The 57,671-nt window shown below is 72.7% G+C and carries 48 protein-coding genes, 1 tRNA gene and 1 pseudogene (2 of these 50 cut by a window edge); 28 read left to right on the top strand and 22 right to left on the bottom strand.

Features of this window, described 5'->3' with window-relative positions; genetic code table 11:
* From Srubr_RS07835 to lgt, 10 genes are all read left to right on the top strand, one after another.
* Positions 1-5 carry the end of an anthranilate synthase component I gene (locus tag Srubr_RS07835; protein WP_189996625.1) on the top strand. It extends 1,474 nt beyond the left edge of the window, so 5 of the gene's 1,479 nt are visible here — the last part of the coding sequence; its start codon lies beyond the left edge, outside the window; the stop codon is at positions 3-5.
* A 52-nt stretch (positions 6-57) separates the two neighbouring features.
* Positions 58-696 carry a TIGR02234 family membrane protein gene (locus Srubr_RS07830; protein ID WP_189996626.1) on the top strand — a complete coding sequence of 213 codons (639 nt, stop codon included), beginning with the start codon at positions 58-60 and terminating at the stop codon, positions 694-696.
* A 152-nt stretch (positions 697-848) separates the two neighbouring features.
* Positions 849-1,106, top strand: coding sequence for an HGxxPAAW family protein (locus tag Srubr_RS07825; RefSeq protein ID WP_189996627.1), 258 nt, complete (start codon positions 849-851; stop codon positions 1,104-1,106).
* A gap of 197 nt (positions 1,107-1,303) precedes the next feature.
* The gene (locus tag Srubr_RS07820; RefSeq protein WP_189996728.1) at positions 1,304-1,738 is read left to right on the top strand and encodes a DUF2752 domain-containing protein; all 435 of its coding nucleotides are present in this window, start codon (positions 1,304-1,306) and stop codon (positions 1,736-1,738) included.
* A gap of 141 nt (positions 1,739-1,879) precedes the next feature.
* Positions 1,880-2,689, top strand: a complete 810-nt coding sequence (trpC, locus tag Srubr_RS07815; protein ID WP_189996628.1) for an indole-3-glycerol phosphate synthase TrpC — start codon at positions 1,880-1,882, stop codon at positions 2,687-2,689.
* A 20-nt stretch (positions 2,690-2,709) separates the two neighbouring features.
* Positions 2,710-2,877 carry a tryptophan biosynthesis modulator TrpM gene (gene trpM / locus Srubr_RS07810; protein WP_189996629.1) on the top strand — a complete coding sequence of 56 codons (168 nt, stop codon included), beginning with the start codon at positions 2,710-2,712 and terminating at the stop codon, positions 2,875-2,877.
* A 133-nt stretch (positions 2,878-3,010) separates the two neighbouring features.
* Positions 3,011-4,294, top strand: a complete 1,284-nt coding sequence (gene trpB, locus Srubr_RS07805; protein ID WP_189996630.1) for a tryptophan synthase subunit beta — start codon at positions 3,011-3,013, stop codon at positions 4,292-4,294.
* Entirely contained in the window at positions 4,291-5,109 is an 819-nt protein-coding gene (gene trpA, locus Srubr_RS07800) for a tryptophan synthase subunit alpha (RefSeq protein WP_189996631.1), read from the top strand. The genes trpB and trpA overlap by 4 nt, the downstream gene beginning before the upstream one ends.
* Positions 5,110-5,218: 109 nt before the next feature.
* Positions 5,219-5,992 (top strand): DsbA family protein, encoded by a 774-nt coding sequence (locus Srubr_RS07795; protein ID WP_189996632.1) that lies wholly within the window; start codon positions 5,219-5,221, stop codon positions 5,990-5,992.
* Positions 5,993-6,070: 78 nt separating this feature from the next.
* The gene (gene lgt, locus Srubr_RS07790) at positions 6,071-7,054 is read left to right on the top strand and encodes a prolipoprotein diacylglyceryl transferase (protein ID WP_189996633.1); all 984 of its coding nucleotides are present in this window, start codon (positions 6,071-6,073) and stop codon (positions 7,052-7,054) included.
* Between the two features lie 213 nt (positions 7,055-7,267).
* Here the strand turns inward: lgt and rbsK are convergent, their stop codons facing one another.
* The 3 genes from rbsK to Srubr_RS07775 are packed head-to-tail and all read right to left on the bottom strand — an operon-like array spanning position 7,268 to position 9,734.
* A complete protein-coding gene (rbsK, locus tag Srubr_RS07785; RefSeq protein ID WP_189996634.1) occupies positions 7,268-8,161 on the bottom strand; it encodes a ribokinase in 894 nt (297 codons plus the stop codon).
* On the bottom strand, positions 8,158-9,519 hold the full coding sequence (locus Srubr_RS07780; RefSeq protein ID WP_189996635.1) for an ADP-ribosylglycohydrolase family protein: 1,362 nt from the start codon (positions 9,517-9,519) through the stop codon (positions 8,158-8,160). Before Srubr_RS07780 ends, rbsK begins: the two co-directional genes overlap by 4 nt.
* Positions 9,507-9,734 carry a hypothetical protein gene (locus Srubr_RS07775; protein WP_203854917.1) on the bottom strand — a complete coding sequence of 76 codons (228 nt, stop codon included), beginning with the start codon at positions 9,732-9,734 and terminating at the stop codon, positions 9,507-9,509. Before Srubr_RS07775 ends, Srubr_RS07780 begins: the two co-directional genes overlap by 13 nt.
* A gap of 246 nt (positions 9,735-9,980) precedes the next feature.
* Here Srubr_RS07775 and Srubr_RS07770 point away from each other — a divergent pair, with 246 nt between their 5' ends.
* From Srubr_RS07770 to Srubr_RS07760, 3 genes are all read left to right on the top strand, one after another.
* Positions 9,981-10,712, top strand: a complete 732-nt coding sequence (locus tag Srubr_RS07770; RefSeq protein WP_189996636.1) for a VIT1/CCC1 transporter family protein — start codon at positions 9,981-9,983, stop codon at positions 10,710-10,712.
* 538 nt (positions 10,713-11,250) lie between these two features.
* Positions 11,251-15,762: a glutamate synthase large subunit gene (gltB, locus tag Srubr_RS07765; RefSeq protein ID WP_189996729.1), complete on the top strand. Its 4,512-nt coding sequence runs from the start codon at positions 11,251-11,253 to the stop codon at positions 15,760-15,762.
* Complete coding sequence (locus Srubr_RS07760; RefSeq protein WP_189996637.1) at positions 15,755-17,218, top strand: glutamate synthase subunit beta; 1,464 nt, start codon at positions 15,755-15,757, stop codon at positions 17,216-17,218. Before gltB ends, Srubr_RS07760 begins: the two co-directional genes overlap by 8 nt.
* Positions 17,219-17,359: 141 nt before the next feature.
* Here the strand turns inward: Srubr_RS07760 and Srubr_RS07755 are convergent, their stop codons facing one another.
* Positions 17,360-18,232, bottom strand: coding sequence for an aldo/keto reductase (locus Srubr_RS07755; protein WP_189996638.1), 873 nt, complete (start codon positions 18,230-18,232; stop codon positions 17,360-17,362).
* Between the two features lie 60 nt (positions 18,233-18,292).
* Here Srubr_RS07755 and Srubr_RS07750 point away from each other — a divergent pair, with 60 nt between their 5' ends.
* Entirely contained in the window at positions 18,293-18,634 is a 342-nt protein-coding gene (locus Srubr_RS07750) for a MerR family transcriptional regulator (protein WP_189996639.1), read from the top strand.
* On the opposite strand, the gene Srubr_RS07745 is transcribed toward Srubr_RS07750, so the two are convergent.
* Positions 18,631-19,584 (bottom strand): acyl-CoA dehydrogenase family protein, encoded by a 954-nt coding sequence (locus Srubr_RS07745; protein WP_189996640.1) that lies wholly within the window; start codon positions 19,582-19,584, stop codon positions 18,631-18,633. The genes Srubr_RS07750 and Srubr_RS07745 overlap by 4 nt on opposite strands.
* Positions 19,584-20,723, bottom strand: coding sequence for an acyl-CoA dehydrogenase family protein (locus Srubr_RS07740; protein ID WP_189996730.1), 1,140 nt, complete (start codon positions 20,721-20,723; stop codon positions 19,584-19,586). Before Srubr_RS07740 ends, Srubr_RS07745 begins: the two co-directional genes overlap by 1 nt.
* A gap of 50 nt (positions 20,724-20,773) precedes the next feature.
* Here Srubr_RS07740 and Srubr_RS07735 point away from each other — a divergent pair, with 50 nt between their 5' ends.
* From Srubr_RS07735 to Srubr_RS07725, 3 genes are read left to right on the top strand one after another with little or no spacing between them, the layout of a single operon-like run.
* Positions 20,774-21,559 (top strand): SDR family oxidoreductase, encoded by a 786-nt coding sequence (locus Srubr_RS07735; protein WP_189996641.1) that lies wholly within the window; start codon positions 20,774-20,776, stop codon positions 21,557-21,559.
* Positions 21,560-21,585: 26 nt separating this feature from the next.
* The gene (locus Srubr_RS07730; protein ID WP_189996642.1) at positions 21,586-22,197 is read left to right on the top strand and encodes a TetR/AcrR family transcriptional regulator; all 612 of its coding nucleotides are present in this window, start codon (positions 21,586-21,588) and stop codon (positions 22,195-22,197) included.
* Between the two features lie 23 nt (positions 22,198-22,220).
* A complete protein-coding gene (locus tag Srubr_RS07725) occupies positions 22,221-23,378 on the top strand; it encodes an acetyl-CoA C-acetyltransferase (protein ID WP_189996643.1) in 1,158 nt (385 codons plus the stop codon).
* 31 nt (positions 23,379-23,409) lie between these two features.
* Here Srubr_RS07725 and Srubr_RS07720 read toward each other — a convergent pair whose 3' ends face one another.
* From Srubr_RS07720 to Srubr_RS07705, 4 genes are all read right to left on the bottom strand, one after another.
* On the bottom strand, positions 23,410-24,468 hold the full coding sequence (locus Srubr_RS07720) for an NAD(P)H-dependent flavin oxidoreductase (protein WP_189996644.1): 1,059 nt from the start codon (positions 24,466-24,468) through the stop codon (positions 23,410-23,412).
* A 163-nt stretch (positions 24,469-24,631) separates the two neighbouring features.
* The gene (locus Srubr_RS07715; RefSeq protein ID WP_189996645.1) at positions 24,632-25,405 is read right to left on the bottom strand and encodes a CoA-transferase subunit beta; all 774 of its coding nucleotides are present in this window, start codon (positions 25,403-25,405) and stop codon (positions 24,632-24,634) included.
* Positions 25,402-26,253, bottom strand: a complete 852-nt coding sequence (locus Srubr_RS07710; RefSeq protein ID WP_189996646.1) for a CoA transferase subunit A — start codon at positions 26,251-26,253, stop codon at positions 25,402-25,404. The genes Srubr_RS07715 and Srubr_RS07710 overlap by 4 nt, the downstream gene beginning before the upstream one ends.
* The gene (locus Srubr_RS07705; protein WP_189996647.1) at positions 26,254-27,006 is read right to left on the bottom strand and encodes an enoyl-CoA hydratase family protein; all 753 of its coding nucleotides are present in this window, start codon (positions 27,004-27,006) and stop codon (positions 26,254-26,256) included.
* Positions 27,007-27,248: 242 nt separating this feature from the next.
* Here Srubr_RS07705 and Srubr_RS07700 point away from each other — a divergent pair, with 242 nt between their 5' ends.
* Positions 27,249-28,004, top strand: a complete 756-nt coding sequence (locus Srubr_RS07700) for an SDR family oxidoreductase (protein ID WP_189996731.1) — start codon at positions 27,249-27,251, stop codon at positions 28,002-28,004.
* Between the two features lies 1 nt (position 28,005).
* Positions 28,006-28,911, top strand: a complete 906-nt coding sequence (locus tag Srubr_RS07695) for an SDR family oxidoreductase (protein ID WP_189996648.1) — start codon at positions 28,006-28,008, stop codon at positions 28,909-28,911.
* A gap of 37 nt (positions 28,912-28,948) precedes the next feature.
* Here Srubr_RS07695 and Srubr_RS07690 read toward each other — a convergent pair whose 3' ends face one another.
* Both Srubr_RS07690 and Srubr_RS07685 read right to left on the bottom strand, forming a co-directional pair.
* The gene (locus tag Srubr_RS07690) at positions 28,949-29,830 is read right to left on the bottom strand and encodes a hypothetical protein (RefSeq protein ID WP_189996649.1); all 882 of its coding nucleotides are present in this window, start codon (positions 29,828-29,830) and stop codon (positions 28,949-28,951) included.
* Positions 29,831-29,974: 144 nt separating this feature from the next.
* Positions 29,975-31,729 (bottom strand): glycoside hydrolase family 35 protein, encoded by a 1,755-nt coding sequence (locus Srubr_RS07685; protein WP_189996650.1) that lies wholly within the window; start codon positions 31,727-31,729, stop codon positions 29,975-29,977.
* A 127-nt stretch (positions 31,730-31,856) separates the two neighbouring features.
* Between Srubr_RS07685 and Srubr_RS07680 the strand changes: the two are divergent.
* The 6 genes and pseudogenes from Srubr_RS07680 to Srubr_RS07655 form a co-directional block, all read left to right on the top strand.
* Positions 31,857-32,729, top strand: a pseudogene (locus Srubr_RS07680) (helix-turn-helix domain-containing protein); the annotation flags it as partial.
* A gap of 51 nt (positions 32,730-32,780) precedes the next feature.
* Complete coding sequence (locus Srubr_RS07675) at positions 32,781-33,143, top strand: chorismate mutase (RefSeq protein WP_189996732.1); 363 nt, start codon at positions 32,781-32,783, stop codon at positions 33,141-33,143.
* 117 nt (positions 33,144-33,260) lie between these two features.
* The gene (pepN, locus tag Srubr_RS07670; protein WP_189996651.1) at positions 33,261-35,771 is read left to right on the top strand and encodes an aminopeptidase N; all 2,511 of its coding nucleotides are present in this window, start codon (positions 33,261-33,263) and stop codon (positions 35,769-35,771) included.
* Between the two features lie 92 nt (positions 35,772-35,863).
* Complete coding sequence (locus Srubr_RS07665; RefSeq protein WP_189996652.1) at positions 35,864-36,691, top strand: NAD(P)H-binding protein; 828 nt, start codon at positions 35,864-35,866, stop codon at positions 36,689-36,691.
* A 172-nt stretch (positions 36,692-36,863) separates the two neighbouring features.
* Positions 36,864-38,222, top strand: a complete 1,359-nt coding sequence (locus Srubr_RS07660; protein ID WP_189996733.1) for a pyridoxal phosphate-dependent decarboxylase family protein — start codon at positions 36,864-36,866, stop codon at positions 38,220-38,222.
* On the top strand, positions 38,219-39,631 hold the full coding sequence (locus Srubr_RS07655) for a lysine N(6)-hydroxylase/L-ornithine N(5)-oxygenase family protein (protein WP_189996653.1): 1,413 nt from the start codon (positions 38,219-38,221) through the stop codon (positions 39,629-39,631). The genes Srubr_RS07660 and Srubr_RS07655 overlap by 4 nt, the downstream gene beginning before the upstream one ends.
* Before the next feature lie 242 nt (positions 39,632-39,873).
* Here the strand turns inward: Srubr_RS07655 and Srubr_RS07650 are convergent, their stop codons facing one another.
* Positions 39,874-41,691: a bifunctional metallophosphatase/5'-nucleotidase gene (locus Srubr_RS07650; RefSeq protein ID WP_189996654.1), complete on the bottom strand. Its 1,818-nt coding sequence runs from the start codon at positions 41,689-41,691 to the stop codon at positions 39,874-39,876.
* 261 nt (positions 41,692-41,952) lie between these two features.
* On the opposite strand from Srubr_RS07650, the gene pyk reads away from it, so the two are divergent.
* On the top strand, positions 41,953-43,389 hold the full coding sequence (pyk, locus tag Srubr_RS07645) for a pyruvate kinase (protein WP_189996655.1): 1,437 nt from the start codon (positions 41,953-41,955) through the stop codon (positions 43,387-43,389).
* Positions 43,390-43,404: 15 nt separating this feature from the next.
* On the opposite strand, the gene Srubr_RS07640 is transcribed toward pyk, so the two are convergent.
* On the bottom strand, positions 43,405-44,193 hold the full coding sequence (locus Srubr_RS07640; protein WP_189996656.1) for a helix-turn-helix domain-containing protein: 789 nt from the start codon (positions 44,191-44,193) through the stop codon (positions 43,405-43,407).
* Between the two features lie 82 nt (positions 44,194-44,275).
* Positions 44,276-44,359 (bottom strand) — tRNA-Leu (locus tag Srubr_RS07635).
* A 94-nt stretch (positions 44,360-44,453) separates the two neighbouring features.
* On the opposite strand from Srubr_RS07635, the gene Srubr_RS07630 reads away from it, so the two are divergent.
* Positions 44,454-45,113, top strand: a complete 660-nt coding sequence (locus Srubr_RS07630) for an ANTAR domain-containing response regulator (protein ID WP_030783645.1) — start codon at positions 44,454-44,456, stop codon at positions 45,111-45,113.
* A 67-nt stretch (positions 45,114-45,180) separates the two neighbouring features.
* Here the strand turns inward: Srubr_RS07630 and Srubr_RS07625 are convergent, their stop codons facing one another.
* From Srubr_RS07625 to Srubr_RS07595, 7 genes are all read right to left on the bottom strand, one after another.
* Positions 45,181-45,897: an ABC transporter ATP-binding protein gene (locus Srubr_RS07625; protein WP_189996657.1), complete on the bottom strand. Its 717-nt coding sequence runs from the start codon at positions 45,895-45,897 to the stop codon at positions 45,181-45,183.
* Positions 45,897-46,733, bottom strand: a complete 837-nt coding sequence (locus Srubr_RS07620; protein ID WP_229926741.1) for an ABC transporter ATP-binding protein — start codon at positions 46,731-46,733, stop codon at positions 45,897-45,899. Before Srubr_RS07620 ends, Srubr_RS07625 begins: the two co-directional genes overlap by 1 nt.
* A gap of 5 nt (positions 46,734-46,738) precedes the next feature.
* Positions 46,739-48,562, bottom strand: coding sequence for a branched-chain amino acid ABC transporter permease (locus Srubr_RS07615; RefSeq protein WP_189996658.1), 1,824 nt, complete (start codon positions 48,560-48,562; stop codon positions 46,739-46,741).
* A gap of 6 nt (positions 48,563-48,568) precedes the next feature.
* Complete coding sequence (locus Srubr_RS07610) at positions 48,569-49,498, bottom strand: branched-chain amino acid ABC transporter permease (protein ID WP_189996659.1); 930 nt, start codon at positions 49,496-49,498, stop codon at positions 48,569-48,571.
* 114 nt (positions 49,499-49,612) lie between these two features.
* Positions 49,613-50,842: a branched-chain amino acid ABC transporter substrate-binding protein gene (locus tag Srubr_RS07605; RefSeq protein WP_189996660.1), complete on the bottom strand. Its 1,230-nt coding sequence runs from the start codon at positions 50,840-50,842 to the stop codon at positions 49,613-49,615.
* Positions 50,843-51,825: 983 nt separating this feature from the next.
* On the bottom strand, positions 51,826-52,317 hold the full coding sequence (locus tag Srubr_RS07600) for a PaaI family thioesterase (RefSeq protein WP_189996661.1): 492 nt from the start codon (positions 52,315-52,317) through the stop codon (positions 51,826-51,828).
* A 49-nt stretch (positions 52,318-52,366) separates the two neighbouring features.
* Positions 52,367-54,679, bottom strand: coding sequence for an FdhF/YdeP family oxidoreductase (locus tag Srubr_RS07595; RefSeq protein WP_189996662.1), 2,313 nt, complete (start codon positions 54,677-54,679; stop codon positions 52,367-52,369).
* 316 nt (positions 54,680-54,995) lie between these two features.
* On the opposite strand from Srubr_RS07595, the gene polA reads away from it, so the two are divergent.
* On the top strand, positions 54,996-57,671 hold the 5' portion of the coding sequence (gene polA / locus Srubr_RS07590) for a DNA polymerase I (protein ID WP_189996663.1). 51 nt of this gene lie beyond the right edge of the window; only the first 2,676 of its 2,727 coding nucleotides appear in the window; it begins with the start codon at positions 54,996-54,998; the stop codon falls past the right edge of the window.

Genomic DNA, 57,671 nt, shown 5'->3' with positions numbered 1-57,671 from the left:
GATAGGGCGCTTCTCATAGCAACCCCGGGTGCCGGTGCGCGGGGGGTTCAGGCGATAGTGGAGTACGTGACTGCCGTACCTCACCTTCGTTCCGAAGCCCCCGCATCCGCCCGGTCCGGCCGGCGGAGCCTCGCCGTGGCCCTGCTGTTCGGCGCGCTCGGCGCGGCCGTGGCGCTGCTCGCGACCCGGCAGCGCTGGGCGGAGGGCACCGCGGCGGTGGCCGGCGGAGCGTTCCCGCTGACGGCCAAGGGCAGCGACGTCACGGGCGTCCCCGCGGCGCTCGCCATAGTGGGCCTCGCCGCGCTCGTCGCGGTCTTCGCCGTCCGCCGGGCCGGCCGCCTCGTCGTCGCCGGGCTGCTCGCGCTGTCCGGTGCCGGTATCGCCGTCGCCGCCCTGGCGGCCGTCTCCGACGGCTCCGCGCTGGACGAGCGGGCCGCCGAGGTGAGCGGCGACAGCTCCGCCACCGTCCACGCGCTCACCAACACCGGCTGGCCGTACGTCGCGGCCGCCGGCGGGCTGCTGATCCTGCTCGCCGGGCTGCTCGCCCTGCGCTACGGCCGGCTGTGGCCCGCGATGTCCGGCCGCTACGAACGTGGCGCCGCCCGCCCCCGGCGCACCGCCCGCCCGGCCGACCCGGAGCGGCCCGAGGAGATCTGGAAGGCCCTGGACCGGGGCGAGGACCCGACGGGCGCCTGAACCGGCACGGCCCGAAGCGGCACGGCCCGAAGCGGTGTGGCGAACCAGACGCCACCCCCGCGTCCGGCGCGCGCACGCCTACGGGACAATGGACGCGGCGAGCGTACGACGCCTCATCCGACACGTAGATCAGCAACAACGAGGAGCAAGTCATGGCGGGCAGCAGCCACGGCCACGGTCACACCCCGGCCGCCTGGACCGGTGTCATCATCGCCTTCATCGGTTTCTGCGTCGCGGGCGCCTTCATGGTGATGGCCCAGCCCGTCGGCTTCTGGGCCGGTATGGCGCTCACGCTCCTCGGCGGCGTGGTCGGCGGCATCATGCGGGCCATGGGCCTCGGCCAGCCGAAGCAGAGCGCCGTCGTGACGCGCGCGTCCGCGACCCCGGAGCCGGCCGCCGCGGGCCGCTGAGCCCAGGCTTTCCCCGAGAGGCGGCCCGGCGTCCGGCAGGGGTGCGGACCGCCTCTCGTTCTCCGGCCCGCTGGACCGCGACCGCTCCTGGGCCCGCCCGGCGGGCGGAGCCATACCGTCCGGGGCAGAATGCCCGCGTGAACGCCGACAGCCGTACGGCCCCGCCAGAGGTTCCCGGCGGTGCCCCGCACCACCCCGTGCCCCCCGGCGCACAGCGGCCGGCGCCGCCCGCCGTGCCCGTCCGGCGCCGGCTCGCCGTCCCCCTGGGGCTGTTCGCGGCCGTGGCCGGGGCCTTCGCCTACGTCGGCGCGGTCGACCCCAACGAGAGCGGCCACTACCCCGCCTGCCCCCTGTACCTGCTCACCGGCCTGTACTGCCCGGGCTGCGGCGGACTGCGCAGCGCGCACGCGTTCGTCCACGGCGACCTGCTCGCCGCGCTGCACGCCAACGCGCCGGCCGTGGCCGCCTACCTGGGCTTCGCCGTACTGTGGACCGTCTGGACGGCCCGCGCGGCCCGCGGTCGGCCGCTGCGGCTCGGCCTCGGCCCCGTACAGCTGTGGACCGTCGTCGCCCTGCTGCTGGCGTTCACCGTCCTGCGGAACCTGCCGTTCGGCGGCTGGCTGCGCCCCTGACCGCGCCGGAGCACGGACGTCCACGAAGTGGGACCGCCGTCAACCGGATGCGAAGCCACCGCACCGCTGCGGATACCATCGCATTGACCACAGGCTGCGAAGAGCCTGAAGGAACCCACCGTCTGGAAGGGGGCCGCTCGCGTGAGTGTGCTCGACGAGATCATCGACGGAGTCCGTGCCGACCTCGCCGAGCGGCAGGCCCGTGTCAGCCTCGACGAGCTCAAGGAGCGCGCGGCCAAGGCCCCCGCCGCCAAGGACGGGGTGGCCGCGCTCAAGGGCGACGGCGTCAAGGTGATCTGCGAGGTCAAGCGGTCCAGCCCGTCCAAGGGCGCGCTGGCCGCCATCGCCGACCCGGCCGGCCTCGCCGCGGACTACGAGGCGGGCGGCGCGTCCGTCATCTCCGTCCTCACCGAACAGCGCCGCTTCGGCGGCTCGCTCGCCGACCTGGAGGCCGTCCGCGCCCGCGTCGACATCCCGGTGCTGCGCAAGGACTTCATCGTCACGTCGTACCAGCTGTGGGAGGCCCGCGCGTACGGCGCCGACCTCGCGCTGCTGATCGTGGCCGCCCTGGACCAGCCGGCCCTGGAGTCGCTGATCGAGCGCGCGGTGTCCATCGGCCTGACCCCGCTGGTCGAGGTGCACGACGAGGAAGAGGTCGAGCGGGCGGTGGACGCGGGCGCCAAGGTCATCGGCGTCAACGCGCGCAACCTCAAGACGCTGGAGGTCGACCGTGGCACCTTCGAGCGGGTCGCCCCGGAGATCCCCGACCACCTCGTGAAGGTCGCCGAGTCCGGGGTGCGCGGCCCGCACGACCTGATCGCCTACGCCAACGCCGGCGCCGACGCGGTCCTGGTCGGCGAGTCCCTGGTCACCGGCCGCGACCCGAAGGCGGCCGTCGCCGACCTGGTTGCCGCGGGCGAGCACCCCGCACTGCGGCACGGCCGGGGCTGACTCCCGCTAGGCTGGTGCCGATGACTCCCACCCTGACGACCGTGGAGCGGCACGCGCGCCTGGCGCGCGGCTGCCGTCCGCGCGGCTGTCGCGCACCCGCGCGGCGCGTGCACGGCCGTCGCGTCCGGTACGTCATCGGTGACGAACCCGGGCAGGTCAACGGGCGTCGATGGCAGCGCGCCCGTTAGGGGCGCGGGACTCCATCTGATACGCGGCTACCGCCGCGCGGGCGCGACAAGCCACATACGGCCCGCAGCCGACAGACGACCCGAGCCCCACGGCGATCGGTTTTCTCCCAGAAACTCACCGTGAGGTTTCCGCATGCCCAGCGCATTCTTCATCCCCGACCCGGAGGGTCAGGTCCCCGACGCCGAGGGCTACTTCGGCGCGTTCGGCGGCAAGTTCATCCCGGAGGCCCTCGTCGCCGCCGTGGACGAGGTCGCCGTCGAGTACGACAAGGCCAAGAACGACCCCGAGTTCGCCCGCGAACTCGACGACCTGCTGGTGAACTACACCGGCCGCCCGTCGGCGCTCACCGAGGTCCCCCGCTTCGCCGAACACGCCGGCGGCGCCCGCGTCTTCCTCAAGCGCGAGGACCTCAACCACACCGGCTCCCACAAGATCAACAACGTGCTCGGCCAGGCCCTGCTCACCAAGCGCATGGGCAAGACCCGGGTCATCGCCGAGACCGGGGCCGGCCAGCACGGCGTCGCCACGGCCACCGCCTGCGCGCTGTTCGGCCTGGACTGCACCATCTACATGGGTGAGGTCGACACCGAGCGCCAGGCCCTCAACGTCGCCCGGATGCGCATGCTCGGCGCCGAGGTCGTCGCCGTGAAGTCCGGCAGCCGCACCCTGAAGGACGCCATCAACGAGGCGTTCCGGGACTGGGTCGCCAACGTCGACCACACCCACTACCTGTTCGGCACGGTCGCCGGCCCGCACCCCTTCCCGGCCATGGTCCGCGACTTCCACAGGGTCATCGGCGTCGAGGCCCGCCGCCAGCTCCTGGAGCGCGCCGGCCGGCTGCCGGACGCGGCCGTCGCCTGCGTCGGCGGCGGCTCCAACGCCATCGGCCTCTTCCACGCCTTCATCCCCGACGCGGGCGTCCGCCTGATCGGCTGCGAGCCGGCCGGCCACGGCGTCGAGACCGGCGAGCACGCGGCCACCCTCACCGCCGGCGAGCCCGGCGTCCTGCACGGCTCCCGCTCCTACGTCCTCCAGGACGACGAGGGCCAGATCACCGAGCCGTACTCCATCTCGGCCGGTCTGGACTACCCGGGCATCGGCCCCGAGCACTCCTACCTGAAGGACTCCGGCCGCGGCGAGTACCGCGCGGTCACCGACGACGCGGCCATGCGGGCACTGCGCCTGCTGTCGCGCACCGAGGGCATCATCCCGGCCATCGAGAGCGCCCACGCCCTGGCCGGCGCCCTGGAGGTCGGCCGCGAGCTGGGCCCGGAGGGTCTGATCGTCGTCAACCTCTCCGGCCGCGGCGACAAGGACATGGACACCGCCGCGCGCTACTTCGGCCTGTACGACACCGACGCCGAGGTCGCGGCCGACGCCGCCGACACCGCCGAGATCGAGGGGGACGCCAAGTGAGCGGGAACATCCAGCTGCTGTCGGACACCCTCGCGGGCGCCAGGGCCGAGGGCCGGTCCGCGCTCATCGCCTACCTCCCGGCCGGGTTCCCGACCGTGGACGGCGGCATCGAGGCGATCAAGGCCGTCCTGGAGAGCGGCGCGGACGTGGTCGAGGTCGGCCTGCCGCACAGCGACCCGGTCCTGGACGGCCCGGTCATCCAGACCGCCGACGACATCGCCCTGCGCGGTGGCGTGCGGATCGCCGACGTCATGCGCACGGTCCGGGAGGCATACCGGGCCACCGGGAAGCCGATCCTCGTCATGACGTACTGGAACCCCATCGACCGCTACGGCGTCGAGCGCTTCACCGCCGAGCTGGCCGAGGCGGGCGGCGCCGGCTGCATCCTGCCCGACCTGCCGGTGCAGGAGTCGGCGCTGTGGCGCGAGCACGCCGCGAAGCACGGCCTCGCGACGGTCTTCGTGGTGGCGCCGAGCAGCAAGGACGAGCGGCTCGCCGAGATCACCGCGGCGGGCAGCGGCTTCGTCTACGCCGCCTCGCTGATGGGCGTCACCGGCACCCGTGAGTCCGTCGGCGCGCAGGCCCAGGACCTGGTCCGGCGCACCCGCGCCACCGGCACCGGCCTGCCCGTCTGCGTCGGCCTCGGCGTCTCCAACCAGGCCCAGGCCGCCGAGGTCGCCGGCTTCGCGGACGGCGTGATCGTCGGCTCGGCGTTCGTGAAGCGGATGCTGGACGCGCCGGACGAGGCCGCCGGCCTCGCCGCGGTCCGTGAGCTGGCCGGGGATCTGGCGAAGGGCGTCCGCGGCCAGGCGTGAACACGGAGCGGTGACGGGCCGATGTCCCGTACCGGATGATTCGGTCACTCGAACGGGTGGACCTCGGACCGGGGAGGCGCGCTGCGCCTCCCCGGTTCGTTCTGGGGGTGTGAGCGAGAAGAACCGTGACGGAAAGCGCACCGCCCGGGAGCGGCTGGCGGTCGAGCGCGAGAAGCAGAAGGCCGCGGACAAGCGACGGCGGGCGCTGATCGTGGGCGCGAGCGTCGTCTGCGTCCTGGGCCTGGCGGCGGTGATCGGCGTCGTCGCCGCGAACGCCGGCAAGGACGAGAGCACCAAGGCGGGCCCCGCGGTGGCCCCCTCGGGCGCGCAGGGCAAGGACAGCCTCGCGATCCCGGTCGGCAAGGACGGCGCCAGGTCGACGCTCACCGTCTGGGAGGACTTCCGCTGCCCGGCCTGCCAGGCCTTCGAGGCGGCGTACCGGCCGACGCTCCACGAACTGACCGACGCCGGCAAGCTCCGGATCGAGTACCACCTGGTCCGGCTGATCGACGGCAACCTCGGCGGCACCGGTTCGCTGCGCGCCGCCAACGCCGCGGCCTGCGCCCAGGACGCCGGAAAGTTCCGTGACTACCACGACGTGCTGTTCGCCAACCAGCCCAAGGAGACCGACGACGCCTTCGCGGACAACGGCAAGCTGATCGAGCTGGCCGGCAAGGTGAAGGGCCTGGACACCCCCGCCTTCGGCGAGTGCGTCCGCAACGGCACCCACGACGGCTGGGTCGACAAGTCCCACCAGGCGTTCAAGTCCGGCGACTTCGGCGGCACCCCGACCGTGCTGCTCGACGGCAAGAACATCTACGAGGACCACACGATGACCCCGGCCAAGCTGAAGCAGCTGGTGGAGGCGGCCGACCGGGGGTGAGCGTCCACGCCCCGTTATGGACCCGTAGCCGGGCTGCTTGCCCTCCCCATGGCCCGGCACGGTAGCGTCGGACCTGCCATGAACCTTGCCTACATCCCCAGCCCGTCGCACGGGGTGCTGTACCTCGGCCCCATCCCGCTGCGCGGCTACGCCATCTGCATCATCATCGGCGTCTTCGTTGCCGTCTGGTTCGGCAACAAGCGCTGGATCGCCCGCGGCGGGCAGTCCGGCACGGTCGCCGACATCGCCGTCTGGGCCGTGCCGTTCGGCCTGGTCGGCGGCCGGCTCTACCACGTGATCACGGACTACGAGCTGTACTTCAGCGAGGGCCGTGACTGGGTGGACGCCTTCAAGGTGTGGGAGGGCGGCCTGGGCATCTGGGGCGCGATCGCGCTCGGCGCGCTCGGCGCCTGGATCGGCGCGCGGCGCCGGGGCATCCCGATGCCCGCGTACGCCGACGCCGTCGCGCCCGGCATCGCGTTCGCGCAGGCCATCGGCCGCTGGGGCAACTGGTTCAACCAGGAGCTGTACGGCCGGGAGACCCACGTCCCCTGGGCGCTGCACATCACCTCCGCCGAGGGCGGCCGGGTGCCGGGGTACTACCACCCGACGTTCCTCTACGAATCCCTGTGGTGCGTCGGCGTGGGTCTGCTGGTGATCTGGGCGGACCGCCGCTTCAAGCTGGGGCATGGCCGGGCGTTCGCCCTGTACGTCGCCGCGTACTGCGCGGGCCGCGGCTGGATCGAGTACCTGCGGGTGGACGACGCCCACCACATCCTGGGCCTGCGCCTCAACGTCTGGACCGCGCTGCTCGTCTTCCTGCTGGCGGTGGCGTACATCGTGGTGGTGGGCAAGCAGCGGCCGGGCCGGGAGGCCGTGGTCGAACCCGCGCTCGCCTCCGGCGGTCCGGCCGGGGGTACGGAGGCTGCCGCCGGCGGCGAGGCGAAGGATTCCGGGGGCACCGAGGCTGTCGACGGCGCCGGGGAGACGAAGACCGGGGACGCCGAGGAGCCGGCCGGGGAAACGCCGGAGGACGAGGCGAAGCCGGCGAAGAAGGTCTGACCGCCGGTTCCACGACGACGGACCGGCCGTCGGTTCTGCGACGACGAGCTCACCGCCGGTTCTACGACGCCGAGGGCGCCCGGAACAATCCGGGCGCCCTCGGCGTGTGCGGGCGGTGGCGCGCGGTGGGCGCGGCGCCGCCGGACACCGCCGTCGTGGTCGATCGCCGTCACGGCGGACAGAAGAGCCGCGTCCGCGCACGGAGGCGGGCGCTCACGTGCCGTACTGCGCCTCGATCTCCGGACGGTACGGCATCGACGCCGAGGCCCCTTCCCGCTGGACGGAGACCGCCGCCGCGGCGGCCGCCCAGGCCAGGGCCTCGCGTACCGGTTTCTCCTCGGCGCGGGCCACCGCGAGCGCGCCGACGAAGGTGTCGCCCGCGCCGGTGGAGTCGACGGCGGTCACCCGGGGCGCGGGGACCACGAGCGGCCCGGCGCCCCGGGTCAGATACAGGCAGCCGGTCGCGCCCAGGGTGACGACCACCTCCGGCACCAGTTCCAGCAGGGCCGCAGCCGCCTCGCGCGGGTCGGTGCGGCCGGTGAGGGTGACCGCCTCGTACTCGTTCGGCACCAACAGGTCGACGGCGTCCAGCAACTCGGACGGCAGCGGCTGGACCGGGGACGGGGTGAGGACCGTACGGACCCCGTGCCGGCGGGCTGCCTGGGCGCCCGCGACGACCGCCGCGAGCGGGATCTCCAGTTGCAGCAGCAGGGCGTCGGCGGTGGCGATCACCCCCTCGTCGCCGGGGGAGAGGTGGTCCACGGTGCCGTTGGCGCCGGGGATGACGACGATCGCGTTGCCGCCCTCGGCGTCCACCACGATGTGCGCGGTGCCGGACGGGCCCTGAACCGTGCGCAGGAAGTCGGTGTCCACGCCGGAGTGTTCGAGGGTGTCGCGCAGCCGCGCACCGTAGGCGTCGGTGCCGACCGCGCCGATCATCGAGACGGTCGCGCCGGCCCGGGCCGCGGCGATCGCCTGGTTGGCGCCCTTGCCGCCGGGCACCGTACGGAACTCCCGCCCCGTCACGGTCTCCCCGCGCCGGGGCGCCTTGTCGACATAGGTGACCAGGTCCATGTTGGTGCTGCCGAGGACCGCGATGTGGGTCATGGGCGGATCGCCTCCAGGTGCGTGAGGTGGGCGAGGGTGTCGAAGCCGCAGCCGTCGAACTCGGCGAGGGCGCTGGCGAGCCGGTTCTTCAGCGGCGCCCGCCAGCGTTCGGGCAGCGCGCCGGGGGACCCGGCGAGGAGCCCGGCGACGCTGCCCGCGGTCGCGCCGGCGGAGGCGGTGGCCCAGCCGCCGGACACGGCACGGCAGACGGAGCCGGCGAAGTCGCCGTCGGCGTGGGTGAGGGCGGCGGCGATCAGCGCGGTGTTGGGGACGGCGTGGGCCCGGTGGTGGGTGGCGGCGTAGCGGGCGTGGAGTTCGTCCACGAGGTCCTCGAAGTCCTCGGTGGTCCGGGCCAGTCGGACGGCGTGGTCGACGGCCGCCGCCAGCCGGGAGCGGGGCGGGATCACCGCCCGGCCGGCCCGCAGGCAGGCGTGGACGTCGTGGGTGCCCCAGGCGGCGGTGGCGATGACGGCGGCGGTGAACATCGCCGCGTAGACGCCGTTGGCGGTGTGGGTGAGGACCGCGTCGCGGTACGCCTGTCCGGCGGCGCCGGCCGGGTCGCCGGGGTTGGTCCAGCCGTGCACGTCGGCGCGGGCCAGCGCGCCCGTCCACTCGCGGAACGGGTTGCGGTGGCGGGCGGTGTGCGGGGGCTCGATGCCGCAGAGCAGATTGCGGTAGGCGACGCGCTCGGCGGTGGTGGTGCGGCCGGGCGGCAGCTCGTCGAGCCAGATCCGGGCGACGTCGTCGGTGCCGAAGTGCCGTCCGTGGCGCCGGAGCAGCAGCAGATTGAGGAGCGGGTGGTCGAGGTCGTCGCCCGCGGGCATGCCGTCGATGTCCTCGGCCAGGCAGCCGGTGGCGCGGCGGGGGTCCCAGGGGAGGGCGGCGAGGAGGTCCTCGGGCACGCCTCGGGCGGTGAAGTAGCCGGTGAGGGGCCGGTTTCCGGCCGCAGCGGCGAGGGCGCGGATGCCGTCGAGGGGGAGGTTTCCGACGGGTCTGCCGAGGAGGCAGCCGATGGCCCGGCCGAGCCAGGCGGCTTCCAGGGCGCGGGGGTCCGGTGCGGTGGCGGACGTCCTGGAGGGCCAGTCGGGGCACAGGGACTCGATGCGGGCCAGGTCGGTCGGCTCGTCCTCGGCGAAGCGGCCGGGCAGGTCGGCGAGTTCGTCCAGCAGGTCCTCCGCCAGCAGGCGAAGGTAGCGGGAGACGCGGTGCGCGGAGGCGCCGGTCCGCTCCGGCGCGTCGGGGCCGCCGGCCGTCCGCCAGCGCGCCTCGACCGCCTTCGGCTCGCGCCCGTCCAGGCGGGCCTGGCGCAGTTCGTGACCCAGCAGGTCCTCCGGCTGGACCCAGGTCAGACGGAGCACGGGCGGCCTCCCGGCGCGGTGGACGCCCGCTCGCGGGCCCGGCCGGCGCCCCGGACGGCGGTCCCGTGGGCGGTCCCGGTGGGTGTCCGGGCGGGGAGTTCCCCGGCGGAGCGCGACCGGGGGGTGCGGCGGGTGGCTGCGGCCGGGGCACCGGTGCGGGTACCGGCGAGCGCGCTCGGAGCCGGGGTGCTGCTTTGCTGTGCTGTGGGCGTCATGCCCCGAATCATCCTCCTGGGCGGCCCAGGTGTGCGGCTTCCGGGAGTCCGGCGCGTTCCGCCGTCCGGGTGCGGGTGCCGGGGCGTGCGGAGGTGCCCCACAGGTGGGCGGCCGGAAGCGGAAACCGCAGGTTAGCGGAGCCTTTCCTTGCTGGCGAAGGGCGAGCCGGCGGCGTAGATTTGGGCTTGTCGAAAAGTAGAACCAGTCCAAAGTTAGCTTTGGCTAAGCTCTCCTGGGGGGCCCGCATGGCCATCATCGAAACCGAGGCGGCGCTGCACGAAGCGCACCGTGACAACCACACCCACCGCGATGTCAACGGGGGATGGCTGCGGCCCGCGGTCTTCGGCGCCATGGACGGCCTGGTCTCCAACCTCGCCCTGATGACCGGCGTGGCCGGCGGCTCCGTGAGCCAGCACACCATTGTCATCACCGGTCTCGCCGGCCTCGCGGCCGGTGCCTTCTCCATGGCGGCCGGGGAGTACACCTCCGTCGCCTCCCAGCGCGAACTGGTCGAGGCGGAACTCGACGTCGAGCGCCGTGAGCTGCGCAAGCACCCGCAGGACGAGGAGGCGGAGCTGGCCGCGCTGTACGCGGCCCGCGGGGTGGAGCCGGAGCTGGCCCGGCAGGTCGCCCGGCAGCTGTCCAGCGATCCCGAGCAGGCCCTGGAGATCCACGCCCGTGAGGAGCTGGGCATCGACCCCGGCGACCTGCCCTCCCCGCTGGTCGCCGCCGTGTCGTCGTTCGGGTCGTTCGCCCTGGGCGCCCTGCTGCCCGTCCTGCCGTACCTGCTCGGCGCGACCGCGCTGTGGCCCGCCGTGCTGCTCGCCCTCGCCGGGCTCTTCGCCTGCGGTGCCGTGGTGGCCAAGGTGACCGCGCGGACCTGGTGGTTCAGCGGACTGCGGCAGCTCGGGCTGGGCGGTGCGGCGGCCGGTGTGACGTACGCCCTGGGCAGTCTGTTCGGAACGGCCGTAGGATAGCCCGACCGGTACCTATGCGATGGGCCGCATAAGTACTCGTTACCAGCTGGTTTCGACTGCTTCGCCGCGGGGCATGAGCCGTAAGCGCTGTGGGCAATGACGCCTGCCGCGCCCCCTCGGGACGGGTGATGACGCCCGCTCCGGCCCCCTCGGGCCGCGCCGGACGCGATCCGACCGATCCTGTCCGTCACGGCCCCCCACAACGTCGCCGTCACCGCACGGCACCCGCCGTCCCGGACGGCACCGCGCCGTCACCACACGGCATCCGCCGCGTTCGCGCGGCACCTCCGCCGCGACCGCGGTGTCCGCATGCTGGAATGAACTATCCGGTTCCCGGGAACCGCTCCATCATGTAACCTGCACGAAATTTTGATCTCATCGCAGATCTCACGCAGAGGGCCAACGTCGTCCCTCGGCACCTGCCACATGCCAGATGACGACGACGGGAGAGCCGATGCGTACGCCGCGCCAGCCGTCCCAGCACTCCACGAACGGCCGGAACTGGTCGTTCATGGATGCTCGCCCTGCTGCGCAGGGTATGTACGACCCCCGCAACGAACACGACGCCTGCGGCGTCGGTTTCGTCGCCACCCTCACCGGCGAGGCCTCCCACACCCTGGTCGAGCAGGCGCTCACCGTCCTGCGCAACCTGGAGCACCGCGGCGCCACCGGCTCCGAGCCGGACTCCGGCGACGGCGCGGGCATCCTCTCCCAGGTGCCCGACGCCTTCCTCCGTGACGTGGCCGGATTCGACCTTCCCGCGGCCGGCTCCTATGCGGTAGGCATCGCCTTCCTGCCGGAGGAGGGGACCGAGGACGCCGTCTCACGTATCGAGACGATCGCCGCCGAGGAGGGCCTGACGGTCCTCGGCTGGCGCGCCGTCCCGGTCGCCCCGGAGCTGCTGGGCGCCACCGCCCGCTCCACCATGCCGGTGTTCCGGCAGATCTTCGTGACCGACAGGGCCAGCGAGGGCATCGTCCTGGACCGCAAGGCGTTCGTGCTGCGCAAGCGCGCCGAGCGCGAGGCCGGGGTCTACTTCCCCTCCCTGTCCGCCCGGACCATCGTCTACAAGGGCATGCTGACCACCGGCCAGCTCGAGCCCTTCTTCCCGGACCTGTCCGACCGCCGGTTCGCCTCCGCGATCGCGCTGGTGCACTCCCGGTTCTCCACCAACACCTTCCCGTCGTGGCCGCTGGCGCACCCGTACCGGTTCATCGCGCACAACGGTGAGATCAACACCGTCAAGGGCAACCGCAACTGGATGGTCGCCCGCGAGTCCCAGCTGGCCTCCGACCTGTTCGGCCCGCAGGAGAAGCTGGACCGCCTCTTCCCGGTCTGCACCCCGGACGCCTCCGACTCCGCCTCCTTCGACGAGGTGCTGGAGCTGCTGCACCTGGGCGGCCGTTCGCTGCCGCACTCCGTGCTGATGATGATCCCGGAGGCGTGGGAGAACCACGTCTCCATGGACCCGGCCCGGCGCGCCTTCTACCAGTACCACTCCACGATGATGGAGCCCTGGGACGGCCCCGCCTGCGTCACCTTCACCGACGGCACCCAGGTCGGTGCCGTGCTCGACCGCAACGGCCTGCGCCCCGGCCGCTACTGGGTCACCGACGACGGCCTCGTCGTCCTCGGCTCCGAGGTCGGCGTCCTGGACATCGACCCGGCCAAGGTCGTCCGCAAGGGCCGCCTCCAGCCCGGCCGGATGTTCCTCGTCGACACCGCCGAGCACCGCATCATCGAGGACGACGAGATCAAGGCGTCCCTCGCCGCCGAGAAGCCCTACGCCGAGTGGCTGGAGGCCGGCGAGATCGAGCTGGGCGACCTGCCCGAGCGCGAGCACATCGTGCACACCCACGCCTCGGTCACCCGCCGCCAGCAGACCTTCGGCTACACCGAGGAAGAGCTGCGCGTCATCCTCGCCCCGATGGCCCGCACCGCCGCCGAGCCGATCGGCTCCATGGGCACGGACTCCCCGATCGCGGCCCTGTCCGAGCGCCCGCGGCTGCTGTTCGACTACTTCACCCAGCTGTTCGCGCAGGTCACCAACCCGCCGCTGGACGCGATCCGCGAGGAGCTGGTCACCTCCCTGCGCAGCCCGCTCGGCCCGCAGGGCAACCTGCTGGAGCCGACCGCCGCCTCCTGCCGCTCCGTCGTGCTGCCCTTCCCGGTGATCGACAACGACGAGCTGGCCAAGCTCATCCACATCAACGCCGACGGCGACATGCCCGGCTTCAAGGCCGCCACGCTCTCCGGCCTGTACCGGGTCTCCGGCGGCGGTGACGCCCTCGCCGCGCGGATCGAGGAGATCTGCGCCGAGGCGGACGCCGCCATCGACAACGGCGCCCGGCTGATCGTCCTGTCCGACCGGCACTCCGACGCCGAGCACGCGCCGATCCCGTCGCTGCTGCTCACCGCGGCCGTCCACCACCACCTCATCCGCACCAAGCAGCGCACCCACGTGGGCCTGCTGGTGGAGGCCGGCGACGTCCGCGAGGTGCACCACGTCGCCCTGCTCATCGGCTACGGCGCCGCCGCCGTCAACCCCTACCTGGCCATGGAGTCGGTGGAGGACCTGCTGCGCGCGGGCACCTTCCTGAACGGCATCGAGCCCGAGCAGGCCATCAAGAACCTGATCTACGCCCTCGGCAAGGGCGTGCTGAAGGTCATGTCCAAGATGGGCATCTCCACCGTCGCCTCCTACCGCGGCGCCCAGGTCTTCGAGGCCGTCGGCCTGGACGAGGGCTTCGTGGCGAAGTACTTCAACGGCACCGCCACCAAGATCGGCGGCGTCGGTATCGACGTCATCGCCCAAGAGGTCGCCGCCCGCCACGCCAAGGCCTACCCGGCCTCCGGCATCGCCCCGGCGCACCGCGCGCTGGAGATCGGCGGCGAGTACCAGTGGCGCCGCGAGGGCGAACCGCACCTGTTCGACCCGGAGACGGTCTTCCGCCTCCAGCACTCCACGCGGACCGGCCGCTACGACATCTTCAAGAAGTACACCTCCCGGGTGAACGAGCAGTCCGAGCGCCTGATGACGCTGCGCGGCCTGTTCGGCTTCAAGTCCGACCGCAAGCCGATCCCGCTGGACGAGGTCGAGCCGGCGAGCGAGATCGTCAAGCGCTTCTCCACCGGCGCCATGTCGTACGGCTCCATCTCCAAGGAGGCGCACGAGACCCTCGCCATCGCCATGAACCAGCTCGGCGGCAAGTCCAACACCGGTGAGGGCGGCGAGGACCCGGAGCGCCTGTACGACCCCGCGCGGCGCAGCGCCATCAAGCAGGTCGCCTCCGGCCGCTTCGGCGTGACGAGCGAGTACCTGGTCAACGCGGACGACATCCAGATCAAGATGGCCCAGGGCGCCAAGCCCGGCGAGGGCGGCCAGCTGCCCGGCCACAAGGTCTACCCGTGGGTCGCCAGGACCCGTCACTCGACGCCGGGTGTGGGGCTCATCTCCCCGCCGCCGCACCACGACATCTACTCCATCGAGGACCTGGCCCAGCTGATCCACGACCTGAAGAACGCGAACCCGCGGGCGCGGATCCACGTGAAGCTGGTCTCCGAGGTCGGCGTCGGCACGGTCGCGGCCGGTGTGTCCAAGGCGCACGCGGACGTCGTGCTGATCTCCGGCCACGACGGCGGCACCGGCGCCTCCCCGCTCACCTCGCTGAAGCACGCGGGCGGCCCCTGGGAGCTGGGCCTGGCCGAGACCCAGCAGACCCTGCTGCTCAACGGCCTGCGCGACCGGATCGTCGTCCAGACCGACGGTCAGCTGAAGACCGGCCGGGACGTGGTCATCGCCGCGCTGCTCGGCGCCGAGGAGTTCGGTTTCGCGACCGCCCCGCTGGTCGTCTCCGGCTGCGTGATGATGCGCGTGTGCCACCTGGACACCTGTCCGGTCGGCATCGCCACCCAGAACCCGGTGTTGCGCGACCGCTTCGCCGGCAAGGCCGAGCACGTGGTGAACTTCTTCACGTTCATCGCCGAGGAGGTCCGCGAGCTGCTGGCCGAGCTGGGCTTCCGCTCCATCGAGGAGGCCGTCGGCCACGCCGAGGTGCTGGACGTCGAGCGCGCGGTGGACCACTGGAAGGCGCAGGGCCTGGACCTGGAGCCGCTGTTCCACGTGCCCGAGCTACCCGAGGGTGCCGTCCGCCACCAGGTGGCCGCCCAGGACCACGGCCTGGAGAAGGCCCTGGACAACGAGCTGATCAAGCTCGCCGCCGACGCCCTGGCCGCGAACGACGCGACCGAGGCCCAGCCGGTGCGCGCCCAGGTCGCCATCCGCAACATCAACCGCACGGTCGGCACCATGCTCGGCCACGAGGTGACGAAGAAGTTCGGCGGCGCGGGCCTGCCCGACGACACCATCGACATCACCTTCACCGGCTCCGCCGGCCAGTCCTTCGGCGCGTTCCTGCCGCGCGGCGTCACGCTGCGCCTGGAGGGCGACGCCAACGACTACGTCGGCAAGGGCCTGTCCGGCGGCCGGATCGTCGTCCGCCCGGACCGGGCCGCCGACCACCTCGCCGAGTACTCGACCATCGCGGGCAACACCATCGCCTACGGCGCCACCGGCGGCGAGCTGTTCCTGCGCGGCCGCACCGGCGAGCGGTTCTGCGTCCGCAACTCCGGCGCGCTGGTCGTCTCCGAGGGCGTGGGCGACCACGGCTGCGAGTACATGACCGGCGGTCACGCGGTCGTCCTCGGCCCGACCGGCCGCAACTTCGCGGCGGGCATGTCCGGCGGCGTCGCCTACGTCGTCGACCTCGACCGCGACAACGTCAACGCCGGCAACGCCGGCGCGATCGAGGCGCTGGACGAGGCGGACAAGCAGTGGCTGCACGACGTGGTGCGCCGGCACGCCGAGGAGACCGGCTCGACCGTCGCGGAGAAGCTGCTGGCCGACTGGGGCACGGCCGTGGAGCGCTTCAGCAAGATCATCCCCAGCACGTACAAGGCAGTGCTCGCCGCCAAGGACGCCGCCGAGCGAGCCGGTCTCTCCGAGACCGAGGTCACCGAGAAGATGATGGAGGCGGCGAGCAATGGCTGACCCGAAGGGCTTCCTGAACCACGGCCGTGAGGTCGCCGAGACCCGCCCCGTCGCCGAGCGGGTCAAGGACTGGAACGAGGTCTACGTCCCCGGCTCCCTGCTGCCGATCATCAGCAAGCAGGCCAGCCGCTGCATGGACTGCGGCATCCCGTTCTGCCACAACGGCTGTCCGCTGGGGAACCTGATCCCCGAGTGGAACGACTACGCCTACCGCGAGGACTGGGCCGCCGCCTCCGAGCGGCTGCACGCCACCAACAACTTCCCGGAGTTCACCGGCCGGCTCTGCCCGGCCCCGTGCGAGTCGGCCTGCGTGCTGGGCATCAACCAGGCGCCGGTCACCATCAAGAACGTCGAGGTCTCGATCATCGACAAGGCGTGGGAGACCGGGGACGTCGCCCCGCAGATCCCCGAGCGCCTGTCCGGCAAGACCGTCGCGGTCATCGGCTCGGGCCCGGCGGGGCTCGCCGCCGCCCAGCAGCTGACCCGGGCCGGCCACACGGTCGCCGTCTACGAGCGCGCGGACCGCGTCGGGGGCCTCCTGCGGTACGGCATCCCCGAGTTCAAGATGGAGAAGCGGCACATCAACCGCCGTATCGAGCAGATGCGCGCGGAGGGCACCCGGTTCCGCACCGGCGTGGAGATCGGCCGCGACATCAAGGCGACCGACCTGAAGAAGCGCTACGACGCGATCGTGATCGCCGCCGGTGCCACGACCGCCCGCGACCTTCCCGTCCCCGGCCGGGAGCTGAAGGGCGTCTACCAGGCCATGGAGTACCTGCCCCTGGCCAACAAGGTGCAGGAGGGCGACTACGTGGTGCCGCCCGTCTCCGCCGAGGGCAAGCACGTCGTCGTCATCGGCGGCGGCGACACCGGCGCGGACTGCGTCGGCACCGCCCACCGGCAGGGCGCGGCCTCCGTCACCCAGCTGGAGATCATGCCCCGCCCGAACGACGAGCGGAACCCGGTCGCCCAGCCCTGGCCGACCTTCCCGATGCTCTACAAGGTCACCTCGGCCCACGAGGAGGGCGGCGAGCGGGTCTACTCCGTCTCCACCACCCACTTCGAGGGCGACGAGGACGGCAACGTCCAGTGGCTGCATCTCACCGAGGTGGAGTTCATCGACGGCAGGCTGACCCCGAAGCCGGGCACCGAGCGGAAGATCCCGGCCCAGCTGGTGACCCTCGCCATGGGCTTCACCGGCACCGACCGGGAGAACGGCCTGGTCGAGCAGTTTGGTCTAGACCTCGACGAACGGGGTAACATCGCCCGCGACGCCGACTTCCAGACCAACGTGCCGGGTGTGTTCGTCGCCGGTGACGCCGGCCGCGGCCAGTCCCTCATCGTCTGGGCGATCGCGGAGGGCCGCTCGGCCGCCCGCGGAGTCGACCGCTACCTGACCGGGGCCAGCGACCTGCCGGCCCCGATCCGCCCGACGGACCGCGCCCTGGCGGTCTGACGCGCGACACACCGGGCCCCGGGGACCTCCCGGGGCCCGCACAGACGTTACGTACAAAGGCGTACGGAACACTGACGGCGCCTGCCCGCCTGTCCCCGACCGGACACTGGGCAGGCGTCGTTGCATGTGCCCGACCGGGCGTCACCCGCCCGCGTCGATCCGCTCGAACTGCTCCTCGGTGAGGGTGAGCCCGAGCGCGGCGACGTTCTCCGCCAGGTGCGCGGGGGAGGAGGTGCCGGGGATCGGGACGATGTTCGGCGCGCGGTGCAGCAGCCAGGCCAGGGCGGTCTGCGCGCGGGTCGCGCCGAGTTCCGCGGCGACGGCGGCGAGCGGCCCGCCGTCGGCCGCGTGCGCGCCCATGGCGACCGGGAAGTACGGCAGGAAGGCGATGCCGGCCTCGGCGGTGTGGTCGATCACCGGGTCATGGCCGCGGGTGGCCAGGTTGTACACGTTCTGCACACTGGCGATCGGCGCGATGGCCGAGGCGGCGGTCAGCTCCGCCACCGAGACCTCCGACAGCCCGATGTGCCGTACCTTGCCCTCCTCCTGGAGCTGCTTGAGGGCGCCGATCTGGTCCGCGAGCGGATAGTCCGGGTCGATGCGGTGCAGCTGGAACAGGTCGATGCGGTCGGTGCGCAGTCGGCGCAGGCTCAGCTCGGCCTGCTGTCGCAGGTACGCCGGGTGCCCGTGGGTGATCCACTCCGTCGGGCTGGGCCGCAGCACACCCGCCTTGGTGGCGATCACGACGCCGTCGCGGTAGGGGTGCAGCGCCTCGGCCAGCAACTCCTCGTTGGAGCCCAGCGCGTAGGCGTCGGCGGTGTCGAACAGGGTCACGCCCAGCTCGGCGGCCCGGCGCAGCAGCCGTACGGCGTCGGCGCGGTCGGTGGGGGCGGTCCAGATGGGCGCGGTCATGCCGGACCGCTCGTGCGGGGCGTTCGCCAGGCGCATCGCGCCGTAGCCGATCCGCCGGACCTCCAGGTCGCCACCGATGCGGAATACAGTCGGGTTCGTCATGGCTGTGACGCTAGGAGCTGACATGGATGTGAGCTTCAAGCGGATGTGAGGGGGTTCACAGTGAGGATCGGGGAGCTGGCCCGTACGACCGGCGTGAGCGTCCGGCTGCTGCGGTACTACGAGGAGCAGGGGCTGCTCGTCGCCGGCCGCACCCCCGGCGGGCAGCGCGTGTACGACGACGGCGCCCCCCGGACCGTACGCCGGATCCGCGCCCTCCTGGACGCCGGACTGCCCACCCGGGTCATCCGCGAGGTCCTGGACTGCGTGTGCGGCAGCGAGGCCGAGGTCGAGCCGTGCCTGACCCCGGTGCTGGTCGAGCAGTTGCAGGGCATCGAGGAACGCATCGCCCGCCTGGAGGGCTCCCGCGCCTCGCTGACCCGGCTGCTGACCACGACCGCCTAGAGCCCTTGGGCGAGCACCAGGTCCCGGCACTCCTCGGGCGTGCCCCACGCCGAGCGCAGCGCCCGGGCCTTGGTCAGCCACAGGGACAGGTCGTACTCCGCCGTGTACCCGATCGCGCCGTGCAGGTGCAGCGCCGTCCGCGCCGTCGTGTACGCCGCCTCGCCCGCGGCCAGTTTCGCGGCGGCCACCTCCGCCGGGCGCAGGGACACCGCCGCGCCGAACACCAGGGGGCGGGCGAACTCCAGGGCGGTCTTCGCGTCGGCCAGGCGGTGCTTGACGGCCTGGAAGGAGCCGACGGGCACGCCGAACTGGGTGCGGCGCCGCACGTGGTCCACCGTCCGGTCGAGCAGCGCCAGCCCCACGCCGAGGGCCTGCGCGGCGGTGGCCAGCCGGGTCCACAGCAGCGCCCGGTCGTACGGCGCGGCGGCGCGCAGGAGTTCACCGGCGGGGGCGAGCCGGGTCAGCCGGCGGGCCGGGTCCAGGGAACGGCGCGCCGGGCCGGGCGGCGCCGTGGACAGATACAGGCCCTCGGCCGCCGGGCGCAGCCGCACCGAGGCCGCGTCGCCGTCGACGGCCCAGCCCCCGGGCGCCGCCACCGTCGCCAGCTCCGTCCCGGCCGCCAGCTCGGGCAGGAAGCGCCGCGCCGACGCCGATCCGGCGAGGAGCACGGCCGCCCCGACCGTCTCGGCCAGCGGACCGGGCACCGCGTGCCGGCCCAGCTCCACGAAGGCCACCGCCAGGTCCACCGGATGCGGCCCCGCCCCGCCGTACTCCTCCGCCACCGCGAGCCCGAACACCCCCGCCCCGGCGATCCGCGACCACAGCGCGCGCCCGCGCGCGTGGTCGCCGCGGGCCCAGTCCCGGGCCACCGCCGGGGTGCCGGCGGCGGTCAGCAGCGCGTGCAGCGAACCGGCGAACGCCCGCTGCCCGGCGTCGGGGTGGAAGCGCATCAGCGGCGTCCCTTCGGCAGGCCGAGCAGCCGCTCGGCGACGATGTCCCGCTGGATCTCGTTCGTGCCCGCGTAGACCGGCCCGGCCAGCGCGAAGACGTACCCCTCGGCCCAGGCGCCGTCGGCGAGCTCGCCCTCCGGGCCCAGCAGATCCAGCGCCGTCTCGTGCAGCGCCAGGTCCAGCTCGGACCAGAACACCTTGTTCATGCTGGACTCCGGCCCGAGCCGGGCGCCCTCCAGCAGGCGGGAGACGGCGGCGTAGGCGAACAGCTGGTAGGCGCGCGCCCGGACCAGGGCGTCGGCGACCCGGGCCCGGGCGTGCGCGGGCGAGCCCTGGGCCCGCCACAGCTCCCGCAGCCGCGCGGCGGCGGCCAGGAAGCGGCCCGGGGAGCGCAGGGTGATCCCGCGCTCGTCGCCCGCCGTGGACATCGCGATCCGCCAGCCCTGCCCCGGCTCGCCGATCACGTCCTCGTCCGGGACGAACACCCCGTCCAGGAAGACCTCCGCGAACGCCGGTCTGCCGTCCAGCCTGCCGATCGGACGGACCGTCACCCCGGGGGCCCGGAGGTCGAACATCAGATACGTGAGCCCCTGGTGCGGCTCAGGCGCCGCCGGGTCGCTGCGGAACAGGCCGAAGGCCCGGTCGGCGAACGCGGCCCGCGAGGACCAGGTCTTCTGCCCGGCCAGCAGCCAGCCGCCGTCCGTCCGCACCGCCCGGGAGGTCAGCGCGGCCAGGTCCGAGCCCGCCTCCGGCTCCGACCAGGCCTGCGCCCACACCACCTCGCCGGTGGCCATCGGCGGCAGCACCCGCGCGCGCTGCTCCTCGGTGCCGTACGCGAACAGCGTCGGCGCGAGCAGGCTGATCCCGTTCTGCCCCACCCGGCCAGGCGCCCCCGCCGCCCAGTACTCCTCCTCGAACACCAGCCACCGCAGCAGCCCGGCGTCCCGCCCGCCGTACCGCTCCGGCCACGACACCACCGACCAGCGGTCCGCGGCCAGTTCGGCCTCCCAGGCGCGGTGGGCCGCGAAACCCTCCGCCGTCTCCAGGGACGGAAGCGGGGTGCGCGGCACATGCGCCGCCAGCCACGCCCGGGCCTCGGCGCGGAACTCCTCGTCCACCGTGGAGAGCGACAGGTCCACCGCCGTCACCACCCTTCCCTAACAAGTGTTTGGTAGGTTAGCGTGGCCCTATGACAGGCGTCGAGAGCCCGGCCTACGTCCCCGGGCACGGACTGCTCCGCGGCCGCACCGCCGTCGTCACCGCCGCGGCCGGCACCGGCATCGGCGCGGCCACCGCCCGCCGCTTCCTGGAAGAGGGCGCACGGGTGCTGATCAGCGACGCCCACCCGCGCCGCCTCAAGGAGCACGAGCGGGAACTGGGCCGGGAGTTCCCCGGCGCGGTCACCGCGACGCCCTGCGACGTCACCGACGACGCCCAGGTGCGGGCGCTGTTCGAGACGGCCACGGCCGCGCACGGCCGGCTGGACGTCGTCGTCAACAACGCCGGACTCGGCGGCACCTCCGCCCTCGCCGACATGACCGACGAGGAGTGGTCCCGCGTCCTGGACGTCACCCTCGGCGGCACCTTCCGCTGCACCCGCGCCGCCCTGCGCGCGATGCGCCGGGCCGGCGGCGGAGTCATCGTCAACAACGCCTCCGTCCTCGGCTGGCGCGCCCAGGCCGGACAGGCCCACTACGCCGCCGCCAAGGCCGGGGTGATGGCGCTGACCCGGTGCGCGGCCGTCGAGGCCGCCGCGTTCGGCGTCCGGGTCAACGCGGTCGCGCCCAGCCTCGCCCTCCACCCCCACCTGGAGAAGGTCACCACCCCCGGCCTGCTCGCCGAGCTGACCGAACGGGAGGCATTCGGCCGGCCCGCCCGGACCTGGGAGGTGGCCAACGTGATCGTCTTCCTCGCCTCCGGCTACTCCTCCTACATGACCGGCGAGGTCGTCGCCGTCAGCAGCCAGCACGCCTGACGGCCGGAGCAGATCACAATGGGTGCGTGCCGACCAAGAAAAAACCCCAGGTGACCGCGGCAGCGGCCCGGCGCGGCGAGCTCCTCAGCACCGCTGCCGAGGTCTTCGCCGAGCACGGCTACAACGCCACCACCGTCCGCCGGATCGCCGACCACGCCGGAATCCTCGCGGGCAGCCTCTACTACCACTTCGACTCCAAGGAGTCGATGCTCGAGGAGATCCTGCGGACCTTCCTCGACGAGCTGTGGGACGGCTACGACACCGTCCTCGCCTCCGAGCTGGGGCCCCGCGAGACCCTCGAAGCCCTGGTCACCGAGTCCTTCCGGGAGATCGACCGGCACCGCGCCGCCGTCGCGATCTACCAGAAGGAGAGCCGGCAGCTCGTCGCCCAGGACCGGTTCGCCTTCCTCGCCGAGTCCCAGCGCCGGTTCGAGAAGGCATGGCTCAGCACGCTCGAACGCGGGGTCGCCGAGCGGGTCTTCCGCGCGGACCTCGACATCCGGCTCACCTACCGGTTCGTCCGGGACACCGTGTGGGTCGCCGCCTCCTGGTACCGGCCCGGCGGCAAGCACAGCCCCGAGGAGATCGCCCGCCAGTACCTGTCGATGGTGCTGGACGGGATCGCCGTACGCGAATAGCCCCTTTCCCGTAGGGAGTTGTCATGGCCGAGGCCTACATCGTCGAAGCGGTCCGCGCGCCCGTCGGACGGCGCGGAGGAGGACTCAGCGCGGTCCACCCGGCCGACCTGGGCGCCGGGGTGCTCACCGCGCTGATGGAACGCTCCGGGATCGACCCGGCCGCCGTGGACGACGTGGTCTTCGGCTGCCTGGACACGGTGGGCCCGCAGGCCGGGGACATAGCCCGCACCTGCTGGCTGGCCGCCGGCCTGCCCGAGGAGGTGCCCGGCGTGACCGTCGACCGGCAGTGCGGCTCCTCCCAGCAGGCGGTGCACTTCGCCGCGCAGGCCGTGCTCTCCGGCACCCAGGACCTGGTGGTCGCGGGCGGGGTGCAGAACATGTCCCAGGTCCCGATCGCCTACGCCTCCCGGCAGGTGGCCGTCCCCCTCGGCCTGACCGACGGCCCCTTCCACGGCAGCACCGGCTGGCGCGCCCGCTACGGCGACCGGCCCGTCAACCAGTTCGCCGGCGCCGAGATGATCGCCGCCCACTGGGGCATCTCCCGCGTGGAGCAGGAGGAGTGGGCCCTGCGCTCGCACCGGCGCGCGCTGCGCGCCATCGACACCGGCCGCTTCGTCCGCGAGACCGTCCCGCACGGCCGGGTCACCGTGGACGAGGGTCCGCGCCGGGACACCTCCCTGGAGAAGATGGCCGCGCTCCGGCCCGTCCTCGACGGCGGCACCATCACCGCGGCCTGCTCCTCCCAGGTCTCCGACGGGGCCGCGGCCCTGCTGATCGCCTCCGAGCGCGCCGTACGCGACCACGGACTGCGCCCGCGCGCCCGCGTCCACCACCTCTCCGCGCGCGGCGAGGACCCCATCCGCATGCTCACCGCGCCCATCCCGGCCACCGCGCACGCCCTGAAGAAGACCGGCCTGACCATCGACGCCATCGACCTCGTGGAGATCAACGAGGCCTTCGCCCCGGTCGTCCTCGCCTGGCTGAAGGAGACCGGCGCCGACCCCGGCAAGGTCAACGTCAACGGCGGCGCGATCGCCCTCGGCCACCCGCTCGGCGCGACCGGCGCCCGCCTGATGACGACCCTGCTGCACGAACTGGAGCGCACCGGCGGCCGGTACGGCCTCCAGACCATGTGCGAGGGCGGCGGCCAGGCCAACGTGACGATCATCGAACGGCTGTGACCGGGCGCCCGCAGCCCGTCCGCGCCCCGGCTCACCGGGCGCCTCTCAGCTTCTCCAGTCCGGTCAGCACCTCCTCCGCCTCCCTCATGATCCGCTGCACCAGCTCCGCGCACGACGGCAGGTCGCCGATCACCCCGGTGACCTGCCCGGCCGCCATCACCCCCAGGTCCGTACGGCCGTCCACCATCGCCGACTTCAGCAGCATCGGCGTGTTGGCCGCCAGCAGCGTCTGACTCCAGGACAGGTCCTTGCCGTGCCGGAGGGCGAGGCCGTCCCGGAGCAACTGCCGCCAGGTCAGCCCCGACAGCCGCCGGAAGCCCGCCGCCCGCCGTACCGCGTGGGCGAGGGCGCGGAGCCGGCCCGACCGCTCCAGGGCCGTCACCAGCTCCGAGCGCAGCATCCGGTGCGGCAGGCCGTCCACCGCGCGGGTCACCGTGACATCCCGGACCGTCGCCGCGAGGTACCGGGCCTTCACCGCGTCCGGCACCGTGGAGTCGGAGGTGAGCAGGAACCGCGTGCCCATCGCCACCCCGGCCGCCCCGTACGCCAGCGCCGCCACCAGGCCCCGCCCGTCGAAGAAGCCGCCCGCCGCCACGACCGGGATTCCCACCGCGTCCACCACCTGCGGCAGCAGCACGCTCGTCGCCACCTCGCCGGTGTGCCCGCCGCCCTCGCCGCCCTGCACCAGCACCGCGTCCGCGCCCCAGGCCGCCACCTTCTCGGCGTGCCGCAGGGCCCCGACGGACGGGATCACCACCACTCCCGCCGCCTTCAGCTCCGCGATCAGCCCGGGGGAGGGGGCCAGGGCGAAGGAGGCCACCCGGACCCCCTCCTCCAGCAGGATCCGCACCCGGTCGGCCGCGTCGCCCGCGTCGGCCCGCAGGTTCACCCCGAACGGCGCCCCGGTGCGGGACCGGACCTCCCGTATCGCCTCCCGGAGCCGGCCGGGCGGCATCGTCGCGGACGCCAGGATGCCGAGGGCACCGGCGTTCGCCGCCGCCGACACCAGACGCGGCCCGGCCACCCATCCCATCCCGGTCTGCACGATCGGATACCGCACCCCGACCAGCCGGGTCAGCGCCGTCTCCATCAGCCCTCCGTCCCATGCGCCGCCGGGCTCGTCGTCGCCTTCTGCGGGGTCTTCGGCGGCCCGCTGTTCCCCGGCTCGGCACGGACCCCCGTCGGGCCCGGCCCCCTCGACCCGGTGCCGGTCCCCATCCGGCCCGGCCCCCTCGACCCGGTGCCGGTCTCCATCAGTGCCGTCCCTCGGGCCGGTGTCGGTCTCCGTCAGCCGCCGTGCTCTCCGGCACCTCGCGGGTCCGGGCACCCGCCGGGTCCAAGACCTCGCGGATCAGGCGTAGTTCCGCGGCCTCGGGATCGCGGGTGGGCGGGACGTCGGCCGGGACGCTCAGGGGAAAGCCCGTCGCCTCCCCGACCTGCCGGACGGTCACCCCCGGATGCACCGAGACCAGCCGCATGGAGTGGTCGGGGGTGGCGAAGTCCAGGACGGCGAGGTCGGTGACCACCCGGGCGACGCGGTGGTACCGGGCCGCGCCGCCCAGACCGGCCGCCCGGTCGTACCCGACCCCGCACACCATGTCCACGCGCTCCACGAACACCCGCCGGGAATGCCTCGGCACCCAGTAACTCGTGGGATTGTTCAGTGTGTTGAGCGGAGCGCCGCGCACCCCGAGCAGCTGTCTGCGCGGGCGGGCCCAGTCGCCGACGCAGGAGATGTTCTGGTTGCCGTACCGGTCGAGCTGGCTCGCGCCCATCATCACGTGCCGCCGGCCGCCCGCCACCAGCTCCAGGTGCTGCCGGTAGGGCAGCCAGCCCTCCGGGGTGCCGTCCGGCCGGACCAGCAGTGCCTCGCCGTCGGTCAGCAGCAGGTCCGGCGCGAAGGTGAGCCGGGCCAGCCGCGCGCCCAGCGACGGGATCAGACCCATCGGGGAGGCCAGCACCTCACCGGCGCCGCGCCAGGCCTCGGCGCAGGCGATCACGCAGTACTCGGCGCGGGTGGCCCTCATCGTCCCTGCTCCGTCCGCCACTTCCCGACCGCCGCCCGGTACGCCGCCTCGTCGGCGCCGAGGAAGCGGCCGGCGAAGTCCGGCCAGGGCGTGGCCGCGTACCACCGCTGGAACTCCTCGTCCCTGCCGTACTCCGGGGCGCAGGACGTGAAGTGCGCGCCGTCCGGTGCCTCCACCACACCGGTCACCGCGAGCCGTTTGAGCAGCAGCGACCACGGTCCGGCCGCCTTCGTCAGCTCCGCGGTGTCCACGATCCGTTCGCAGGAGACGTAGGCCGCGTCCGCCGCCTCGCAGAACAGGTCGTCGAAGTACGGGTCCGGGCCCAGGTACTGCCCGTTGCCCAGCCGGTCGGCGCGGTTGACGTGCACCAGGGCCGCGTCCAGCCGCAGCGCCGGCATCGCCACCAGCGTCTCCGCGTCCGCGTACGGCGACGTCACCGTTCTCAGCTCCGGGTTGACCCGCATGACGTCCGAGCCGATGCCCGCGCGCACCGGCAGGAACGGCAGCCGCTGCGCCGCCGCCCGCAGCCCGGACAGGAACATCCCCTCGTCTATCTCCGTCAGCTCCAGGCCCCCGTGCTCGCGCGCCGCACGGTAGTGCGGTTCCAGCGCGATGGAGTCCAGGGTGACGAAGGCCGTGACCAGCTTGCGGATCCGGCCGGCGGCGGCCAGCATGCCGATGTCCGGGCCGCCGCAGGAGACGACCGTGAGATCGCCGATGCCGGACCGCAGCAGCGCCCGGACCAGCGCCATCGGCTTGCGCCGGGAGCCCCAGCCGCCGATGCCGAGGGTCATGCCGCTCGCCAGCCGGGACACCACCTCCTCGGCGGTCATCGTCTTGTCGCCCATCTACGCCCCCTCCTTCCCCTGCTTCCCGAACGTGTCGCGGACCCGGCCGGCCAGTCCGCTGAGGCCGGCCTCGAAGGTGAAGCCCTGCTCGAAGCGGTAGCTGCGGCGCACATCGACCGGGTCGATGCCGTTGATCGCGGCCTTGGCCATGCGCAGCAGCCGGCCGTCCTTCGCGGCGATCTCCCGGGCCAGCCCCAGCGCCGCACCCGGCAGCTTGGCGCGCGGGACCACCCGCCACACCGAGCCGTGCCCGTGCAGCTCGGCGGCGCTCACCGTGCGCCCGGTGAAATACAGCGTGCGCATCAGGTGCTGCGGGACCAGCCGGGCCAGGTGGGTCGCCGCGCCCAGCGCGCCCCGGTCCAGCTCGGGCAGCCCGAAGAAGGCGTCCTCGCTCGCCACCACCGCGTCCGCGTTGCCCACCAGGCCGATCCCGCCGCCCAGGCAGAAGCCCTGCACGGCCGCGACGACCGGTGTCCCGCACTCGTAGACCGCCGCGAACGCCTCCGCGCAGCCCTGGTTGGCTCCGATCAGAGCGTCCTGCCCGGCCGCCTGTATCTCCTTGATGTCCACGCCCGCGTTGAACCCGCGGCCCTCGGCGGCCAGCACCACACATCGGGTCCCCGGGTCCCGGCCGGCCTCGCGCACGGCCTCGGCCAGGGCGAACCAGGCGCGCACCGGCAGGGCGTTGACCGGCGGGAAGTCGACGGTGACTACGGAAATCCCCTTTTCCGGGGACGAACAGGAGACACCCATGGACGCATCAGCTACCTTTCCACCAAACATTTGTTAGGTGCGATGGCTTCGAAGCTAGCAGCCGACGCGGACCAGCGGGAGGCCCTGTGGATAACCCCCCTGTGGACAACCGGCCTGCGGACGAGCGCCCGGCGAGCCCCGCGGACCAGCGGCCCGCGGGCAACCCTCCTGCGGGCAACCCTCCTGCGGGCGACCGGCCTGCGGGCAACCCTCCTGCGGGCGACCGGCCCGCGGACAGCTCACTGCGCGGCAGGACGGTCGTGGTCACCGGCGGCACCCGGGGCGTGGGCGCCGGAATCGCGCGGGCCTTCGCCGAGGCGGGCGCCCACGTCCTGGCCTGCGCCCGCCGGCCCCCCGACCGGCCCGTGCCCGGCGTCGGCTTCGTCCCGCTGGACCTGCGCGACCCGCCCGCCGTCCGCGCCTTCTTCGCCGGACTGCCCCGCCTCGACGTCCTGGTCAACAACGCCGGCGGCACGCCCCACCGGCGTCTCGCCGACGCCGGCGCCGAACGGCACGCCAAGGTCGTCGAGCTGAACCTGATCACCCCGCTGACCGCGTCCCTCGCCGCCTACGACCACCTCCGGCGCAGCAGGGGCTCGGTTCTGATGATCGGCAGCGTCAGCGGGACCCGTCCCTCGCCCGGCTCGGCCGCCTACGGCGCGGCCAAGGCGGGGCTCGCCAGCCTGGCCGCGTCCATGGCCGTGGAGTGGGCGCCGGAGGTCCGGGTCAACACGCTCGTGGTCGGCATGGTCCACACCGAGCTCGCCCACCTCCACTACGGCGGCCCCGACGGGACGGCCGCCGTCTCTCGCACCGTCCCGCTGGGCCGGCTCGCGCTCCCCGCCGACGTCGGCGCCGCCGCCGTGTTCCTCGCCTCCGACGCCGCCGCGTACATCAGCGGGGCCGGCCTGCACGTGCACGGCGGCGGGGAACGGCCCGCGTTCCTGGACGCCGCCGCGCCCCACGTACCCGTACCGACTCCCCGGAAGGACAGCTGAGATGAGCGGTATCTGCGCGGGCCGGGTCGTCGCCGTCACCGGGGCCGGCCGGGGGCTCGGCCGGGCCCATGCCCTGGCCTTCGCCGCCGAGGGCGCCCGGGTCGTCGTCAACGACCTCGGCGTGGCGCTGGACGGCGCGCCGGACCCGCAGAACCCGGCGGACGCCGTCGTGGCCGAGATCCGGGCGGCGGGCGGTGACGCGGTGGCGCACGGCGCCGACATCGCCACCGACGCGGGCGCGGCCGGCCTGGTCCGCACCGCCGTCGAGACCTACGGCCGGCTCGACACCCTCGTCAGCAACGCCGGGTTCCTGCGCGACCGCATGCTGGTCAACCTCACCGAGGACGACTGGGACGCCGTGATCCGTGTCCACTTGAAGGGTCACTTCCTGCCGCTCAAGCACGCCGCCGGCCACTGGCGGGCCACGGCCAGGGCCGGGCGCACCCCGGTCGCCCGGGTCGTCCACACCAGCAGCGGGGCCGGTCTGCTGGGCTCGGTCGGGCAGGGCAACTACAGCGCCGCCAAGGCCGGGATCATCGGCCTCACGCTCGTCGCGGCGGCCGAACTGGCCCGCTACGGCGTCCAGGTCAACGCCGTGGCCCCGGCCGCCCGGACCCGTATGACGGAACGTGCCTTCGCCACGGCCATGGCGGCGCCGGCCACCGGCTTCGACGCCATGGCACCCGAAAACGTCTCCCCGCTCGTGGTCTGGCTCGGCTCGGCCGGGAGCGCCGGGGTGACCGGCCGGGTGTTCGAGGCGGAGGGCGGCCGGATCACCGTCATGGAGGGCTGGCGCCCCGGTCCCACCACCGACAAGGGCGCCCGCTGGACACCGGCCGGGGCGGGGGAGGCGGCCCGGAGACTGCTGGCTCGGGCGGAGCCGCCGGGACGGGTGTACGGGACGTAGACGACCCCGCTCGTAGCACCCGGACCTCCCAAGAGGGCTACGTATCGCACTCCAGCACCGTCCGGCACAACCCGCACCGCGCCCGTACCCGCCCCTGTACCGGCACCCTGATCCGCTGGTGGCAGGTGGGGCAGGGGAAGGAGACCCGGAGCCGGCCGGCGGGGTCGGCGGCGAAGGCGTACGGCGTGGCCGGCGGGCCGGCGAAGGCGTGCCGGCGGTCGTGGGCGTACCGGCGGCGGCCCGCCCAGCCGGCGGCGGCGAGCGGCGGCTGCCGTTCGTCCCGGCGGGCCCGGTCCCTGCCCCTGACGTAGGCGGTGTAGGCCTGCGGGCTGGTGAACCACGAGGACGGGTCCTCGCCGAACAGCAGTGCCCGCTTGGCCAGGACGTAACCGAACTCCTCCGGGGTGAGGTAGCCCAGCTTCTGGGAGGAGACCGCGTCCTCCCGGTAGGCGTCCAGCAGCAGCCAGCCCGCGCCCAGGTAGGCCGTCGCCGTGTCCGTCAGGATCTCGTTCTCCGCCGTGGTGGGGAAGGCGAGGTCCAGGCGGTGCAGATAGACGTGCGCCACCTCGTGGGCGAGGGCCGCGCCGATGTCGGCGCGATGGGTGCGGAACCGGTCGTTCAGCTCGACGAAGTACTCGGGGCCCGCCGCCAGTTCGACGTTCGCCGCGTGGGTCATCTCCCGGAAGCCGACGATCAGCCGCGCGTCCGGCAGCCGGAAGTGCCGCACGATCTCCCGGGCCACCCGCTGCGCGCCCAGATGCAGGTCGTCCGTGTCGCAGAAGGCCACGTCGGCGGGGGCCACGCTGGCCGAGAACGTCTCGATGGTGTCCCGGGACAGCCGCCGGTACAGCGCGGTGATGGCGGCCCGCACCGTCTCCAGGTGCGGGTAGCCGTGCTCGACCGGTCCGCCGTTGGCCACGTCGGCACCCCCTGAAGCCGCCGGAACTCCCCTCCACTGTAGGCGGGAGGGCCTCGGCGAAACCGTACCCGGGAGGGTCCCGGTGAACGGCCCTCACGAAGGGATCCGGGTGCCGGCCGGACAGACCGCACCCGCGAACGGCCCTCACACCGGCAGCAAGCGCGGAGCCGGCGCGTCCGGCCGGCCCTCGTCCAGGTCCAGCACCCACACCTCGTTCTCGCCCTCCCGCAGCACCGGCCCGGGCACGTACAGCGACCGCTGGGGGCCCGCCGACCAGTAACGGCCCAGGTTGAAGCCGTTGATCCAGACGAACCCGCGGGTCCGGCCGGGCAGCTCCAGCCGGGCGTCCCCGGCCCCGCGGACCGTGACCGAGCCCCGGTACAGCCCCGGCGCGTGCCTGCCGGGCGGCGCACCGAAGGGCACCGCGGCCACACCACCGGCGAACGCGTCCAGATCGAGCCCACGCGCGCGTACCCCGTGCAGATACTGCCGCTCGTGCAGGACGCCGCCGGTGATCCCCTTCGGCTCCCCCAGCCGGGGCCCGTAGTTCACCCGCCCCAGGGACTCCACCCACAGCTCCACGCGCGCGTGCCCCGCGACCGGCACCGCCAGCCGCGGCTCCGCCTCCGTGAGCACCCCGGCCCGCTCCCCGTCGACGTACACCACGGCGAGGTCGCGCAGGCCGCGCACGGACAGCGGGTAGGGCCGGCGCGGGCCGGGCACCTCGACCGTGTAACGGACCAGGCCCCGGGTGATCCCCAGCTCCTCGAACGTCGGCGGCACCGGCGTGACCGTCTCCGGCCCGCCCAGTGCCCCGAGCACCCCCGCCAGGGACGCCCAGCCGGTGAGCGCGGCCTCGGCCGGGGCGCCCAGCACGGCGGGCGGCGCCGGCAACCCGGGCAGCGGACCCGGCGCGTACCCGGCCAGCACCTCGCGGAAGCGCCGGAACTTCTCCGTGGGGCGGCCGTACTCGTCCACCGGCGCGTCGTAGTCGTAGGACGTCACGTCCGGCTCCAGCGGGCCCTCGTGCAGCGCCCCGCCCCGGTTGGCGCCCGCCCAGCCCCCGAAACTCGTCCCGCCGTGCGCCAGGTAGAGGTTCACCGACGCCCCGCACTCCAGGATCTCCCGCAGCGCCCCGGCGGCCTCGGCCGGATCCCGTACGGCGTGCTCGCCGGCCCAGTGGTCGAACCAGCCGCACCAGAACTCCATGCACATCAGCGGCCCCTCCGGGCGGTGCCGGCGCAGCGTGTCGAACGCCACGCGCGCGTGGGAGCCGAAATTCACCGTGGCGAGCACCCCCGGCAGCGAACCCCCGGTCAGCATGTGGTCCTCCGGACCGTCCGAGGTGCACAGCGCCGCGGTGACCCCCTCGGCGCGCAGCAGACCGGCCAGCTCCTCCAGGTAGCCGGTGTCGCTGCCGTAGCTGCCGTACTCGTTCTCCACCTGGACCAGGACCACCGGACCGCCCCGGTCGCTCTGGCGGGGCACGATCTCCTGCAGCAGCCGGGTGAACCAGAGGCGGACGCGGGCCAGACAGCGCGCGTCACGCGTACGCGCGCGCGTGCCCACCTCGCCCGTCAGCCACGCCGGAAGCCCGCCGTTCTCCCACTCGGCACAGATGTACGGACCCGGCCGCACGATCGCCCACATCCCCGCCGCGGCGACCGCGTCCAGGAACCGGCCGACCGCCCCCACGTCCCGGAACGTTCCCGGGCGCGGCTCGTGCAGATTCCACGGGACGTAGGTCTCCACGCAGTTCAGGCCCATCGCCCGCAGCATGGCCAGCCGGTGCCCCCACTGCGCCTCGTGCACCCGGAAGTAGTGCAGTGCCCCGGACAGCAGCCGCACCGGGCGCCCGTCCACGCAGAACCCCGATTCCCCCACCGTGAACTCGCTCAAGCGCCCTCCCCGCCGCGGCCTCCTGCCTCCGCCCCAGCCTCGCCCCCTTCCGGCACCCGGCGCCATGGACGAAGATCGGCGCTGCTTGGACAAAACCGCGCCGCACATCCCGCCGTGAGGAGCGCCGATGTACCGGACCTGGATGCGGTTCTTCAGCCCCGGCCCCGCCCACCACCGCCTCGGCCTGGTCTGCCTCGGCGTCGGCCTCCAGCACGGCGCGCTGCCCACCGTCGGCCCGCGCACCCTCGACCACCACGTGGCCGTGGTGATCAGCTCCGGCGGCGGCTGGTACCGGGGCGCCGACGGCCGCCGCACGACCGTCACCGCGCCCGCGCTGCTGTGGCTCACCCCCGGCGTGCCCCACCACTACGCGCCCGATGCGGACACCGGCTGGGACGAGGGCTTCGTGGACTTCGCCGGGCCCGCCACGGCCGCCTACCGCGAACTCGGCTACATCGACCCCGACCGGCCCGTGACCCCGCTCGCCGACGCCTCCGGCCCGCGCACCGTCATCGCCCGCATCGCCCGCGCCGCCCGCCCCGGCAACCCCCTGCTCCAGGCCGAGACCGCGGCGGCCGTGCACGAACTCCTTGTCGCCCTGCGCCGCGCCCGCGCCGACCTCGCCCAGGGCGGCGACCAGGTGCTCACCGCCCTGGCCCGGGACGCCTGCACCCCGATGAGCGTCGCCGACCACGCCGCCCGGCACGGCATGACCACCGCCGAGCTGCGCGGTGCGGTCCGCCGCGCGGCCGGCTGCAGCCCCAAGGACTACCTGCTCGGCATCCGCCTCGGCCGGGCCAAGGAACTCCTCGCCACCACCGAGCTGCCCGTCGCCGCCGTCGCCCGCCGCGTCGGCTACGACGACCCCGCCTACTTCTCCCGGCTGTTCACCCGGCGCGTCGGCCTCGCCCCCGTACGCTTCCGCGCCCAGCAGGGCCGCACCGTGCCCGGCGGCTGGAGCGACCGCGTCCCCGACCCCGGCGACCCGCCGCTGATCCAGTCCTCGGACACCCCGTCGACGCGGCCCGCGCAGCGCATAGGGTTGGCCCTCATGACGACCAGCAACACCGGCCCCGGTGCCATCGACCCCGAGGTCCGCCAGGAACTGGAGCGGCTGCGCGACAGCATCGACAACATCGACGCGGCCGTCGTCCACATGCTCGCCGAGCGTTTCAAGGCCACCCAGCAGGTCGGCCGGCTCAAGGCGCAGCACCAGCTGCCGCCCGCCGACCCGTCCCGCGAGGCCCGGCAGATCGCCCGGCTGCGCGTGCTCGCCGAGAACGCCAAGCTCGACCCGGCCTTCGCGGAGAAGTTCCTGAACTTCATCATCGCCGAGGTGATCCGGCACCACGAGCGGATCGCCGAGAGCACCCACAACGGGCAACCGGCGCACGACGCGCCGGCGGGGCACTGACCGGGCACCGCCCAGGACGCCGCGGGGAAGCGGCAGCACCGGGTGCGCACGGGGGCCGGGGCCGGTGTACCGGTCCGACCCTGTGCGCTGCCGGCGGCATCAGGCAGCATGGCCTTCATGTCCGTACTCACGCGCGATGAAGCGCAGCTCCGAGCAGAGATCCTCGACGTCCACCGGTACACGGTCGAACTCGACCTCACCACCGGCGACGAGGCCTTCGACTCCCGCACCGCGATCCGGTTCACCACCCGGTTCGACGGGGACACGTTCGTCGAGTTGAAGCCTGCCGAGCTGCGCGGCGTCACGCTCGACGGACAGCCGCTCGACACCGGCCTCCTCAACGGGAACCGGCTGCCGCTGAAGAACCTCACCGCCGGCGAGCACGAGCTGCGCGTCCACGCCGCCATGCGCTACTCCCGCACCGGCGAGGGCATGCACCGCTTCACCGACCCCAGCGACGGCGAGACGTACGTCTACACCCAGCTGTTCATGGACGACGTCCAGCGCGTCTTCGCCGCCTTCGACCAGCCCGACCTGAAGGCCGTCTTCGAGGTCGGCGTCAAGGCGCCCGAGGGCTGGACCGTCCTCGCCAACAGCGTCACCACCCGCCAGGGGGACGGCGTCTGGCAGGCCGCGCCCACCCCGCCGATCTCCACCTACCTGGTCGCCGTCGCCGCAGGCCCCTGGCACTCGGTGCGCACCGAACACCGCGGGCTGCCCTTCGGCGTCCACTGCCGCCGCTCCCTCGCCCCCCACCTCGACGCCGACGAGATCCTCGACGTCACGCGCGCGTGCTTCGACCGCTACCACGAGAAGTTCGAGGAGCCCTACCCCTTCGACTCCTACGACCAGGCGTTCGTCCCCGAGTTCAACGCCGGCGCCATGGAGAACCCGGGCCTGGTCACCTTCCGCGACGAGTTCGTCTACCGCTCCGCCGTCACCGACACCGAACGGCAGTCCCGCGCCATGGTCATCGCGCACGAGATGGCCCACATGTGGTTCGGCGACCTCGTCACCCTCAAGTGGTGGGACGACATCTGGCTGAACGAGTCCTTCGCCGAGTACATGGGCTACCAGACCACCGCCGAGGCCACCCGCTTCACCGGCCCCTGGACCGAGTTCGGCGTCACCCGCAAGGCCTGGGGCTACGACGCCGACCAGCGCCCCACCACTCACCCGGTCGCCCCCGACCACGTCGACGACACGGCCTCCGCCCTGCTCAACTTCGACGGCATCTCCTACGCCAAGGGCGCCTCCGCGCTGCGCCAGCTCGCCGCCTGGATCGGCGAGAAGGACTTCCTCGCCGGCATCAACACCCACTTCGCCCGGCACAGGTTCGGCAACGCCACCCTCGCCGACTTCATCGACTCCCTCGCCTCGGCCACCGACCGCGACGTCTCCGCCTGGGCCGACAGCTGGCTGCGCACCACCGGCGTCGACACCCTCGTGCCCACGGTCACCGCCGCCGGCGGCACCTGCGCGCTGACCGTCGACCGCGCGGGCAGCCGCCCGCACCGCCTCGGCGCCGGACTGTACGACCACGACCTCGCCGACGAGGGCCGACTGGTACTGCGCGAACGCATCGACCTCGACCTGCCGCAGACCGACCCGCAGCCCATCGGCAAGCGCCCCGCGCTGATCGTCCTCAACGACGGCGACATCACCTACGCCAAGATCCGCTTCGACGCCGCCTCCGCCGAGACCCTCCGCACCGGGCTGTCCGGACTGCCCGACCCGCTCACCCGCGCGGTCGTCTGGAACGCCCTCAGGGACGCCGTACGCGACGGCGACCTGGCGCCCGCCGCCTACCTGGAGCTGGCCCGCGCCCACCTGCCCCGCGAGACCGACCTGGCCGTCGCCCAGGGCGTCCTCGCCTTCGCCGCCGGCCAGCTCACCCAGCAGTACCTCGCCCCGGCCCACCGGCCGGCCGCCCTGGCCACCCTCACCTCCCTCTGCCGCGACCTGCTGCGCCGCACCGAGGACGGCGACCACCCCGGCCTGCGGCTGATCGCCGTACGGCACCTGATCGACGTGGCCGCCCACCCCGAGACCATCACCGCCTGGCTCACCGACGGCACCGTGCCCGGCGGCCCCGAACTCGACCCCGAACTGCGCTGGCGCATCCTCGCCCGGCTCGCCGTGCTCGGCGCCACCGACGAGGCCGCCATCGCCGCAGAACTGGCGAGCGACCCGAGCGCCGCCGGCCAGGAGGGCGCCGCCCGCTGCCGCGCCGCGCTGCCCGACCCGGAGGCCAAGCGCGCCGCCTGGGCGGCGATGTTCGCGGGCGACGACCTGTCCAACTACCTCTTCACCGCCACCGCCCAAGGCTTCTGGCAGCCCGAACAGGCCGAACTGGTCCGCCCGTACGTACCGCGCTTCTACGCCGACGTGGCCGCCGTCGCCGCCCGCCGCGGCCCCGCCATCGCCACCGCCGCCGGCCGCTGGTGCTTCCCCGCCCACGCCGTCGACACCGAGAACCTCCGGCTCGGCGAGGAGTGCCTGCGCGCCGACGACCTCACCCCGGCGCTGCGCCGCGCCCTCGCCGACCGCCTGGACGACCTCGCCCGCGCCCTGCGCGTCCGCGAAGCACACCGGCCGGCACAGGAGGGCGTACGACCGACGGCGTAGGACTCGGCTGGTCCCTGCCGACGATGCGGCCCGCGGGCCGCGCTCCCTAGGCTCGGGCGGACAGTGATCGTCCGAGCCCTGGAGGCAGCACCGTGATCGTAGTGACCGGCGCGACCGGCAACGTCGGCCGTGCCCTTGTCGACCGGCTCCTCGCCGCGGGACAGCCCGTGCGGGCACTGACCCGCGACCCCGCACGGGCCGGCCTGCCCGAGCGGGCCGAGGTGGTGGCGTTCCGCCCGGACGACCCCGCCGCCCTGTTCACCGGCGCCACGAAGATCTTCCTGTACGCCCAGGCCGCCACCGCCCCGCTGCTCGCGGCCGCCCGTGAACACGGCGTACGCCACGCCCTCCTGCTCTCCAGCGGCATCGTCCGGGAAGGCGCCGACGAGACCCACCCCATCCACGTCGCGCACGCCACCGTCGAGCGGCACATCCGCGACAGCGGGCTCGCCTGGACCTTCCTGCGGCCCAACGCCTTCGCCACCAACGCGCTCCAGTACGCCCCGCAGATCCGCGCGGGCGGCGACACCGTCCGCGGCGTCCACGCCGACGCGCTCTCCGCGCCCATCCACGAGGACGACATCGCCGCCGTCGCCGAGCGCGTCCTGCTCGACGACGGCCACGAGGGCGCCGTGCACCGGCTGACCGGGCCCGCGGCCACCAGCAACGCCGAACAGGTCGCCACCATCGGCGACGCGCTCGGCAGGAAGCTGACGTTCGAGGAGATCGACCCGGCCGACGCCGGCCCGGAGCTGTTCCCGCACGTACCGCCGCAGATGCTCGGCCGGCTGCTGGAGACCGTCGCACAGGCCGTCGGCGTGCCCCCCGAGATCACCGGCACCGTGGGGGACATCACCGGCACCCCGGCCCGCGCCTTCGACCAGTGGGCCCGCGACCACGCCGCGGACTTCCGGCCCTAGCCGACCGGCCACTTCGGGGCAAGAGCAGTACACACTTTCGGGTTCCGTTCGCCGGGCATCGGGGACACAGGGCTCTCTTCCGGTACAAGCTGGCACTCCACCCACACGGGCCCGGCAGGCCCGCCCGGCGTTCCCCTGCCCCGGAGGAGAGCCCATGACCGCAGAAGCGGCCCTGAGCACGCCGCCGCTCGCCTCGGGTCCTGGCGGCCCCGAGGCCCTGCGGCCCCTCCTCGCCACCGTGCTCGACGCCCTCGCCGCCGGCGCCGCCGAGCGCGGCGGCCCGCTGCCCGCCGGCGGCCCCGACGCCGTCACCGCGCGCGTCGCCGCCGCCCTCGGCGACCCCCTGCCGGACACCGGCGACCCCGGCGCCCTGCACGACATCGTGCGGGCCCTCGCCGCGGGCGCCGCCGACCCCGCCGACCCGCTGTGCGCCGCCCATCTGCACTGCCCCCCGCTCGCCGTGGCCACCGCCGCCGACCTCGCCGCGAGCGCCCTCAACCCCTCCCTGGACTCCTGGGACCAGGCCCCGGCCGCCTCCGCCCTGGAAGCCGCCGTCACCCGCACCCTCGCCCGCACGGCCGGCCTCACCGACGCCCTCGTCACCACCGGCGGCACCGAGTCCAACCAACTCGCCCTGCTGCTCGCCCGCGAGGCGCACGGCAGCGGCCTGCGCCTCGTCTGCTGCGCCGGCGCCCACCACTCGCTGCCGCGCGCCGCCTGGCTGCTCGGCCTGCCCGCCCCGGTCGTCCTCCCGGCCCCCCGCGGCACCCTCGACCCGGCCGCCCTCGCCGAAGCCCTCACCGCGCTTGCCGGCCCCGTGCTGGTCGCCGCCACCGCCGGCACCACCGACGCCGGCCTCATCGATCCGCTGCCCGAGATCGCCGCCCTGTGCGCCGCCCACGGCGCCCGGCTGCACATCGACGCGGCCTACGGCGGCGGCCTGCTCTTCAGCGACCGGCACCGCGACCGGCTCGCCGGGCTCGACGCCGCCCACACCGTCACCCTGGACCTGCACAAACTCGGCTGGCAGCCGGCCGCCGCCGGCCTGCTCGCCGTGGCCCGCCCGGACGAACTGGCCACCCTCCACCAGCGCGCGGACTACCTGAACGCCGCCGACGACACCGAGGCCGGCCTCCCCGACCTGCTCGGCCGCTCCCCGCGCACCACCCGCCGCCCCGACATCCTGAAGATCGCCGTCACCCTCAGAACACTGGGCCGCGACGGCCTCGGCGCCCTGGTCGACCAGGTCTGCGCCCGCGCCCGCGAGTTCGCCGCCCTGATCGCCGAACACCCCGGCTTCGAGCTCTACGACCGGCCCGTCATCAGCACCGTCCTGTTCCGCCCCGCCGCAGCCGCCGACGACGCCGTGGCCGCCGTCCGCCGCAGACTCCTGCACGAAGGCCGGGCCGTGCTCGGCCGGGCCCGGCTCGACGGCCGGCTCTGGCTCAAGGCCACCGTCCTCAACCCCCGAAGCCGGCCGGACGACCTGGCCCGCCTGCTCGAACTCGTCGAAGGAAACACCCCCCGATGACCCACCCCCCACGCCACGAGCCGACCTCCCCACGCGATCTGGTCGGCATCGGCATCGGCCCCTGCAACCTCTCCCTCGCCGCCCTCGCCCACCCGCTCGCCGAACTCGACGCCGTCTTCTACGAACAGCGCCCCGGCTTCGACTGGCACCCCGGGCTGCTCATCGAGGGCGCCACCATCCAGGTGCCGTTCCTCGCCGACCTCGTCACCCTCGCCGACCCCACCAGCCCCTGGAGCTTCCTCAGCTACCTCAGGAACCGCGAACGCCTCTTCCCCTTCTACTTCGCCGAGCGCTTCCACATCCAGCGCGCCGAGTACGACGCCTACTGCCGCTGGGTCGCCCAGCAACTGCCCGGTCTGCGCTTCCGCCACCAGGTCGACACCGTCCGCTGGAACCCCGAACGGGACGTCTTCGAGGTCGACTTCACCCAGCTCGACACCGAAGGCGAGGCAGAGGCCCTGGGCCGCACGTACACCCGCAACATCGTCCTCGGCATCGGCACCGCCCCCTACGTACCCGACCCCCTCCAGCCCCTGGTCGACGCCCCCGGCGTGCCCGTCCTGCACGCCGCCGACTACCTCGCCCACCGCGACACCGTCCTCGCCGCCGGACACGTCACCGTCGTCGGCTCCGGACAGTCAGGCGCCGAGGTCTTCCTCGACCTGCTGCGGCACCGCCCGGCCGGCCGGGAACGGCTGCACTGGATCGGCCGCACCGAGGCGTTCGCCCCCATGGAGTACTCCAAACTGGGCCTGGAACACTTCACCCCCGACTACACCCGCTACTTCCACGCGCTCGCCGAACCCGTCCGCGACCGGCTGGTCGCCGCCCAGTGGCAGCTGTACAAGGGCATCGACGCCGGCACCCTCGCCGCCATCCACGACGAGCTGTACCGGCGCACCCTCGGCGGCGGCTGGCCCGACGCCGTCCTCACCCCCGGCGTCCGCGTCCGCACCGCCGGCCGGATCGCCACCAGCACCGTCGAACTGCACCTGGAACACCTCCAGCAGGGCACCCGCTCCCGGCTCACCACCGACGCCGTCGTCCTCGCCACCGGCTACCGCGAACGCCCCCTCGGCCGGCTCCTCGCCGGACTCGACCCCTACATCCGCCGCGACAGCAGCGAACGCCCCCGCGTGGACGAGGAGTTCCGCCTCGTCCTCGACCCCTCGGTCACCGGCTCGGTCTACGTCCAGAACGCCGAGCTGCACACCCACGGCGTCGGGGCCCCCGATCTCGGCCTCGCCGCCTGGCGCAGCGCCACCATCCTCAACTCCCTCACCGGAAAGGAGACCTACCCGCTGCCCACCCGGACCGCCTTCACCTCCTTCGGCCTCGACGACCCGGCGGACCGGGTGCCACCGGCCCGGCAGCCCAAGCGGCTCACCCCGCTGATCGACGGACCCTGACCGCCCCGGCCCCCGAACACACCCGCCGAACCCGGACCGGCGGGCCGGAACAAGCCCCCCACGGTGGGGCGTTGACGCCGATCACGACCATGACCTGGATCACCGCCCACCGTTCCCCCGTCATCCGCCCCGACGAGTCCTGGCGACGGCGTGCACGTCGACGACGCCGGTGCCAAGGCGATCGCCGACTCCGTCGACCTGTCCCTGCTGGACCTGTGAACGACCTGGAGAACGCGGGATTCCTAGAACACCGGCGTGCCGCCCCGCACCAGCCTCCAGTCCACCGAGGCGAAGTCCTTCGGGTCCAGCACCCCCTTCGCGGTCACCCACTCCGCGATCCGGGTGCGGATCTCCGTCGACTCCGACCACAGCTCCTTGGCGGAGGCGATGTGCGGGAAGGCACCGCCGCCGTTGGCACGGTAGTTGTTCACCGCGAGCACGAACTGCCCGCCGTCGTCCAGCGGAGCCCCGCCGAAGGTCAGGTTCCTGATCCGCGACCCGGCCGGCTGGGCGATGTCGATGTCGTACGACAGCCCCGACACGTAGTCGTAGTTGTAGTCCGGACGCCCGCCGGCGTTGGTCAGCTTCTCCACGTCGACCGCGGCACCGGGGGCCGTCTGGACGTAGTACTCCGCCGAGTACTCCAGGTAGGCGCGCAGCTGGACGCCCGTGAGCAACTTGGCGACCAGCGTGTTGTCGTAGACGTACAGGCTGGACAGGTCCCGGATCGTCACATCGCCGGCCGGGATCTCCGAGGTCCGGGAGAACGGCGAGGCCTGGGCGAGCACCGGCAGCGCGGCGTACTCGGTGCCCGCGAGCGCCGCCTTCACCACGTCCTCCTGGACCTTGGTGATCAGGTCGATGATCGGGGCGTCCTTGTAGCGGGCCTCGGCCGTGGTCAGGGGCTCGGTCGCGCGGCCGACGACCTGGTTGACGTACGCGACGACCTTTTGGTGCTGGTCGGCGAGCAGCCTGGTGATCTCCGGGTCATCGGCGACGGTCCGGGAGTCGCGCAGGGACGCGGAGACCGACTCGACCTCCCAGCGGCCCTTGCGGAACTCCAGCTCGATGTCGAAGAGGGTGAGCCGCTCGGCGTAGCACAGCGGCTCCGACAGCACGACGGTCCTGCCGGTCTCCTCGTTGACGACCTTCAGCTCCGGGATCTCCACGTGCGCGTGACCGACCAGGATCGCGTCGATACCCGGGACCCGCCGGGCCACGTTCGCCGCCGCGTTCTCCACGTACGGCACCTGGTCGCCGTAGGACGAGGTGCCCGAGGTGCCCGAGTGGGCCGACACCACGACCACGTCCGCGCCCATCGACCTCAGCTTCGGCACCCACTTCGCGGCCTGCTCCTCCAGCCCCGGGAACGCCAGCTTCCCCTGGACGTAGGCCTTGTCCCAGATCGCGATGCCCGGGTTGGTCAGACCGAGGACGGCGACCTTGACCGGCTTGGCGCCGGGCACGTGGAAGGTCTTCATGAAGTACGGCGGGAAGGCCGGCCGCAGCGACTTGGCGTCCACCGCGTTCGCGCCGAGCAGCGGGAAGTCCAGCTGGTCCTCGAACTTCCGCAGCGTCTCGATGCCGTAGTTGAACTCGTGGTTGCCGAGGGCCGCGGCGTCGTACCCGATCGCGTTCATCGCCCGCGCCATCGGATGCACCGGCCCGCCCTTGGCGGTGATCGGGTCGACCTTGGCGTAGTAGTAGGTCAGCGGGGTGCCCTGGATGGTGTCACCGGCGTCCAGCAGCAGGGTGTTGCGGCGGCCCTTCTCCGCGCGCACCTGGTTCACCAGGGTGGCGATCCGGGCGAGCCCCATCGCGTTGCCCGCCTTGTCGGAGTACTCCGCGTCCTTGAAGTAGTCCCAGTTGAAGACGTGGCCGTGCAGGTCGGTGGTGCCCATGACGGTCAGCGAGTACCGCTTCACGGGGTGCCCGGGGCGTCCGGGCCGGTGGTGGTCCTGCGCCGCCTCGGCCGCCGGGGCCGCCGCCGCGCCGGCGATCGCCACACCCGCTCCGGTGACGGCGGACTTCTTCAGGAACTTCCGGCGGTTCAACGGCATCTCTCGGTCTCCTCGACGATGTGGACAACGCGCGTAGATTCTGACCTGGGCATGACCTACGGCAACAGGTCCGCAAGGTTGCGATCTGGTGACCCGTTCCCCGTGAGGCCCCGCTCACCACCCTCCCCGGCCGCACGCCATCCGCTCATCGGAGCAGCCGTCCGCACACTTCAACACTTGTCAAAAACCCTTCGCCAAAAGGCCGTTGAGTAGTCATGCGGCGCCAATTCTCTACCCGCCGGTAAGCCATAGGCTCGACCCATGCGCCGAGCAAAAATCGTCTGCACACTGGGGCCCGCCACCGACTCGTACGACCGGATCAAGGCACTGGTCGAGGCCGGAATGGACATCGCCCGGTTCAACCTCAGCCACGGCACGCACGCCGAGCACGAGGAGCGCTACCGGCGAGTGCGCAAAGCGGCCGACGAGACCGGCCGCAGCGTCGGCATCCTCGCCGACCTTCAAGGCCCGAAGATCCGGCTCGGCCGCTTCGCCGAGGGACCGGTACTCCTTGAACGCGGCGACACCTTCACCATCACCGTGGAGGACGGCGTCGAGGGCGACCGCCACCGGTGCGGCACCACCTACGCCGGCCTCGCCGCCGACGTCACCCCCGGCGAGCGCGTCCTCGTCGACGACGGCAAGGTCTGCCTGGAGGTCACCGAGGTCGACGGCCCCCGCGTGCACACCCGGGTGATCGAAGGCGGTGTCGTCTCCGACCACAAGGGACTGAACCTCCCCGGCGTGGCCGTCTCCGTCCCCGCCCTGTCCAAGAAGGACGAGGACGACCTGCGCTGGGCGCTGCGCACCGGCTTCGACCTGGTCGCCCTCTCCTTCGTCCGCAGCGGCGACGACGCCGTGGACGTGCACCGGATCATGGCCGAGGAAGGCCGCCGCCTCCCGGTCATCGCCAAGATCGAGAAGCCCCAGGCGGTACGGAACCTCGACGGCATCGTGGCCGCCTTCGACGGACTCATGGTCGCGCGCGGCGACCTGGGTGTGGAGATGCCGCTGGAGCAGGTGCCGATCGTCCAGAAGCGCGCCATCACGCTCGCCCGGCGCAACGCCAAGCCGGTGATCGTCGCCACCCAGATGCTGGACTCCATGATCGAGAACTCCCGGCCCACGCGCGCCGAGGCCTCCGACGTCGCCAACGCGGTCCTGGACGGCACGGACGCGGTGATGCTCTCCGGCGAGACCAGCGTCGGCAAGTACCCGATCGAGACCGTGCGCACCATGGCGAAGATCGTCGCGGCGGCCGAGGAGGACATGCTGGCCAAGGGGCTGCCGCCGCTGACCGAGCGGAACAAGCCGCGCACCCAGGGCGGCGCGGTCGCCCGGGCCGCCGCCGACATGGGCGACTTCCTCGGCGCGAAGTTCCTGGTCGCGTTCACCCAGTCCGGGGACACCGCCCGCCGGCTCTCCCGCTACCGCTCACCGATCCCGCTGCTCGCCTTCACCCCCGAGCCGGCCACCCGCTCCCAGCTCAGCCTCACCTGGGGCACCGAGACCTTCCTCGGCCCGCACGTGGACTCCACGGACGCCATGGTCGACCAGGTCGACGAGCTGCTCCTGCAGTACGGCCGCTGCCGGAAGGGCGACATGGTGGTGATCACCGCGGGCTCCCCGCCCGGCGTCTCCGGCTCCACCAACATGGTCCGCGTCCACCACATCGGCGAGGACGACAGACCGAAGTGACCTTCCCGGGCCCCTTCAGTACTTGGGGCCCACGTGGGCGTCCATGAGGGATACGGAGGCCTTCTTGGCGACGGAGATGGTCACGGCCGCACGGCTCTGGTTGAGCGTCTTCCACTCGATACCGAGCTTGTCGAGAGTGTCGGTGAAGAGACGGATGATGTCGGCCGAGGTGTTGGTGAAGAAGTAGCGCGGATACTCGTACCGCTTGCGCTCACCGGCGACCACACGGGTCGTCCAGTTGGTGATGCGGCATCCATCGGAGTGGATGAGGCCTCGGATGAAATCCCAGGGGTGGGCGTCGACGATGGCTTGCTGCCAGAGGGCCAGGACGATCGGGCGCTCGTGCTTCTTGCCCGGGCCGTGCTGGGGGAAAACACAGGGCAGGTGCCTCGAGTAGACCTTCACGTTGTGGCAGCCCTTTTTCCGGACGCGGCAGACCGAGTTTCCGGGGAACACGACGCGCATGGCCCGCTCACACGCGTCCATGAGGCCAGGCCACGTGTCCGAGCAGGTGATCATGAGGTTGGGTGTTCGATGCCCCGCGTAACGGCTGATGTGGCCGTCACCGAGATAGAGGCCCAGGAGGTAGCTGTAGGCCGCGCTGTCGAGGGGGCGTCCGTCGCACCGCGGGCAGGGCGGGTCGTGTCGCCCTGGGCATTCCCCGCGCCGGGCCCGGTCGAGATGCTTCCAGTAGCTGATCGTCCCGTTGGGTACGCCCAGCTTTCGAGCTACGTCCGCGTTCCTCGCGCCGCCTCGAAGGAGCGTCAGAGCCTTCTGTCGCACATCAGTGCCATGGAAGTTCATGCGGACACACTGCGTGAGCGATCGTGGCGACACGCGACAAAAAGTGGAGGATCACGCGAACGTGATCCTCCACTTCGGAGCGTGCCGGGTGCGGGACTCGAACCCGCACGTCCTCTCGGACAGATGTGTTTGAGACATCAGCGTCTGCCTGTTCCGCCAACCCGGCGAGGCACTTCCGGGAGTGTACCGGTTCACCGCCTGTCCCCGCAGCTAGGTACCCTTCTGGGAGCAGAGCCCCTGCCCCGTATCAAGGAGCCTCAGTGACCGCCCCCGAGTCGCCCCAGCCCGTAGACGTGACCGACGACGACAAGTCGCACGTGCCTCCGCTGACGACCCGTGTCGTCATCGCCGAGGACGAGGCCCTGATCCGGCTCGACCTGAAGGAGATGCTCCAGGAGGAGGGGTACACCGTCGTCGGTGAGGCCGGAGACGGTGAGCAGGCCGTCGAGCTGGCCCGCGAGCACAAGCCGGACCTGGTCATCCTGGACGTGAAGATGCCCAAGCTCGACGGCATCTCCGCGGCCGAGAAGATCGCCGAGGAGTCCATCGCGCCCGTCCTGATGCTCACCGCCTTCTCCCAGCGCGACCTGGTGGAGCGCGCCCGGGACGCCGGTGCCATGGCCTACCTGGTCAAGCCCTTCAGCAAGAGCGACGTCGTCCCGGCGATCGAGATGGCCGTCTCCCGGTTCGCCGAGCTGAGGCAGCTGGAGAAGGAGGTCGCCGACCTCACCCAGCGGCTGGAGACCCGCAAGCTGGTCGACCGGGCGAAGTCCATCCTGCAGACCGAGTACGGGCTGACCGAGCCCGCCGCCTTCCGCTGGATCCAGAAGACCTCCATGGACCGCCGCATGTCGATGCAGCAGGTCGCCGAGGCGGTCATCGCGGACAACGAGGAGAAGAAGGCGGCCAAGAAGGGCTGAGCACGACCGGTGCGACGAGGCCCGCGCCCCGGGGAAGGGGCGCGGGCCTCGTGCCGGTCCCGCGGGGTCAGTCCTCGCCCAGGTACGCCTTCCGTACCGACTCGTCGTGCAGCAGGTCCCGGCCGGTCCCGGACAGCACGATGGTGCCGATCTCCATGACATGACCCCGGTCCGCGAGGGAGAGCGCCGCCTGGGCGTTCTGCTCGACCAGCAGGATCGTGGTGCCCTGCGCCTTCAGCTCCGCGATCGTCGCCATGATCTTCTGCATCATGATCGGCGACAGGCCCATGGACGGCTCGTCCAGCATCAGCAGCTTCGGCCGGGACATCAGCGCCCTGCCCATCGCGAGCATCTGCTGCTCGCCGCCCGAGAGGGTGCCGGCGGCCTGCTTGCGGCGCTCCCCGAGGATGGGGAAGAGGTCGTAGGCGCGCTGGATGTCCTTCTCGATGCCCGGCTTGTCGCTCCGCAGGAAGGCGCCGAGCCGCAGGTTGTCCTCGATGGTCATGCGCGGGAAGATGTGCCGGCCCTCGGGGGAGTGGGCGAGGCCGAGGGCGACCACCTGGTGGGCCGGGATCTTCCTCAGCGATCTGCCGTCGAACCGGATCTGCCCGCCGGCCGGCCTGAGCAGCCCGGACAGGGTGCGCAGGGTGGTGGTCTTGCCGGCGCCGTTGGTGCCGATGAGGGTGACCACCTCTCCGGCCTCGACGGTGAAGGAGATGCCCTTGACGGCCTCGATCTTGCCGTAGGCGACGCGGAGGTCCTCGACTTCGAGCAGTGCGGTCATCAGTCGTCCTCCTTGCCGGGCGCGTTCTCGAAGGGCTCGCCGAGGTAGGCCGCGATCACCCGTTCGTCGCCCTGGACGGTGGCGCTGTCGCCCTCGATCAGTTTCTCGCCCTGTACGAGGACGGCCACCCGGTCGCACAGATTGAAGATGAAGCGCATGTCGTGCTCGATGACGAGGACGGCGATGCCCATGTCCCGGATGGCGAGGACGAGTTCCTCGGTGGCGCGGGTCTCCTGCGGGTTCATGCCGGCGGTCGGCTCGTCGAGCAGCAGCAGTCCGGGTTCGCTGGCCAGGGCGCGCGCGATCTCGAGTTTGCGCTGCTCGCCGTAGGGCAGGTTGCGGGCGAGGTGTTCGGCCTTGGCGGCGAGGCCGACGAACTCCAGGAGTTCCGTGGCCCGTTGCCGGGAGAAGCGTTCGGCGCGGTGGAAGCGGGGGCCGCGCAGTACGGCGGACCAGAAGCCCTCCTTGGTGCGGGTGTGCCGGCCGACGAGCACGTTCTCCAGGACGGTCATGTTGGCGAACAGCCGGATGTTCTGGAAGGTGCGCGCGATGCCGGCCGCGGTGACCTTGAAGGGCTTGGGGGGCAGGACGGTGCCCTGGTAGCGGACCTCGCCCTCGGTGGGGACGTACAGGCCGGTCAGGCAGTTGAAGAAGGTGGTCTTGCCGGCGCCGTTGGGTCCGATGAGGCCGACGATCTCGCCGGCGCCCACGGTGAGGTCGACGCCGCGTACGGCGGTGAGGCCGCCGAAGCGCATGGTGACGCCGCGGGCGTCGAGGACGGTCGGGCCGGGGACGGCGGTGTCGGGGGCGGTGCCCCGGGTGGTGTCGGTGGTCATGGTGGTCAGGCCCCCGCCTTCGTCAGGAGGGTGGGTGCTTCGGCGTCCTCGTGGAATTCGAGTTGGCGGCGCCGGTTGGGGATGAGGCCCTCGGGGCGGAACCGCATCAGCAGGATGAGGGCGACGCCGAAGGCGAAGAGCTGGTAGTTGCCGAGGAACTGGAGCTTGTTGGGGATGAGGAAGAGCAGGGCGGCGCCGATCAGCGGGCCGCTGATGGTGCCCATGCCGCCGAGGACGACCGCGGCGAGCAGGAAGGCGGAGTTGGGCGGGATGGGGCCGGCGAAGAGGTACTGCTCGGGGGTGACGGTGTAGGTGACATGGGCCTGGACGGTGCCGGCGAGTCCGGCGAGGCAGGCGCCGACGGCGAAGGCGATGAGTTTGACCCGGAAGCCGTTGATGCCCATGGCGAGCGCGGCGGTCTCGTCCTCGCGGATGGCCACCCAGGCGCGTCCGATGCGGGAGTTGCCGCTGCGACGGAAGACCAGCACCACGACGGCGGTGATGATCAGCATCAGGAAGAAGTAGTTGGCGAATCGGCCGATGGTGAAGCCGCCGAGGTCGTGCTGAGCACCGAAGTCGAAGCCGAGGTCGAGGTTGGGGATGGAGGAGACGCCGTTGGAGCCGTTGGTGATGTCGGGTCCGGAGGTGCCGTCGAGGTTGTTGGCGGTGATGCGGAAGATCTCGCCGAAGCCGAGGGTGACGATGGCGAGGTAGTCGCCGCGCAGCCGCAGGGTCGGGGCGCCGATCAGCACGCCGAAGATCAGGGAGGCGGCGGCGCCGACGAGTACGGCGGCCCAGAACGGGAAGTGGACGCCGAACGGTGAGCTGGGGGAGCCGGAGACCAGGGCGGCGGCGTAGGCGCCGACGCCGAGGAAGGCGACGTATCCGAGGTCGAGAAGGCCGGCGAGGCCGACGACGATGTTCAGGCCGAGGGCGACGGTGGCGAAGATCAGGATGTAGACGCCGAGGGTGGCGTACTGGTCGTCGGTCTGGGTGAAGGGGAACAGCGCGGCCGCGACGAAGGCGCCGCAGATGGTGATGTTCTGATGCCGGGCGGTGATCTGCGAGGCATGGGTGATCAGGCCGGCCTTGTTGAGGGCGGCGAAACCGAGGCCCGCGGTGATCAGGAAGCCGATGAACTGTTCGTCGTACTCGGTGCCGATGCCATAGGTGAAGACGGTCAGGCCGAGTGCGAGGACCCCGATGATGATCAGGATCTCGGCGTAGGAGGGCAGCGCGGGCACGGGCCGGGGGGAGTCGGCGGCGAAGAGGGCCTTGGTGGTCGCCCACGCGTGCGCGAGGCGGTGCCTGGTCCTCGCCCAGCCGGTGTCGTCGGGGTCGGCAGGGTCGGGCTCGGGCCGCCGGAAGGGCAGGGCCAGGGCGCCGGCGAGGGCGGCGAGGCTGGTCAGGGCGACGAGGAAGCCACCGGGTTCGAGGTTGACGAGTCCGCCGAGGTCGGCGCTGATCGCGAGGACCGTGTACCAGCTGGTGGCGAAGGCGGCCAGGGTGGCGAGCCGCAGGGCCGGGTCCGCTCCGGCGGGTACCAGCCGGCGCAGGCCCCTGACCCCGTAGGAGGCGAGGGCGACGAGGCTGGCGAGGAGCGCGCCGACGAGGACGAGGACCTGGAGGCCGCCGGGGTAGCCGTAGACGGTGAGGTCGCCGGGGAAGTCGGCGGTCCAGGTCCAGGCGAGGAAGGTGGACAGGGCCGTGAGAACGCTGCCGCCGAGGGCGAGGGCGCGGGCGGCCTTCTCCGGCAGGGGCAGCAGGCCGGTCGGGGCGTCGGCCTCGTGGGCGCCGGGGGTGTCGGGTGCGGTGGTCTGTGTGGTCATCGAATCTCACGCCCTGTCCGCGACGCGCTCGCCGAGCAGGCCCTGCGGCCTGAACAGCAGTACGAGGATGAGGAGTACGAAGGCCCAGACGTCGGCCCAGGACTGGCTGCCGAACTTGTCCATGCCGGGGATGTCGGCGATGTAGGCGGTGGCCAGGGTCTCGGCGACGCCGAGGACCACGCCGCCGATCATGGCTCCGTAGATGTTGCCGATGCCGCCGAGGACGGCCGCGGTGAACGCCTTGAGACCGAGGATGAAGCCCATCCGGAAGTTGATCTCGCCGTATTTCAGGCCGTAGGCGACGGCGCCGACCGCGGCGAACGCGGCGCCGAGCGCGAACGCGATCACGATGATGCGGTCGGTGTTGACGCCCATCAGCTTGGCGGTGTCCGGGTCCTGGGCGGTGGCCTGCATGCCGCGGCCGGTGCGGGTCTTCAGCACGAAGTAGCCGAGGACCGCCATGGAGAGGGGGGCCGCCGCGACGAGGAAGACGTCGCCGGTCTGGATGGTGACGCTGCCGATGTCGAAGGGTCCGCCGGAGATCTGCGGGAAGGTGCGCGCGGACTTCGCCTCCGGGTACCAGGCCCATACCGCCTGCTGGAGGGCGAGGGAGAGGCCGATGGCGGTGATGAGGGGGGCGAGGCGGGGGGCGGTGCGCAGGGGCCGGTAGGCGAATCGTTCCGCCCCGACGGCGATGGCGACCGCGACGATGACGGCGCCCACGATCATCAGCGGCAGGGCGATCCACATGGTGGTGCCGCCGGGGAGCCAGAGCCAGACGGTGAGGGCGCCGAAGGCTCCGGTCATGAATATCTCGCCGTGGGCGAAGTTGATGAGCTGGACGATGCCGTAGACCATGGTGTAGCCGATGGCGACCAGCCCGTACATGGCTCCCAGTAGCAGGCCGTTGACCAGCTGCTGCGGCAGTTCGTTCACCGCATGTCCTCCGAGCGTTCGGAAAGTGCGAGGGATGTGGCCGGATGCGGGTCCGCGCGGGGCGCCGGTGGAAACAGCGCCCCGCGCGGCTCGCGAGAGGTTCAGGCGCGGGGATCAGCCGGTGTACGTACCGGACTTGACGGGAACCCAGGCACCGTTCTTCACGGCGTACACGGTCAGCTGTTTGTTGGTGGCGTCGCCGTACTGGTCGAAGGAGACCTTGCCGGTCACGCCGTCGAAGGACACGCTCTGCATGGCCTCGGTGACCTTCTTGCGGGCGTCGGAGGGGAGTTCGCCGCCATTGGCCTCGACGACCTTCTTCACGGCTTCGATGATCGCCCAGGCGGAGTCGTAGGCGTAGCCGCCGTAGGCGGAGTAGCCCTCCTTGTAGCCGGCGGCTTTGTAGTCGGAGACGAATTGCTCGGCGGAGGGCAGATCCTCGACCGGGGCGCCGACGGAGGTGGTGAGGTCGCCGGTGCTCTCGGCGCCCGCCAGCTTCATGTAGGTGTCGTCCTTGACGCCGTCGCCGCCGACGAGCGGGATCTTGGCGCCGGAAGCCTTGATCTGCTTGCTGAGCGGGCCGGCCTGCGGGTATTCACCGCCGTAGTAGACGACTTCGGCGCCCGAGTTCTTCACCTTGGTGGCGACGGCGGAGAAGTCCTTCGTGTCGGGGTTGATGTGCTCGGTGCCGACCACCTGGCCGCCGAGCTTCTTGAACTCCTGGGTGAAGGTGCTGGCGAGGCCGGAGCCGTAGGTCTTCTTGTCGTCGATGACGAAGACCTTCTTCTTCTTGGCCGTGTTGAAGACGTACTGGGCGGCGAACGGGCCCTGGATCGCGTCCGTGGTCGCGGTACGGAAGTAGGCCTTGTACTGGCGCTCCTTCTTGGTCTGCCAGTTCGGCCCCTGGGACAGGGACGGGCCGGTGTTCGCCGGGGAGACCTGGACCAGTCCGGCGTCGTCCAGGACCTTCTGCATCGACTCGGCGACCGAGCTGTTCAGCGGGCCGACGACGCCGAGGACCTCCTTCTCGGAGACGAACCGGGAGGCGTTCTGCTGGCCGGCGGACGGCTGTGCCTGGTCGTCCAGGGCCTCCGTCGTGAAGGTGACGCCCTTGACGAAGTTCCGCTTGTTGGCGTTCTTGGCGGCCAGGTCCGCCGAGTTCTTTATGCCGAGGCCCATGGCGGACAGGTCGCCGGTCAGGGGGACGTCGACGCCGATGACGACGGTGCCGCCGCCGTCCTTGCCGGAGCCCTCGTCGCCGCTGTCGCGCGAGCCGCAGGCGGTGAGGGTGAGCGCTCCCGCGGCCAGCGCGGCGGTGAGGGCGATAAGCGAACGTTGACGCACGATCAGTCCTTTCCCCAGGCACAACCGCTTCCCCATGGACGCGGCGGAGTCGCGCGCCGCGCTGAATTGACAAACCGAAGGCGCGGTGACTGGCGGTGACTCTAAGCGTGTGCGGGGAACGTGGAGGAGTGTCTGACCGAGGCTGTGACTCTCTTGTTATGACACGGCGTAATGCACAGCGGTACCCGGAGGGCGGGAAGGAGGAATTCAGGCTGATTCGCGCCGTCCGCATTCCGAGAACCCGCTGGACCTGCCATGATCAATTCAGGGGTGTCGGCTGTTTTGCTGATGACCGTGAACTGTTGCCACAAGTGACTTCCGGCGCCTCGGAGAGATGCTCCGCGCGGTTCGGTCCCGGGTGAAGCGCCGCCTCCATATTGCGCGCGTATTACGCAGGGTTACGGCAAGGAAAGGGAGTCCGGCATTCCTGGGGGCTTTTCCGCATTTCGTCACGTGCGTCGTTACGGTGATCTTGCGGACGGAACACGCCTCGGCGCGGAACGGAATTGCGGGTTCCGTGGCCGGTGACAGATCTCCGGGCGGGACGCGTCGCGGGCGGCCGAGCGGCGCGCGGTGGCGGCTGGCGCGGCCGGGTGGCGTGGAGGAGGCCGCCGCTTTCCGGGAGGGCGGTTCAGGCGAGGGCGTGCCGCCGGTGGCGGACGCGCCGGGCGGCCGGGGCGCGCGGGTCCGCCCGCCGGGCCGCGTTGCGTAGGGGCCTCGTCCGCCGCCCCGCGCGCGTGTGCCCTGCGCGTGTGTCCTCTCCCCACTCCCGCCACGACCCGCTGACCGGGCTGTGCGCCACTCCGCGCGCGTGTGCCCTCTCCGGGCTCCGGCGTCCTCGCGCCCGGCCGGCGGCCACCTCACCGACCCCGCGCCGAAGCCACCAGGGGGAGCGGGGCCGGGGCGACGCTTCCGGAGGGGTGAATGGGGTACCGCTTGTGGACCCGGCCCGCGGCCCCTGCCCCTCGGAAGCGGGCCTCGGGTCAGCTCGCGGTGGTCCGGGCGGGGGGCTCGTCGCCCGGGCGGACTTCCCGGAGGAGGCAGGTCAGGCGGGCGGAGCAGACCCGGCGGCCCTCCTCGTCGCTGATCACGACCTCGTACGTCGCCGTCGACCGGCCCCGGTGCACCGGCGTGGCCACGCCCGTCACCAGGCCCGAGCGGACCCCGCGGTGGTGGGTGCAGTTGAGGTCCACCCCGACCGCGATCTTGGAGACGCCCCCGTGCAGCATGGAGCCGACCGAGCCCAGCGTCTCCGCCAGCACCGCGGAGGCGCCCCCGTGCAGCAGGCCGTACGGCTGGGTGTTGCCCTCCACCGGCATGGTCCCGACCACCCGGTCCGCCGAGGCCTCCAGGATCTGCACGCCCATGCGGGTGCCCAGGTGCCCGGCCGAGAACAGGGCGGGCAAGTCCACGCCGAGCGCGGAGTACTCGTCGATGACCTGCTGCGGGAACTTCACTTGCTGCTGCTCACCCATGGGGCCCGGCTCCGTCCGTCGTACACCACTCTGCTCGCTGAGCAAACGCTCACTCGGCCGCCGATTGTTCCAGACGGCCGCCCGCGTCCCCGGTGTGGGCTTCGAGACGTACGACGACGGACTTGCTGGCCGGGGTGTTGCTGGTGTCGGCCGTCGCGTCCAGCGGCACCAGCACGTTCGTCTCGGGGTAGTACGCCGCCGCGCATCCCCGGGCCGTCGGATACGGCACGACCCGGAAGCCGGGCGCCCGCCGCTCCACCCCGTCCTGCCACTCGCTCACCAGGTCGACGTACGAGCCCTCGGCGAACCCGAGCGCGCGGGCGTCCTCGGGGTGCACCAGCACCACCCGGCGCCCGCCCTTGATGCCCCGGTAACGGTCGTCCAGGCCGTAGATCGTGGTGTTGTACTGGTCGTGCGAGCGCAGGGTCTGCAACAGCAGCCGGCCCTCGGGCAGCGCCGGGTACTCCACCGGCGCCGCGGTGAAGTTGGCCTTGCCCGTGGCGGTCGGGAAACGCCGTTCGTCACGCGGCGCGTGCGGCAGCGCGAAGCCGCCGGGCCGGGCCACGCGCGCGTTGAAGTCCTCGAAACCGGGGACCACGCGCGCGATGCGGTCACGGATCGCCCCGTAGTCCTCGGCGAACTCCTCCCACGGCACGACACTGCGCTCGCCCAGCACCCGGCGCGCCAGGCCGCAGACGATGGCCGGCTCGGAGCGCAGGTGCGGGCTCGCGGGGGCCAGGCGCCCGCGCGAGGCGTGCACCATGCCCATGGAGTCCTCGACCGTCACGAACTGCTCCCCGCCGGCCCGCACATCGCGCTCGGTCCGGCCCAGGGTGGGCAGGATCAGCGCCCGCGCGCCCGTGACCACGTGCGAGCGGTTGAGCTTGGTCGACACGTGCACGGTCAGCCGCGCCCGGCGCATGGCCGCCTCGGTGACCTCGGTGTCGGGGGAGGCGGACACGAAGTTGCCGCCCATGGCGAAGAAGACCTTCGCCCGGCCGTCGCGCAGCGCGCGGATGGCCCGTACGACGTCGAAGCCGTGCTCGCGCGGGGGCGCGAACCCGAACTCCCTCTCCAGGGCGTCCAGGAAGGCCGGGGCGGGCCGTTCGAAGATGCCCATGGTGCGGTCGCCCTGGACGTTGCTGTGGCCGCGCACCGGGCACACGCCCGCGCCCGGGCGGCCGATGTTGCCGCGCAGCAGCAGGAAGTTGACCACTTCCCGGATGGTCGGCACCGAGTGCTTGTGCTGGGTGAGACCCATGGCCCAGCACACGATCGTCCGCTCGGAGGCCAGGACCATGCCCAGGGCCCGCTCGATCTCCGCGCGCGTGAGGCCGGTCGCGGCCAGCGTCTGGTCCCAGTCGGCGGCCCGCGCGACCGCCGCGAACTCCTCGAAGCCGTGGGTGTGCTCGCGGACGAACTCCTCGTCGACCGCGCCCTCCGCCTCCAGGATCAGCTTGTTCAGGAGCCGGAAGAGAGCCTGGTCGCCGCCGATGCGGATCTGCAGGAACAGGTCGGTCAGGGCGGCGCCCCGGAGCATGCCCTGGGGCGTCTGCGGGTTCTTGAAGCGCTCCAGGCCCGCCTCGGGCAGCGGATTGACGCTGATGATCTTCGCGCCGTTCGCCTTGGCCCTCTCCAGCGCGGAGAGCATGCGCGGATGGTTCGTGCCGGGGTTCTGGCCCGCGACGATGATCAGATCGGCCTGGTAGAGGTCCTCCAGCAGGACGCTGCCCTTGCCGACGCCGATGGTCTCGCCGAGCGCCGACCCGGACGACTCGTGGCACATGTTCGAGCAGTCCGGCAGGTTGTTCGTGCCCAGTTCGCGCGCGAAGAGCTGGTACAGGAACGCGGCCTCGTTGCTGGTGCGGCCCGAGGTGTAGAAGACGGCCTCGTCGGGGGAGCCGAGGGCGGCGATCTCCTCGGCGATGATGTCGAAGGCCCGCTCCCAGGAGACCGGTTCGTAGTGCGTGCCGTCCTCGGGCAGGTACACGGGGTGGGTGAGCCGGCCCTGCTGGCCCAGCCAGTAGCCGCTGCGGCCGGACAGGTCGGCGACGGAGTGCGCGGCGAAGAACTCCGGTGTGACCCGGCGCAGCGTGGCCTCCTCGGCGACCGCCTTGGCGCCGTTCTCGCAGAACTCGGCCGTGTGCCGGTGGTCCGGCTCGGGCCAGGCGCAGCCCGGGCAGTCGAAGCCGTCCTTCTGGTTCACGCGCAGCAGCGTCAGAGCGGTGCGCTTCACCCCCATCTGCCGCTGGGCGACGGCCAGCGTGTGCCGGATGGCGGGCAGTCCCGCCGCCGCGTGCTTCGGCTCCGCGACCTGCGGCGCGTCCTGGACCGGATCACCCTTGGGCGGCTTCGTCGCCATCGCACGCTCCCCTTCGACTGCGTGTGAGAAGTACCGCTGCCGATCCTCCCACGGGGCACTGACACCGACACCGGTCGGGCGGGCGACGGCCGGGACCATTGCCCGCGGTGGGGTGTGTCTTTCGCCGCTCTTTACCGAGGGACGGCTCACCGGGGGACGGCGCACCTCTCTCGCGGGGGACGGCGCCTGGCTTTCGCGAGGGACGGCGCACGGCTTTCGCGTGGGACGGCGCACGGCGCCGCTCGCCGTGTCCGGGACCATACCGGCCGCGGGCGGGCGGTCCGGGTTGTCAGTGGCTCGTGGCAGGATCGGTGACGTGGCAGAGACAGCACCGAAGCAGACCGACAAGACCCCCGGCGGCTCCCGTCCCCGGCTGATGCTCATGGACGGGCACTCGCTGGCCTACCGCGCGTTCTTCGCGCTGCCCGCGGAGAACTTCACGACCGCGACCGGCCAGCCGACGAACGCGATCTACGGTTTCGCGTCGATGCTGGCCAACACCCTGCGTGACGAGGCGCCCACGCACTTCGCGGTGGCCTTCGACGTCTCCCGCAAGACCTGGCGCTCCGAGCGGTTCACGGAGTACAAGGCGAACCGCTCCAAGACCCCCGACGAGTTCAAGGGCCAGGTGGAGCTGATCGGCGAGCTCCTCGACGCCATGCACGCCCCGCGCTTCGCCGTCGAGGGGTTCGAGGCGGACGACGTCATCGCCACCCTCGCCACCCAGGCCGAGGCCGAGGGCTTCGAGGTGCTGATCGTCACCGGCGACCGCGACTCCTTCCAGCTGATCACCGAGAACATCACCGTGCTGTACCCGACGAAGGGCGTCTCGGAGCTGACCCGGTTCACCCCGGAGAAGGTTTTCGAGAAGTACGGCTTGACGCCCGCCCAGTACCCGGACTTCGCGGCCCTGCGCGGCGACCCGTCCGACAACCTGCCCGGCATCCCCGGCGTCGGCGAGAAGACCGCAGCGAAGTGGATCAACCAGTTCGGCTCCTTCGCCGAGCTGGTCGAGCGGGTCGACGAGGTCAAGGGCAAGGCGGGCCAGAACCTCCGGGACCACCTCGAGTCCGTCAAGCTCAACCGCGTCCTCACCGAGCTGGAGCGGCAGGTCGAGCTGTCCAGGACGGTCGCCGACCTGGAGCGGGCCCCGTACGACCGCAAGGCCGTGGCGATGGTCCTCGACACCCTGGAGATCCGCAACCCGTCCCTGCGCGAGCGTCTCTTCGCCGTCGACCCCGGCACGGAGGAGACCGAGACCGCCCCGGTCACCGCCGACGGCGTCGAGATCGACGGCAGAATCCTGCGCACCGGCGAGCTGGCCCCCTGGCTCGCCGAACACACCGCCGGGCCGCTGGGCGTCGCCACCGTCGACACCTGGGCCCTGGGCACCGGCTCGGTCGCCGAGGTCGCGCTCGCCGCGCCCGGGGGACCGGCGGCCTGGTTCGACCCGTCCGAGCTGGACGAGGCCGACGAGAACGCGTTCGCCGCCTGGCTGGCCGACGCCGGCCGGCCCAAGGTGTTCCACGACGCCAAGGGCGCCATGCGGGTCTTCGCCGAGCACGGCTGGCGCGTCGAGGGCGTCGGCATGGACACCGCGCTCGCCGCGTACCTGGTCAAGCCCGGCCGCCGCTCCTTCGACCTGGACGCGCTGTCCCTGGAGTACCTGCACCGCGAGCTGACCCCCGCCGCCGCTGCCGACGGTCAGCTGGCCTTCGGCGCGGACGAGGGCGCCGAGGCGGAGGCGCTGATGGTTCAGGCCCGCGCGGTCCTGGACCTGGGCGAGGCGTTCGAGGGCCGCCTGAGGGAGGTCGGCGCCGCCGACCTGCTCCAGGACATGGAACTGCCCACCTCCGCGCTGCTCGCCCGCATGGAGCGGCACGGCATCGCCGCCGACCGGGCGCACCTGGAAGCGATGGAGCAGATGTTCGCGGGCGCGGTGCAGCAGGCCGTGAAGGAGGCGCACGCGGCGGCCGGCCGCGAGTTCAACCTGGGCTCGCCCAAGCAGCTCCAGGAGGTCCTCTTCGGCGAGCTGGCGCTGCCGAAGACCAAGAAGACCAAGACCGGTTACACCACCGACGCCGACGCCCTGGCCTGGCTCGCCACCCAGACCGACAACGAACTGCCCGTGATCATGCTCCGCCACCGTGAGCAGGCGAAGCTCCGGGTGACCGTCGAGGGCCTGATCAAGACCATCGCGGGCGACGGCCGCATCCACACCACGTTCAACCAGACGGTGGCCGCGACCGGACGCCTGTCCTCCACCGACCCGAACCTGCAGAACATCCCCGTGCGCACCGACGAGGGCCGGGCGATCCGCCGGGGCTTCGTGGTCGGCGAGGGGTTCGAGTCCCTGATGACCGCGGACTACAGCCAGATCGAGTTGCGCGTGATGGCCCACCTCTCCGAGGACGAGGGCCTGATCCGGGCGTTCACCTCCGGCGAGGACCTGCACACCACGGCCGCGTCCCAGGTGTTCGGGGTCGAGCCGCAGGCGGTGGACGCGGAGATGCGCCGCAAGATCAAGGCGATGTCGTACGGCCTCGCCTACGGTCTGTCCGCGTTCGGCCTCTCCCAGCAGCTGAACATCGACGCGGGCGAGGCCCGTGCCCTGATGGACGCCTACTTCGAACGCTTCGGCGGGGTGCGGGACTACCTGCGCCGGGCGGTCGACGAGGCGCGCGCCACGGGCTACACGGCGACGCTCTTCGGCCGCCGCCGCTACCTGCCCGACCTCAACAGTGACAACCGCCAGCGCCGCGAGGCGGCCGAGCGCATGGCCCTGAACGCGCCCATCCAGGGCACGGCGGCGGACATCGTGAAGATCGCCATGCTGAAGGTGGACGGCGCGCTGCGGGCGGCGGACCTGAAGTCCCGCATGCTGCTCCAGGTCCACGACGAAATCGTCCTGGAGATCGCCCCCGGCGAGCGGGAGGTCACGGAGGAGATCGTCCGCCGGGAGATGGCGAACGCCGTCCAGCTGAGGGCCCCC

Origin of the sequence: Streptomyces rubradiris (assembly GCF_016860525.1) — a bacterium.
GTDB classification, from domain to species: domain Bacteria; phylum Actinomycetota; class Actinomycetes; order Streptomycetales; family Streptomycetaceae; genus Streptomyces; species Streptomyces rubradiris.
The sequence above is the reverse complement of the archived record's forward strand: the minus strand, read 5'-3'. Positions and strand labels throughout refer to the sequence as shown.

Excerpts from the sequence above, each read along its gene's own strand:
- Srubr_RS07725 (WP_189996643.1), top strand. The coding sequence starts at position 22,221 with ATGGCCGAGGCCTACATCGTCGAAGCGGTCCGCGCGCCCGTCGGACGG.
- Srubr_RS07600 (WP_189996661.1), bottom strand. The coding sequence starts at position 52,317 with ATGGGTGAGCAGCAGCAAGTGAAGTTCCCGCAGCAGGTCATCGACGAG.
- Srubr_RS07825 (WP_189996627.1), top strand. The coding sequence starts at position 849 with ATGGCGGGCAGCAGCCACGGCCACGGTCACACCCCGGCCGCCTGGACC.
- Srubr_RS07655 (WP_189996653.1), top strand. The coding sequence starts at position 38,219 with ATGACCCACCCCCCACGCCACGAGCCGACCTCCCCACGCGATCTGGTC.
- Srubr_RS07760 (WP_189996637.1), top strand. The coding sequence starts at position 15,755 with ATGGCTGACCCGAAGGGCTTCCTGAACCACGGCCGTGAGGTCGCCGAG.
- rbsK (WP_189996634.1), bottom strand. The coding sequence starts at position 8,161 with ATGACCCACATCGCGGTCCTCGGCAGCACCAACATGGACCTGGTCACC.
- Srubr_RS07705 (WP_189996647.1), bottom strand. The coding sequence starts at position 27,006 with ATGGGTGTCTCCTGTTCGTCCCCGGAAAAGGGGATTTCCGTAGTCACC.
- Srubr_RS07615 (WP_189996658.1), bottom strand. The coding sequence starts at position 48,562 with ATGACCACACAGACCACCGCACCCGACACCCCCGGCGCCCACGAGGCC.
- Srubr_RS07735 (WP_189996641.1), top strand. The coding sequence starts at position 20,774 with ATGACAGGCGTCGAGAGCCCGGCCTACGTCCCCGGGCACGGACTGCTC.
- Srubr_RS07755 (WP_189996638.1), bottom strand. The coding sequence starts at position 18,232 with ATGACGAACCCGACTGTATTCCGCATCGGTGGCGACCTGGAGGTCCGG.
- Srubr_RS07710 (WP_189996646.1), bottom strand. The coding sequence starts at position 26,253 with ATGGGCGACAAGACGATGACCGCCGAGGAGGTGGTGTCCCGGCTGGCG.
- trpB (WP_189996630.1), top strand. The coding sequence starts at position 3,011 with ATGCCCAGCGCATTCTTCATCCCCGACCCGGAGGGTCAGGTCCCCGAC.
- Srubr_RS07745 (WP_189996640.1), bottom strand. The coding sequence starts at position 19,584 with ATGCGCTTCCACCCCGACGCCGGGCAGCGGGCGTTCGCCGGTTCGCTG.
- pyk (WP_189996655.1), top strand. The coding sequence starts at position 41,953 with ATGCGCCGAGCAAAAATCGTCTGCACACTGGGGCCCGCCACCGACTCG.
- Srubr_RS07720 (WP_189996644.1), bottom strand. The coding sequence starts at position 24,468 with ATGGAGACGGCGCTGACCCGGCTGGTCGGGGTGCGGTATCCGATCGTG.
- lgt (WP_189996633.1), top strand. The coding sequence starts at position 6,071 with ATGAACCTTGCCTACATCCCCAGCCCGTCGCACGGGGTGCTGTACCTC.
- Srubr_RS07595 (WP_189996662.1), bottom strand. The coding sequence starts at position 54,679 with ATGGCGACGAAGCCGCCCAAGGGTGATCCGGTCCAGGACGCGCCGCAG.
- Srubr_RS07675 (WP_189996732.1), top strand. The coding sequence starts at position 32,781 with ATGACGACCAGCAACACCGGCCCCGGTGCCATCGACCCCGAGGTCCGC.
- Srubr_RS07695 (WP_189996648.1), top strand. The coding sequence starts at position 28,006 with ATGAGCGGTATCTGCGCGGGCCGGGTCGTCGCCGTCACCGGGGCCGGC.
- Srubr_RS07715 (WP_189996645.1), bottom strand. The coding sequence starts at position 25,405 with ATGAGGGCCACCCGCGCCGAGTACTGCGTGATCGCCTGCGCCGAGGCC.
- Srubr_RS07620 (WP_229926741.1), bottom strand. The coding sequence starts at position 46,733 with ATGACCACCGACACCACCCGGGGCACCGCCCCCGACACCGCCGTCCCC.
- Srubr_RS07775 (WP_203854917.1), bottom strand. The coding sequence starts at position 9,734 with ATGACGCCCACAGCACAGCAAAGCAGCACCCCGGCTCCGAGCGCGCTC.
- trpM (WP_189996629.1), top strand. The coding sequence starts at position 2,710 with ATGACTCCCACCCTGACGACCGTGGAGCGGCACGCGCGCCTGGCGCGC.
- Srubr_RS07650 (WP_189996654.1), bottom strand. The coding sequence starts at position 41,691 with ATGCCGTTGAACCGCCGGAAGTTCCTGAAGAAGTCCGCCGTCACCGGA.
- Srubr_RS07770 (WP_189996636.1), top strand. The coding sequence starts at position 9,981 with ATGGCCATCATCGAAACCGAGGCGGCGCTGCACGAAGCGCACCGTGAC.
- Srubr_RS07625 (WP_189996657.1), bottom strand. The coding sequence starts at position 45,897 with ATGACCGCACTGCTCGAAGTCGAGGACCTCCGCGTCGCCTACGGCAAG.
- Srubr_RS07640 (WP_189996656.1), bottom strand. The coding sequence starts at position 44,193 with ATGAACTTCCATGGCACTGATGTGCGACAGAAGGCTCTGACGCTCCTT.
- pepN (WP_189996651.1), top strand. The coding sequence starts at position 33,261 with ATGTCCGTACTCACGCGCGATGAAGCGCAGCTCCGAGCAGAGATCCTC.
- gltB (WP_189996729.1), top strand. The coding sequence starts at position 11,251 with ATGTACGACCCCCGCAACGAACACGACGCCTGCGGCGTCGGTTTCGTC.